We start from the raw sequence: 41,680 nt of genomic DNA, 5'->3' as shown, positions 1-41,680 counted from the left end.
GCAGATTCATGGTGATCATCTCCTCTGTTCCCCGCTCCTCGACGGAAGCGGCGGAGGTTAATCACCTGGATACTTTTCAGCGCGCAGACCCCGCGAAATCTGGGTAGTTTTCAGTGCGCGTCAACACCCGCGCACCTGAGGCAGAAAATGCGCACTTCACAGCCGTTTCTCCAGCTCGGCACGCCATGCTGACTCCGACTGCTCCTTCCACAGCTCAGCCCGAACCAGGGCGAGGGCACGGACTTTGCGCCCGCTCGTCAGACGAACTTGGTTCTCCCTGCGATATGCGCCCATCCGAACTAGAACCTTTGCAACGACGGCGACCGATGGCGGCGTGCGCACATGCGGGTACTCCATCATGAAGCGTGCGGTAAGTTCTTCCGCTGTGGCGATCTCACGCCCAAGGGGGATTGCGCCGTTGGCGATGTCGTGTGCCCAGCGATCCAAGTCAGACCGGCTCGCTTCGATCATGGCGCGCTTGGCCTCCGTGACTGGCGCTCGTCCCTTCGGGTCGAAATCCTTGAGGTCGTAGTGCTGCAAGAAGTGCAGGAGGTGCTGACGCCCTCCGTTATCGCGCCAAGTCAAAAACTCATGTTTCAGTGCCTCGGGCAGCGGACCGGCCGTCACCTCATAGACTGCGAATCGGCGGTCATGGTCATTCAGGAACATCCCGTCAGCATGGTTCGACAGAAAAGCGGAGTTCATGAGGTTTTCGACGACTCGTTTCGGCTGCCCTTTGTCATGCGTGCGCAGACTGCTACCGGTAACCCATAGCTTCAGACGGTCGGCGGTCTTGTCGCTCTTTGAGGCGCGGACCTCGTCAGCGATGACGAACACCGTTCCGGGAATCCAGCCCGTAAAGTCGTCCTCGACTTCTGATTGACCGATGAGAGCGAAATGGTGCGGACTGAAGAGGCTGGCGACAGTCTCGAACAACAGGTTCTTGCCGACGCCCTGCTGAAGCGACCAGACAACCAAGCTGACGAACATCTTTACGCCGGGGTGCTGGATCAGGTGTGCAAGCCACTGAAGCGGGTATGGCTCGTCGCCGAACAGGTAACGGCAGAGCTTCAAGAACGGCTCCACGTTACCCGGCGCAGGCGTGATGACGAACCCCGCCCAGTCATTCAGGCAGTTGTCCGCTGTCACCTCAGGTTCTCTGGGCCGGGTCACAACCGCTCGATGCTGTCGGCGGTGCTTACTCGCCAAGTACAGCGCGGCTACTGAAACTTCCTTGGTTCCATTCCTACCGTTTTGAACGGGGCGCGTGTCGTTGGCGTGTGCAAGGCGGAATTTCTCGGGGGAGATGAAGTCACGGTACTTGCGGCGGTAAATGCCAGCCTCCGCCTCGATCCAAGCGTATTCGGCGCGCATCTCGTCCAACCATTCTTCACTCTCAGCGGTTGCTTGGCTGTGCGGATCAACCCAGCCATTTGCTTTAGCGAGATCGATGACAGAACCAACCCCGGTTCGAACAGGCCGTGTCGGGTCGTATGACTCCCAGTCCGTGCTGAAGTCGTGTTCGTCGAAGTCATCAGGGCTGGTCATGCACCACTTACGCGCGAGTTCTTCGGCGCAGTTCCACCGCGTTGAAGCGATACCCCAGATCACAGTCCGGTAAATGTCGCGGGAGCAGCCCTCCGCCTTAGCGGCGGGAATGGCTGCTAAGGCTGACCGAAGTCGTTCAATGTTCTCCGGGGTCTCCGGGTCGGGGAGGGACGCCCGACCCGTCGACCATTCATCGCTGATTGGGACGTTCCCGAACTGCGCAGGCGGGCTAACCAGCGCCGACGGATTGAGGATGGTTCGCCCCCGCTCAATGAGTGGCTCCGGGTCAAGGAACTCCCCCTCAAGAAGCATGGAGCGGCGATGCTCTGCCAATTCGGGAGGGCAACTCGGAAGGTAGTACAGTCGCGCGGGGTCCTTCGTTGCGGGGTCGAAGATGTCGCGTCCGAAATGCGCGTTTGCACCCTCCAGAAAGGCGCGCCATTCCTTAACGGGAGCGGGCCTCAGCAGAGGTACTACGACCCGCGCTTTAGTTTTGTCCGGGGTGTGGCTGTGCGTCGTGTAGATCGCGGCCTGAAAGCCCGCGTAACGCGCCGCAAGGTCATCGAGCGGCACGCCGTTATCAGAGTCAATCACCAACATCGACACATTGATAACGTCGGAGTTACGGCGCTTTCCCCCTTGGATGAGCGTATGAGGGCCGAAGGCGGGGCCGGATTTTTCGTGCCGGATGTCGTGCTTCAACAGGCGGCGCGCGAAGCTATCCCATTCGACCAAGCCTTGGCGCTTCGGCACAGTCAGTTTTTCGTTCACGTAGATGGCAACCGCAACGCGGCCGCGGTCGTGCTCTTCCGGGGTGTGAAGTAAAGCTGCAGACATGTGAAGTCCTTCCGCCTGCTCGGATTCGTCCGGCAGGCGTTCTTGTTTTTTTGGGGGGGGGTCAAGCGGACAGGTCGCGGGATTCGACCCAGGCTTCGAGGTCAGCACGTTTGAACACGGTGACACGCTCGGAAACCTTCTTCGGCTGAGGAAAGCCGGTTTTGTCGCGATTGGCGAGATAGCGCCAGAGGGTAGAGAGCCCGACGCCGATGAAACGTGCGGCGTCAGCAGGGCGGAGGTATGCGGATTCAGTCATGGTGTGTGCTCCTGTTAGTTTCATGCCGTCCTGTGGCATGAACTGGAGTTTCCGCGACCGCCTCCCGCGAGTCAGGTGACAATAAATCCGCGCTATTTGTCCGGCAGTTGGTAGGGGGCGAGGATCGACCGCAGGTCGTCGTCATCTAGGGCTTCTACAGTGCTCCGTCCTTGCACCCAGTCGCGCCGCACTGCGCGAGTAGCATCCCGCTGCCCCTCGAAGTCGATGAACGCATAGGCCGCGGCTTCCTGTGCCCTGCTGATCGCTGCGGGCTCCTCTTCGGCTGCAAGGCTTCGCCGCTCCAGTTCGATGAATGCACTTACAACCTCGGCAGAAGTAAAGCCGTGGTCTGCTGGTCTGCCTTTCGGCAGGGCGAGCCCGCAGGTTGAACCGAACATCTCCGCCGGGGGCGTACCCCCGAACAACTCAAGGAAGGCATCATGAAGAACGCGCAGGGTCTCAGCGTCGGGGTGCTCTCCAGCCTCCACGGCAAGCACGAGATTGACCGCAGCCCGCGTTGCGGGTGTATCGAGGGCAAGCGGTTTGCCCAGTTTGCGCCGGTAGCGAGTCACAGCATCCACCCCCGCGCCTTGAGTTCCGCCACCGCCATCAGCCCCCCGGCTCGACGGCTCCACACGATCCCGATGCGGCGTTTCTGGAACCAACCCACGTGATACTCGAAGCGCCCGTACTCCAGCCCCTTTAGCACCTCGTCGGCGGTGGTGTCGGCGATCATCCGCGCGGCCTGCTTGTAGTAGTGCTGGCTGATTAGTTCGCGGTAGGGCTCCAGGCGGTCGAAGATCGCTTCCCGTTCTGCGTCCAGTGCTGCGCACTGTGCCCGGATGCTGGCCACCGTTTCCGCGAGCCCCGGCGCGCCCTCAAGGCTGCTGCGCTTCATGCCGCCACCTTCCGCAACTGGATAACCTGCGCGCCTTGCCGCTTCTCGTCGAGCAGGTCGGCGTAGTCCTGCATCATCTTCGCCCGGTCCCCCAGGTGCTGCGTGTGGTTGTAGCTGCGGCGCACGGTGTCGCTGTCGTCATGGGCAAGCTGCTTTTCGATCCAGTCGGCGTTATAGCCCCGCGCGTTCATCAGCGTGGAGAACGTGCCCCGTGCCCCGTGGGGGCTGAACTTGTCCGCATACCCGAGTTTCCGCACTGCGTTACGCAGGGTTGCCGGGGGGATGGTCTGGGACTTGGTGCCTTGCGTCGGGAACAGATACGCCCCGTCTCCGGTGACTTGCTCCAGGTCGCGCAACAGTGCCACGGCTTGCCGCGCAAGCGGCACGATATGAACCCGGCGCATCTTCATCCTTGCGGCCGGTATGGTCCAGGTGGCGGCGTCGAGGTCGAATTCTGCCCATGCAGCCCCGCACATCTCACCCGGTCGAACGGCGGTCATCATCAGCAGTTGCAGCGCGGTGCGGGTCGTCACGTGCCCGCTGTAGTCCTCCAGCTTGCGCAGGAAGTCCCCGATGTCGCGCTCTTCGAGGTGCTTGTGATGCTCGACCGTGCGCCGTGCGATCTGGCGCTTAAGCGGGGTGGTGGGGTTGTTCTCGGCGCACCCGTGCAGGATGGCGTAGTCGAAAACCTGCCCCATGATCTGCCGCGCGAGGATGGCGCGCGTGACCGCACCCCGTGCGTGGACCTTCTTCATGACTTGCAGCAGGGTAGGGGCGCTGAGTTCCCGAATCGGCGTCTTGCCGATGCGCGGCAGGATGTCCGCGTCGAGGATGCGCCGCACGGTGTTCCTGTGTCCGTCAGACCACGGTGCGTTTTTCTCCTCGAACCAGGCTTCCGCGTTGGCGGCGAAGGTGTTTTCCGCCTCCTTGAGCACCCCGGCTTTCTGCTGCTGGCGGTGCCGCGCGGGGTTGATCCCCTGCTTTACGAGTTCGCGGGCTTCGTCGCGAGCTTTGCGCGCATCGGCGAGGGTGATTTGCGGGTATGTGCCGATGGCGAAGAGGTTTTCCTTACCCGCAAGGCGGAAGCGGTAGCGCCAGTGCTTGCCCCCGGCAGGGGTGACTTCAAGGTACAATCCGGCGCCGTCGGTGAGCTTCAAGGGCTTTTCGGCGGGCTTGGCGTTACGGATGGATGCGTCGGTAAGCGGCATGGTCTGTTTCTCCAGGCGGGGGCGTGCTCGATGGCAGTCGGCGTGCCCATTGCGGCGGCTGCGGGTAGATTCTTCAGGGGGTATGAGCAGATACCCGCAAATCTACCCCCTGTTGCTTGAGGTGTGAAGAGGCGAGGTAAGATGCTTCGACACACGAAAATGAAGATTTTCAAGGGCTTGCGAGTTTCAATGAGACTGTGTGAGTCCTCCTGATACGTTAGACTCCACTTTGAACCACATTCGCAACTTCTCCATCATCGCTCATATCGACCACGGCAAATCGACCCTGGCCGATCGACTCATCCACTTCTGCGGCGGCTTGTCCGAGCGCGAGATGGAAGCCCAGGTGCTCGACTCGATGGATATCGAGCGTGAGCGCGGCATCACCATCAAGGCGCAGACAGCAGCCCTGCACTACAAGGCGAAGGACGGGCAGGTATACAACCTGAACCTGATCGATACCCCGGGCCATGTGGATTTTTCCTACGAGGTCAGTCGTTCGCTGGCCGCCTGCGAAGGCGCGCTGTTGGTCGTGGATGCCTCGCAAGGGGTTGAGGCGCAGACGGTGGCGAACTGCTACACCGCGCTCGATCTCGATGTCGAGGTGGTCCCGGTGCTCAACAAGATCGACCTGCCGGCGGCTGACCCGGACAACGCCCGTCAGGAGATCGAGGACGTGATCGGCGTCGATGCTTCGGAGGCCATCCTGTGCTCGGCCAAGACCGGCCTGGGCGTGGAGGACGTGCTCGAGGCAATCGTCGCCCGCATCCCTTCCCCCAAGGGCAAGGCTGATGGCCCGCTCAAGGCGCTGATCATCGACTCCTGGTTCGACAACTATGTCGGCGTGGTGATGCTGGTGCGCGTGGTCGACGGCGAGCTGAAGCCTAAGGACCGCATCCTGCTGATGTCCAACGGTGCACAGTACCCCTGCGACCAGGTGGGTGTGTTCACGCCGCGCTCGGTGAGCCGGGATGCACTGCGCGCGGGCGAGGTCGGCTTCGTGATCGCCGGCATCAAGGAGATCGAGGCGGCCAAGGTCGGCGACACCATCACGCTCGCCAACAAGCCCGCGAGCGAACCGCTGCCCGGCTTCAAGGAGATCAAGCCGCAGGTGTTCGCCGGCCTGTATCCGGTGGAGTCCTCCGAGTACGACCAGCTGCGCGATTCGCTCGAAAAGCTGCGCCTCAACGATGCTTCGTTGCAGTTCGAACCCGAGGTTTCGCAGGCATTGGGCTTTGGTTTCCGTTGCGGCTTCCTCGGCCTGCTGCACATGGACATCGTGCAGGAGCGCCTGGAGCGCGAATTCGACATGGACCTGATCACCACCGCGCCGACGGTGGTGTACGAAGTCGTGCTCAACGACGGCAGCATCATCCGCATCGAGAACCCGGCCAAGCTGCCCGAACCCGGCAAGTACCAGGAGATCCGTGAGCCCATCATCACCGCCACCATCTTCCTGCCGCAGGACTACGTCGGCCCGGTGATCACGCTGTGCAACCAGAAGCGTGGCAACCAGGTCGACATGCGTTACCACGGTCGCCAGGTGCAGCTGATCTACGAACTGCCGATGAACGAAGTGGTGATGGACTTCTTCGACAAGCTCAAGTCGGTGTCGCGCGGCTACGCGTCACTGGACTATGACTTCAAGGAATACCGCACGGCCGATCTGGTCAAGCTCGACCTGATGGTCGGCGGCGAGAAGGTCGATGCGCTGTCGGTGATCGTGCACCGTGCCAGCGCGCAGTACCGCGGCCGCGAGCTGGCGAGCAAGCTGCGTGGCCTGATTCCGCGCCAGATGTTCGACGTGCCGGTACAGGCTGCGATCGGCGCCCACATCATCGCCCGCGAGACGATCAAGGCCTTGCGCAAGAACGTGCTCGCCAAGTGCTACGGCGGCGACATCAGCCGCAAGAAGAAGCTGCTCGAGAAGCAGAAGGAAGGCAAGAAGCGCATGAAGCAGGTTGGTAACGTCGAGATCCCGCAAGAAGCCTTCCTCGCCGTGCTGCGCACCGACGAAGGCAAGTGACTGATAGCGCATGAATTTTGCACTCATCCTCTTCCTGCTGCTTGTCGCCACCGGTGCGCTCTGGTTCCTGGATCGCTTCCATGCGCGCAAGCTGCGCGCGGCAGGCGCGCCGAACCCTTGGTGGGTGGAATATGGCGCGAGCTTCTTCCCGGTGATTCTGATCGTGTTCAGCTTGCGCTCCTTTGTCGTCGAGCCGTTCAAGATCCCCTCCGGATCGATGATCCCGACCCTGCTGGTTGGCGACTTCATCCTCGTCAACAAGTGGACCTATGGCATCCGGCTGCCGGTGATCAACCAGAAGGTCATCGATATCAACGCCCCCGAGCGCGGTGACGTGATGGTGTTCCGCTATCCGGCCGACCCTTCGCTGGACTACATCAAGCGCGTGGTCGGGCTGCCGGGCGACCGCGTCGAATACGTGAACAAGCGTCTCAGCATCAACGGCCAGCCGGTGCCGATCGAGGAGGTCGGCGCCTACCTGCATCCGGACAGGTTGTACTATTCGCCTCAGTTCACCGAGCGCCTTGGCGCAGTCGAGCACTCGGTCCTGATCGAGCGCGACGCTCCGGCCTTCATCCCGCAGGTGATGAATTTCCCCGGGCGTGAGAACTGCACCTACACCAGCGCCGGCGTCAGTTGTACCGTGCCTCAGGGGCACTACTTCGTACTCGGCGATAACCGCGATGCGAGCAGCGACAGCCGGGTGTGGGGCTTCGTGCCGGAGCAGAACATCGTCGGCAAGGCTTTCTTCATCTGGTTCAACTTCAACGACATGAAGCGCATTGGCGGCTTCCACTGATCGAGGGGTATCAGCATGCGCATGAAGTCACAGCGCGGCGTCACGCTGACCGGGGTTCTCGTGGTCGGCACACTGGCTGCGTTCCTGTTGATCCTCGGTTTTCGCACGGTGCCGGTGTTCAACGAATACCTCGCCATCAAACGTATCCTCGTAGTGCTTGCAGACGAGGGCGACAAAGGGGCAACGGTGGCGGATCTTCGCCGAGGCTTCGACACGCGACGCCAGATCGACGATGTGAAGAGTATCCGCGGCGCGGACCTCAAGATCGACAAGATCGCGTCGCGCACGCAGATCTCCGCACGCTACTCGCGAACGGTGCCACTCATTGCCAATGTCAGCCTGCTGTTCGACTTCGAGCCGAACAGCGAGGCGCGCTGACCCCATGGCGCCCGATCAGTTGCAGTCGCGCCTGGGCCACGTATTCGGTGATCCCCGGCTGCTGCGCGAGGCCCTGACCCACCGCAGCTTCGGCCAGCCCAACAACGAGCGCTTCGAGTTCCTGGGCGACAGTATCCTGAACTGCGTCATCTCGATTGCGCTGTTCGAGCGTTTCGGTGGTTTGCGCGAAGGTGACCTGTCGCGCGTCCGTGCCTCTCTCGTACGCCAGGACGCGCTCTATCGCATTGCCCTGGAGCTAGAGCTGGGTGCGTTCCTGCACCTTGGCGAAGGCGAGTTGAAGTCGGGTGGCAGCAAGCGGCCATCGATACTGGCGGATGCGCTCGAGGCCGTTTTTGCGGCGGTCTTTCTCGACGGTGGTTTCGACGCTGCAAAGCAGGTCATCGACCGCCTTTATGCGCCACTGCTCTCCGAAGTCGATCCGCGGCGGCCGAGCAAGGATGCCAAGACGGCCTTGCAGGAGTGGCTGCAGGCGCGCAGGATCGCGGTGCCGACCTATTCGATGGTGCAGGCGCTGGGCGAGGCCCATGCGCAGGAATTCGAGGTGGCCTGCGAAGTGCCCAAGCTTGGCGTGCGTACGCTGGGCCGCGGCCCGAGCCGCCGTATCGCCGAACAACAGTCAGCCGAACTCGCCCTCGCGGCACTCAGGAAGCAATGAACGAACATACTCTCGACAGCCCGGCCGACGGCAACTCGGACGGCGCCTTCCGCGCCGGCTTTGTCGCCATTGTCGGCCGCCCCAACGTCGGCAAGTCGACCCTGCTCAATCGCCTGATCGGGCAGAAGATCAGTATCGTCTCCAGCAAGGCGCAGACCACCCGCCATCGCGTCACCGGCATTCTCACCGAAGCCGATGCGCAGTTCGTGTTTGTCGACACGCCGGGCTTCCAGACGCATCACCGCAACGCCCTCAACCGGTCGATGAATCGCACCGTGTCGCAGGTGCTGGCCGATGTGGACCTGGTCTTCTTCGTCATCGAGGCTGGCCGCTTCACCGACGATGACCGCAAGGTGCTGTCGGTGATCCCGGAGACGTCCAAGGTCATTCTGGTGATCAACAAGGTCGATCAGTTGAAGGACAAGGCCCGTCTGCTGCCCTTCATCGACCAGGTGCGCCAGGCACGCGAGTTCATCGAGATCGTGCCGCTGTCTGCGGAGAAGGGGCGCAACGTCGACACCCTGGTCAAGGCGGCGACGCCGCTCTTGCCCGTGGCTACGCCGATGTTCGAGGAGGACGAGATCACCGACCGCAGCGAACGCTTCCTGGCCTCCGAATTCCTGCGCGAGAAGCTGTTCCGCCTGCTCGGCGACGAGCTGCCCTACGGCATCGCGGTGGAGATCGAGAAGTTCGAGGTCGAGGGCAACCTGCGTCGCATCCACGCTGCAGTGATCGTCGACAAGCCAGGCCACAAGGCGATGGTGATCGGCAAGGGCGGCGAGAAGCTCAAGCGCATCTCCAGCGAGGCGCGCGTCGAGCTCGAGAAGCTGTTCGACGGCAAGGTCTTTCTCGAGGTCTGGGTCAAGATCAAGAGCGGCTGGGCCGACGACGAGCGCGCGCTGAAGAGCCTCGGTTACGACTGATCCGGGCGCAGGGCAATGGCGGGAGCCAAGCAGCGCGTCGAGCAGCAACCGGCCTGGGTGCTGCACACCTATCCCTGGCGTGAGACGAGCCTGATCGTAGAGGTGTTCGCGCGCGATCATGGCCGCGTTGCGCTCGTCGCCAAGGGTGCGCGCCGGCCGCATTCGCAGCTGCGTGGGGTGCTGATGGCCTTTCAGCCATTGTCGATGGACTGGTCGGGCGGCGGCGAGGTCAAGACGCTCGTGCGCGCCGAGTGGCAGGGCGGACAGCCACTGCTCACTGGTCGTGCGCTGATCTGTGGCTACTACCTCAACGAGTTGCTGGTGCGCCTGACCGCCCGAGAAGATCCCCACCCGGAGCTCTTCATCGCCTACGCCAAGGCCGTGCGTGCCCTTGGTCGCGGCGAATCCGAGCCACCGATCCTGCGCCGCTTCGAGCTTGCCTTGCTGCAGGACCTTGGCTACGAGGCCGGACTCGCGAACGAGGCCGACGGTGGCGGTGCCGTGCGCCCCGAAGGGCGCTACATTTACATTATCGAACGCGGCCCGCTGCGCCTGGAAACCCTTGAAGGGGAGGGTGTCGACCCCGCTGCGCTCGGTGACCAGGCGCTGCTGTCCGGGCAGACCCTGCTCGACATGGCCGCCGACGATTTCTCGCGCGCGGAAACGCTGGCCCAGTCCAAGCAGTTGCTGCGCATGCTCATCAACCACACCCTGGGCGGCCAGCCGCTGCAATCGCGCCGGGTGCTCAAGGAACTGCAGGAACTCTGATGATCGAACTCGGCGTCAATATCGACCACGTTGCCACCTTGCGCCAGGCGCGCCGCACCTGGGAGCCTGACCCGGTGTGGGCCGCGGTCGAGGCCCATCTCGGCGGTGCGGACGGCATCACCATCCACCTGCGTGAGGACCGCCGCCACATCAACGACGACGACGTGCGCCGCCTCGCCGAACTCACCCAGGTCAAGCTCAACCTCGAGATGGCCGCCACCGACGAGATGGTCGACATCGCCTGCCGCACCAAACCGCAGATGGCCATGCTGGTCCCCGAGGGACGCCACGAGGTCACCACCGAGGGCGGGCTGGATGTGCTGGCGCAGGAGACGCGCCTGCGTGACGTGATCGCCCGCCTGGCCGACGCCGGCATCGTCACCAGCGTGTTCATCGATGCCGAGCTCGAGCAGATCGAGGCCGCTGCGCGCATCGGCGCGCGCGTGTGCGAGATCCACACCGGCCCCTACGCCCACGCCTTCCATGCCGCCGGCCGCGATGCCGAGGCGCCGGCGGTGGTCGATGAGCTCGACAAGATCCGCATCGCCGGCGAAGCAGTGCGCCGGCTCGGCATGCGCTTCAACGCCGGCCATGCGCTGAACTACTACAACGTCCAGCCGGTTGCCCGCCTGCATGGCATCCGCGAGTTGCACATCGGCCATTCGATCGTCAGCCGTTCGGTCTTCGTCGGCCTGCGCGAAGCGGTGGCCGAGATGAAGCGGCTGCTGCGCGAAGCCGCGCTCACGGCCTGATGCTGCTCGCGGAGGGCTGCGCGTGATCCACGGCATCGGCACCGACATCGTGCGCGTGCAGCGCATGCGCGCCGCGCTCGAGCGCCACGGCGAGCGTTTTGCCTTGCGCATCCTCGCCGCCAGCGAGGTGGCGGATTGGCGCGCCCATCGCGACCCGGGGCGGTTTCTCGCCAAGCGCTTCGCGGCCAAGGAGGCCTTTGGCAAGGCGCTTGGCACCGGCGTTGCCGTGCCTGCCACGTTGCACGCGGTCGCCGTGGGCCACGACGCGCTCGGCAAGCCTGGTTACCTCTATGATGACCGCCTTGCTGCCCACATGAGCGAGCACGGATTGCGCGCGCACCTGAGCATCAGCGATGAGGACGACAACGTCGTTGCATTTGCGCTCATTGAGCGCGCCTGAGCGCAACGGAGCCGACAGCATGACCCAGCCCATCCACCGCCCGCGCGGCCCCGTCATGATCGACGTTGCCGGCACTGCATTGACCGATGAGGAGCGTGAACGCCTGCTCGACCCGCTGGTCGGCGGTGTCATCCTGTTTGCGCGCAACTACATCGGTTCCGACCAACTGCGCGCCCTCACCGCCGAGATCCGCGCGCTGCGCGATCCGGCGCTGATCATCGCGGTCGACCACGAAGGTGGCAGGGTGCAGCGCTTTCGCAGTGACGGCTTCACCCGCCTGCCGGCCATGCGCAGCCTCGGTGCCTTGTGGGAGCGGGACCACCTCGCCGCGCTCGATGCCGCCCGCGCCACCGGATTCGTGCTTGCCGCGGAGCTGCTGGCGCATGGCGTCGATCTCAGCTTTACGCCGGTGCTCGACCTCGACTACGGCTGCTGCAGCGCCATCGGCAACCGCGCCTTCCACCGCGACCCGCAGGCCGTCGCCGCACTTGCGCAGGCACTGTGCGCTGGGATGGCCGAAGCCGGCATGGGCTGCGTGGGCAAGCACTTTCCCGGACACGGATTCGTCGAGGCCGACTCGCACCACGACGTACCGGTCGACGAACGCGACTTCGATACCCTCTGGGCCGAGGACATCGCCCCCTACCGCCATCGTCTCGGCCGCCAGCTTGCCGGTGTGATGCCCGCCCACGTCATCTATCCCAATGCCGACCCCAGCACCGAACCCCATCCGGCGGGCTTCTCCTCGTTCTGGCTCAGTGACGTGTTGCGCGAGCGTCTGGGCTTCAAGGGCGTGATCTTCAGCGATGACCTCAACATGGAGGGCGCCCGTGTCGCCGGCGACATCGTCGGCCGCGCCAGGGCCGCATATGGCGCCGGCTGCGACATGCTCCTGGTGTGCAATCGACCGGACCTCGCCGCCGAACTGCTCGACCGCTGGGCCCCGGTCGCCGACGCCGACAGCCTTGCCCGCCTGGCCGCAATCGGGCCGGGTACGACCCGCCCCGCCTGGCTTGTCGACCCTTTCGCACTCGAACTGCACGCCCCCTATGTCCAGGCCCGCGGGCTTATCGCGTCCATTCCCGAAGACATGAGCGCAACCGCGGCGATGACAGCAGCCACCATCGGCCAGCAACGTACCGAAGTCCTGCGCCAGGACGGATAATTCCCATAGGCAGCGGCTTTTCATCACCAACGCCGCTGGCGCCAGAAGCAGCCGACGAGTATGCGCATGTCCGACCCGAAGAATGAAACAGCCGCCTTCGACCCAAAGCCCTTCCTGCGCACCCTCACCGAGGAGCCCGGCGTCTACCGCATGATCGGCGCCGACGACAAGGTGCTCTACGTCGGCAAGGCCAAGAACCTCAAGCGCCGCGTCTCCAGCTACTTCCAGAAGACCGTTTCCAGCCCGCGCATCGCCATGATGGTTGCCCAGGTGCTGCGCGTGGACATCACCGCCACGCGCTCCGAGGCCGAGGCCCTGATCCTCGAGAACAACCTCATCAAGAGCTTGGCGCCGCGCTACAACATCCTCTTCCGCGACGACAAGACCTACCCCTACATCGAGCTCTCGGCTGACGAGTTTCCGCGTCTGGCCTACCACCGCGGCGCCTTCACCAAGGGCGCGCGCTACTTCGGCCCCTTCCCGAACGCCTGGGCGGTGCGCGAGAGCATCCACCTGTTGCAGAAGACCTTTCAGCTGCGCACCTGCGAGAACACCGTCTACGCGAACCGCTCGCGGCCCTGCCTGCTGCACCAGATCAAGCGCTGTACTGCGCCCTGCGTCGGCCTTGTCGAAGCCGAGGCCTATGCGGCCGACGTCCGGCTAGCAACGCGTTTTCTCGACGGCCAGGCGAGCGAGGTGATCGATGACCTGACGAACCGCATGCAGGCTGCCGCCGAGCGCCTCGCCTTCGAGGAGGCCGCCGCCTGTCGCGACCAGGTACGTGTGCTGCAGGCGGTGCTGCACAAGCAGTTCGTAGACAGCCGCAAGGATGAGGATGTCGACGTGCTTGCTGCAATCGAGGATGACGGCATGACCTGCGTGAACATCGCCATGGTACGCGGCGGCCGCCACCTCGGCGACCGGCCGCAGTTTCCCAGCGGTGCGGCGGTGTCGGGCGCTGCGGACAGCCTGCTCGCCTTCGTCGAGCAGCACTACAGCCAGCACCCCATCCCCGCGCGCATTTTGGTGAATCTCCCGCCTGAGGCGGTCAAGGAAACGCTGGCCGAGATCACCGACCGCCCGCCCGGCGTGGTGTCGCCGCGCTTCGCCGCCGAGAAAGCCTGGATGGAGATGGCAGAGAAGAACGCTCGCCTCGCCATTCAGGCTCGTGCGCGCGACACCGGCCGCATCGAGCAGCGCCTTGAAGCCCTGCGCGAGGTGCTGGGCATGGACGAGGCGCCGCAGCGCATCGAATGCTTCGACATCAGCCACACCATGGGCGAGGCTACGGTAGCGTCGTGCGTGGTGTGCGAGGCGGGCGCCATGAAGCGCGCCGAGTACCGCCGCTACAACATCACCGGCATTACCCCGGGCGATGACTTCGCCGCGATGCGTCAGGCGCTGGAGCGCCGCTACGGCAAGGTCGCGGCGGGTGAGGGAGTGTGTCCCGACCTGATCCTGATCGACGGCGGCAAGGGCCAGGTCAGCGCCGCGCGCGCCATTCTCGCCGAGGTCGGCCTCGAGTCGGTGGCGATGGTCGGTGTGGCCAAGGGCGAGGGTCGCAAGGCCGGGCTGGAAACGCTGATCTTCCCGGACGGTCGCGAGGGGCTGGCACTTGGCGGCGAGTCGGCCGCGCTGCACCTGATCGTGGAAATCCGCGACGAGGCCCACCGTTTCGCCATCACCGGCCACCGCGCCAAGCGCGGCAAGGCGCGCGTAGGCTCCAAACTCGAGGACATCCCTGGCGTCGGCCCGTCACGCCGGCGCAACCTGCTCGCCGCATTCGGCGGCCTCGACGGTGTGCGCGACGCCACGGTGGAGGATCTGTGCCGCGTCGATGGCGTCAGCCGCAAGCTGGCCGAACAGATCCACGCCGCTTTGCATTGAAGTCGGGGAGCGATTTGCGCCTGGTCAAGGGCGGCGGCCGGGGCCGGGCGCATACTGCGCCGCCTCCGATCTGCCCCGCCCAGGCCGTACCCATGCACCTCGCCGCCGCATCCGTCGCTACCGAGATCAGCTCGCCCTTCGGTGGGCGCCGCTACAACGCCTGGAATGACCATGTGAAGCGGCGCTACGGCGGGCGCGTGCAGAAGGTGTCGGTGGCCGCCGGCTTCACCTGCCCGAACCGCGACGGCACCCTGGGGCAGGGCGGCTGCACCTTTTGCAACAATGCCGGATTCACCCCCGGCTATCTCGATCGCCGCAATTCGATCCATGCGCAGATCGACACCGGGCTGCGCTTTCTGGACCGGCGCTATCCCGACAGCGTGCGTTTCATCGCCTATTTCCAGAGCTACACCAACACCTATGGTGAATTCGAACGCTTGAAAGCGGTATATGACGAGGCGCTCGCGCATCCGCGCATCAGCGGACTCGCGATCGGCACGCGGCCGGATTGCCTGCCGGAGGCGGTGCTCGACTACCTGGCTGAACTTGCGCGCGAGCATATCGTGGAGCTGGAGATCGGTGTCGAGTCTTGCGACGACGAGGCGCTTCGGCGGGTCAACCGCGGTCACGACTTCGCCTGCAGCGAGGACGCCATCCGCCGCGCCGCTGCGCGCGGCCTGGAGAGCACCGCCCACCTGATCCTCGGCCTGCCCGGAGAAACCCGCACGGGCATGCTCGATGCGGCGCGGCGGCTATCCGTGCTGCAGCTGGTGCGCGGTACGGCGATGGCACGCGACTGGCAGCGGGATCCCGCCTCCGTACCCCTGCTGGACGAGGAGGCGTACATCGAGCTGCTGGCCGATTTCGTGGAGCGGTTGGCGCCGCACATCATGTTGCAGCGCCTGGGTAGCGAGGTACCGCCTGCGCTCAAGCTTGCCCCGCAGTGGAACATGCGGCTGGCCGAACTGGCGCCGCGGCTCAGCGCCGAGCTGGCGCGGCGGGGAAGCTGGCAGGGGCGCCTATACGATGCAGCCTGATCGCGGGCTGCGGCCCCCGGCGACAGGCGGGCGTGGCGCCGGCCGGGAGCGGCGTCAGCCGAGTGCGGCCTTCACCCAGGCGTTGGCTTGCTTGGCGTCGAAGCCGCTGCCGTACTTTGCCTTCAGCGCGCCCATCACCACGCCCATCTGCTTGGGGCTGCGCTCGGCCAGACCGGCGACGGTGTCGGCGATGAAGGCCTTCACCTCCTCTTCGGTCGCCATCGGCGGCAGATAGGCGGTGAGGATGGCGGACTCCTGCTCGAGCACTGCGCGGCGGCCTGTATCCTTGATCACGCCCAGTGCTTCCTGGTTGTTCTTGAGGAACTTGCGGATCGTCTGCTGGACTTCGTCGTCGCTGCTTTCGCGGTTTCCGGCGTTCTTGCCGACCATTTCGGCTTCGCCGATGAGAGTGCTCAGCAGGGTGGCGCGCACGCCGTCGGCGGCCTTGCGTGCGAGCAGGGAATCCTTCTTGAGTTGGGCCAGAAGGCTCATTCGTTTCTCCGTGATGTTGTTCAGCCGGGGCGCCGCATCGGGGCGCCCCGCGAGCGCACGGAGTTTAGCGCAGTCGCGCCCTCGGTGCCGTGCGGCTGGGTCAGGCCTGCCGGCACATCGTCGCCGCCAGCGGCCAGGCAAGTGCCGCACCGACGGCGCCGAAGGAAGCGGCATAAAGCAGCAGGTTACCCCAGTCCACCCAGTAGCTCACGTTGGCAAAGGAGGATTGCGTCAGCCCGGGGGTGATCGCAAACGTGATTGCGGTGACAGCGAGGCCGACCACGATCGCGGGCTTGATGGCCTTGCACCAGGCCGGCTGGCCGCGGCGGGCGGCGACCACCATGAGCACCAGCCACAGTGCGGCGGTGCCCACCACCACCGGCAGGTACATCAGCCCGAGTTCGAACAGGATATTCAGCGTCAACCAGATTTCGTACATGTCTCGTCTCCCTTCAGACCCGGCCCTTGGCGACCGCCATGTAGGCGGGCTTGAGCAGGCGGTATTTCATGACCCAGGCGAAGTAGCTTTCCTGCATCGGGTCGATCATCGGTAGCGATGGGGTGAGCTTGCCGTCGTAGTCGAACTCGATGAGCATCGCCGAGCCCTCGCGCAGGATCATCGGGCACGAGGTGTAGCCGTCGAACAGCTGCGAGGGCTCGCGACCGGCGATGACGTCGATCAGGTTCTGGGTGACCATCGGCACGCTCTTCTTGACGGTGGCGGCGGTCTTGCCGCGCGGCGTGCCGTTGATGTCCCCGAGGCCGAAGACGTTCGGGTAGCGCCGATGGCGCAGGGTCTGGCGGTCGACCTCAAGCCAGCCGCCAGCGGCGAAGTTGCCCTCCTGCCAGGCGAGCGGACTGTTCTTGACCGCGTCCGGCGCACGCATGGGCGGCACGACGTGAATGAAGTCGTAGTCTTCCTCGACGCGCTGGCCATCCGGCGTGACCAGGGTGGCGCGGCGGGCGGCGATGTCGACGCCGACGAGCTTGCTGTTGAAGACCACTTCGACGTTCTGTGCAGCCCAGTCCGCCAGCACCTTGTCGTTGATCTTGGGCACGCTGAAGACGACGCCAAGGGCTGAATGGAAGGACACCTCGGACGACGCCAGCGTACCTGCCTGGCGCAGGCGGTCGACCAGCATGAAGGTCGTCTTGAGCGGCGCCCCGGCGCACTTGATCGGGGTGGCAGGCAAGGTCATCAAGGCCTTGCCGCCCTTGCGCCTGAATTCGTCCATCGCCTTCCAGGTCGCCACGGCAGCGTCCGAGCTCGGATAAACGCTGGTCAGGCCGTTGCGGCCGATCGCGTCTACGTCCATGCCCTCGATCTGGCTGTAGTCGAGGTGGACGCCGGTGGCGACGATGAGGTAATCGTAGCCGATGCGGCGGCCGCTGTCGGTGACCACGGCATTGGCGTCGGGGTCGAACTCGGCGACCATCTCCTTCACCCACTCGATGCCACGGGGCTGGAGATCGCTGTTGCGGTCGATGACCTTGTCAACCGGCCATACGCCAGTGGCGACCAAGGTGTAGCCAGGCTGGTAGTTGTGAACTTCCTTGCGGTCGACAATGGTGATGCTGGCGCCGTCCAGTTCGCGGGCGAGGCGGTTCGCCACGGCGATGCCGGCCAAGCCGCTGCCGGCGATCACGACGCGTGCGCTGGTCTTGATGCTCGCACCCGCTTTACCTGCGGGGACGGTCAAGCCCAAGCCTGCCGCAACCGGCAGGGCAGAGGCGCCGAATAGCAGCCGACGCCGTGTGCTGTCGCAAGGCCGCTCGTCGGGCTTGTCAGATGCCGTTTGTCTCATGTGTTCCTCCTTCATCTCCGTGGGGTCCAGGGACTCGAATAGTTCTAAACATGACTATATAAGGAAATACTTACTATTAGAAGGGGTATCTGTGTCGCAGCGGGGAGGGGGGACGTGCATGAGCTTGCGTGCCTTCGATCGTGATCATTGACCGTCAGGGCTCGCAGCCGGCAGACTTTCGGCAGACATCTGCCATTGGTGACAGCCATGCCACACGACTCGCGCCCGCTGCCTGAGCTGGTCTCATTTCTGGAGACGCTGCCTGAACCGCACATTCTGTGCGACCGTGATTACCGCATCATTGCCGCCAACGAGGCTTACCGGCGTTCATGCGCGGATGGTGCCAGCGTCGTGGGGCGGACCTGCTACGAGGTTTCTCACCGCTACAGCGTACCCTGTGACCGTGCTGGCGAGTCCTGCCCGCTGGCGCGCAGTCTGAGTTCTGGGCAGCGCGAGCGCGTGTTGCACCTTCATCACACGCCGCGCGGAGAGGAGTACGTCAACATTGAACTTTCGCCGGTGCGCGACGCCGATGGTGAGATTGCCTGGTTCATCGAGAAGATGGAGCCAATGCATGTTGCGCGCGGCGTTTCGGATCATCGCGGCCTGATCGGCCGCTCGCCCGCATTCCAACGCATGCTGGAGCTCATTGCGCGGGTTGCGCCTTCTGACGCCAGTGTGCTGCTGCAGGGCGAGTCGGGTACGGGCAAGGAGCTCCTTGCCAGCGCGGTTCATGAGGCGAGTCGGCGCGCCGACCGTCCCTTCGTGGTGGTCGATTGTTCCGGCCTGCCAGAGACCTTGTTCGAGAGTGAGGTCTTCGGCCACGAACGCGGGGCGTTCACCGGCGCCAGCGCACGCAAGCCCGGCCTGGTTGAGGCGGCGAGTGGTGGGACACTTTTCCTGGACGAGGTCGGCGACATTCCCCTCGGCATGCAGGTCAAGCTGCTACGCCTGCTCGAGACCGGCACCTATCGTCGTGTCGGCTCCACCGAATTGCGCCGGGCCGATATTCGCTTGGTGTCGGCAACGCACAGGCCGCTCAAGCGCATGATCGTGGAGGGCGGCTTCCGTCAGGATCTGTATTTCCGTATCAACACGTTCCCGATTCGGGTTCCGGCGCTGCGCGAGCGCGAAGGGGATCTGCCGCTGCTGATCGCGTCATTGCTCGAGCGCGTGGCACCTAACCGCCGTCTGGCGCTCTCCGCGGCCGCGTTGCAGGCACTTGCGCGCTACCCCTTTCCGGGCAACGTGCGAGAACTGCGCAACGTGCTCGAGCGGGCCAGCCTGATGTGCGACGGCGAAACCATCGGGCTCGAGCACCTGGCAGAGGATCTACTGTATCCGGAGGCGGACCTGGATCTGACTGAGGCAGGGGCCTCGGATCGCGAATCCGCTATCGAGCCTACGGCGCCCGTGCTGGATCTGCTCGAAGTTCAGCGCCAGGCGCTACTGCGGGCGGTGCGCAGCCACCGCGGCAGCCGTCGTGAGCTTGCAGCACGCCTCGGAATAAGCGAGCGCACCCTGTATCGACGGCTCAAGGACCTGGGTCTGGTTGATCATGGAGCAGCCACGCTCGCGTGAGGCGCGCAGGACGTTGCCGCTGCCAGGTGCTGCCGCCTCTGTCATTGGTGGCGGTATGTCTGCAGATTTAGGCAGTGCTGTGTCAGCTCAAACGAGCCGGTCGATCGTGCAAGTGTTTGAATCGAAAGAGTTCAAAGTTTTGGCATGGTGCTTGCTTTTAAGTGAACTGCGAAGCGGGGCCGCATCGTGAAAACTGTACGATCGTCCCCCCTCAGCGATCCACCCCCGGCAGTGTCGCCACGACTGAATCCGCGGGCCCGCTTCGCCTTTTCCCTCGCGCTCGCTTCGCCGTGGCAGCCTTCGTGCGCTGGTTGTATCAGCGGCGGAAGTCGTTGTGGCAGGCCTTGCAGCTGTTCTGAACCGCCTCGTATGCGCTGCGGGCGTCGGCCTGGGTGCGGCGCTCGGCCGCTGCCAGCAAGGCATCCGTTGCTTCAACGAAACGCACTCGCTTGGCTTCGAACTCGTCTGGCTTCTGCCACACGGCGGCTTTGGCCTTGGTTGGCGGGTAGTTCGTGTCCGCACCGAAGTGTGCCCAGGGCTGGTCGCGCAGGGTGTTCAACTGCTGCGCGAGGCGCGCGAATGCGTCGGCGTCGAAGCGCTCGGTACGCAGCATCGTGCCCATCGGCTCGAAGGTCCGCAGCATGGCCTTGAAGGCTTCCTGGCGCTTGGTAACGGGCTGGTCCGGGTGGGTATCCTCGACCTTCTGCGAACACGCCGTCAGGCTCAGCGCAAACAGGGCAGTCAGGGCAACGCGGGCGGTCGGTTTCATACGGTGCATCGGTTCGATCCTTAGTGGGGCGCGCAGTATACGCGCTTGTCTGGGCTAGTCCGGCTGGAGGTGTCTGCAGCCATGGGCTGGACAAAGGAATACCATCGGGTCTGGGTCTGTCCACGCCGGAGGAAGTTCCCTTCTTCGCGCCGGCTTCTCTTCCTCGCTGCCGGGGGTCCTCATGACGCCGCACCCTGCTTCCCAGTCCGCCGAGTTCGCTCCCACCACCGGCCTGAGCTCACTCGATGCTGTCATCAGCGGGGTGGCGCGCGGTGACAACATCGTCTGGCAGGTCCAGTCGCTCGACGACTACCAGGCGCTGGTGACGCCCTATGCGCATGCCGCGCGGGCGCAGTGTCGGCGTCTGGTCTATTTCCGCTTCGCGTCCCATCGCGCCTTGCTCGATGCAGGGAGCGGGGCGGAGATTCACTATCCGCAGCCCGCGGCGGGTTTCGACGCCTTCGTCGATCAGGTGCACTCGGTGATCGAGGCGGCCGGACCCGAGACGATGTACATCTTCGATTGCCTGTCGGAACTGGCAGATGCCTGGCAGTCGGATCGCACGATGGGCAACTTCTTCAGGCTTACCTGCCCGCGCCTGTTCGATCTGGATACGGTGACCTACTTCGCCGTGCTGCGGCACCGCCATGCACGCGCGGGCATGGGCATGATCACCGAAACCACGCAGTACCTGCTCGACGTCTTCCGTTGCCGCGACCGGCTCTATGTTCGGCCGATCAAGGTGCAGCACCGTTCCGCGGCGGTGATGAACCTGATCCACGCCTGGGACGCGGGCGACCATTTCCGTCCAGTAGCCGACAGCGGCACCGTCGCTGAGATCCTCGCCGGGTCGGGCTGGCCGGGGCTCGAGGACGAGCAGATCCGAAGCCACTGGCAGCATTTGTTCGACGCTGCGCGCACGCTCGTCGCCCTGCGCGAGGCCGGTGTGCCGGACACCACCGAGGAGGCCGAAGCGTTCGCACGTCTTGCGTGCATGCTGTTTCCCGATGAACCAGGTCTGCAGGGGCTGATCGCGCGCTACCTTGGCCTCGAGGACCTGATCGCCGTCCGCGCGCGCATGATCGGTATCGGTACGATCGGCGGCAAGGCCGCGGGCATGCTGGTTGCGCGCGCGGTGCTGCGCCGCGATGCCCCCGCGCTGCACGCGCGAATGGAGGCGCACGACTCCTTCTATGTCGGCACCGAGGTGTTCGACACCTTCTTCGTCAGCAATGGGCTGTGGTGGGTGCGGCGGCGCCAGCGCGAGGATGCGGGCTTCCTGCAGGGGCTGGAAGGCGAGCAGGGGGCGCGCCAGCGCATCCTAAAGGGGACTTTCCCGGATAGCACCTTGCGCCAGTTCGAGGCCATGCTGGACTACTTCGGCGAGTGGCCTTTCATCGTGCGCTCCAGCTCGCGCCTTGAAGACCGCTATGGCAATGCTTTCGCGGGACAGTACGACAGCGTGTTCTGCGTCAATCAGGGTACGCGCGAACGGCGGCTCGCAGATCTGCTCGACGCGGTGAGGGCTGTCTATGCGAGCAGCCTGTCCGAGCAGGCACTGCGCTACCGCAAGCGCCGCGGCCTGCTCGACGAACACGAGCAGATGGCCTTGCTGATCATGCGCGTCTCGGGAACGGCCGGCGGCCGTTACTTCCATCCGCACGCGGCAGGGGTGGGGCTGTCGGTCAATCCCTATCCATGGAACCCGCAGATCGACATGAAGGCAGGCGTGGTAAGGCTGGTTGCAGGCTTGGGCACGCGTGCAGTGGATCGCTCGGATGACGACTATACCCGGCTGGTGGCGCTGAACGCGCCGGAGCTCCGCCCGGAGACAAACTTCGGCGCGATCGCCCGCCATGCACAAAGGCGCATGGATACGCTCGATCTCGAGCGCAATGCCGTCGTCTCGGGTGTCTTTGCCGACCTGGTCAGGGGCCAGGAAGGGTTCCCCTTCGATCTGTTCACAACCCGCGAGGAACCGGGGCGTCCGCCTTTCCTGACTTTCGATGGTCTGATTGCACGCACGCCCTTTGTCGCTGATCTGCGAGCGCTGCTGGCAACGCTGCATGCCGCTTATGCGCATCCCGTGGAGACAGAGTTCGCCCTCAATGTGCTCGCCGATGGCAGCTACCGTGTCAACCTGCTCCAGTGCCGGCCGATGCAGGTCCGCAGTGTAGAAGGAGTGGCCGATGCGGAGCCTCCCGCGGAGGCAGAGCAACTTGTGTGCGCCCGTGGTGCGGTGATCGGTCCGAGTCGAGTCATCCAGCCGGATTGGGTCATCCACGTCAGGCCCGCCGCGTTCGGTGTACTCAACCAGTCGCAGCGCCTTGCCGTCACGCGGGTGATCGGCCGGCTCAATGGGCTTGCAGCAGGACGCTGCGTACTGATGCTGGGCCCCGGGCGCTGGGGATCACGCGATCCGTTTCTCGGCATACCGGTGCTGTTCTCGGAGATCAACCACGTCGCCGCACTGTGCGAGATCGTGGCCATGCACGACAACCTGATCCCCGATGTCTCACTCGGGACGCACTTCCTGAACGAGCTCATCGAAGGCGACCTGCTGTACTTTGCCCTGTTCCCCAAGCTGGAGGGCAACATGCTCGATGAGGCGCGGTTGCTCGATCGACCCAATGCCCTGCCCCAACTGCTGCCTGACGATGCCGGCTGGGCGGATGTGATCCACGTCGGGCAGTGGGTACACGGTGGCTTGCTGCTGTACGCCGATGCGCTCAAGCAGCGTGTTGCGGTGGTGCGAGCGCAGCCGCCGCTACCGTGAATATCGAGTATCGCCTCATGCGGCTGAATGAACTTGATCCAGTTCAAGCAGTACGGCGGACGAAGTCGATAGCATGGACGCAATTCGATTGCTCCTGGAGATTCAGCATGCAGTTCCTACCCATGCTTGCAGTGGTGGTCGGCCTCGGGTTTGCGGGGCCTGCGCCGGTACACGCGGATTCCGACTCGCGTGCGGCGCCGCGCCTGAGTACCCCTGCCGACGAGATTCCCCGTCCGGCCGATGAGCGCCTGCGCGCCGGCATGCTTGATCTGCGCGCTCTGCTCGCACAGGGCATGGAGGGCGGGCAGCCAGTCGCGGAAGCGGACTACGTCGCACTGGCCGCAAAGATCGAACAGCAGGTGCAGGACATCAGTGCCGGACGTGACTTTCACAACAGGGCAGGCCGTCATCTCCAGTGGCTGCTCGGCGACATTACCGATGGCGTGCAGTTGATGCGCGATGCGCCGCGCGCGCCGGCCAAGCGGCTGGGATTGATGCGAGTGGTTGAAACACTCAACTACTACGGGCGTGAATACGACCACCCTGGCTGGGAGCCGCTCAAGCCTTGATGCCTGCCCGGCGATCCAGGTGACCCCGTCCGGGGCATCGGCTTGAGTGGGGCTGATATACTGCGCGTCCCCTTTTCTCATGCGAAACGCCCCCCGGCATGCCGCTCAACATCCCAAACGCGCTGACCTGGGCGCGCATCGTTCTCATCCCGGTCTTCGTCGGCGTCTTCTATTTGTCCGACGGGGCGTTGTCGGTCGAGACCAAGAACCTGATCGCCACGATCATCTTCGTGGTTGCCGCCGTCACAGACTGGTTCGACGGCTACCTTGCCCGCGCCCTCGGGCAGACCTCGGCTTTCGGTGCCTTTCTCGATCCGGTTGCGGACAAGCTGATGGTGGCGGCGGCGTTGATCCTGCTTGTGCAACTGTCGCGCGTAGATGCGCTTATTGCGGTGGTCATCATCGGCCGCGAAATCACGATCTCGGCACTGCGCGAGTGGATGGCAAGGGTTGGGCAATCGGCAAGTGTTGCCGTGGCCTTTGTCGGCAAACTCAAGACTGCGGCGCAGATGGCGGCGATCCCCATGCTGCTGTTCAACGCCCCCGTGCTTGGTATCGACATGGTGCTGGTTGGTACCATCCTCATCTATGTCGCAGCAGGCCTCACCCTGTGGTCGATGGGCTACTACTTGCACCGGGCGATGCCTTTGTTGCTTGATAAGGGCGGTGACTGAGTGTTGCGCTACGCCAGTGAATGCAACGAACACGAACTAATTTTGTGATTGTGGTTGACGAATTAAAAAACTTGCCTATAATGGCGGTCTTTCCCGAGCGGGAATAGCTCAGTTGGTAGAGCGCAACCTTGCCAAGGTTGAGGTCGCGAGTTCGAGACTCGTTTCCCGCTCCAAGTATTCGTAGGCCAAGCGGTTTGCTTGGTCTGGAAGGTGGCTCCGGGCTGAGGCCAGGGGCAGCCGGCCAAAATGGTCGTGGCGCGATGGCAGAGTGGTTATGCAGCGGCCTGCAAAGCCGTGTACCCCGGTTCGATTCCGAGTCGCGCCTCCAGTAGTAAAAAGTAGTTTTGTAGTGTTGCGATGTGGTTGCAAAGTTGCTATAATTTGCGCCCTGTCGTTAAAGCGGGAATAGCTCAGTTGGTAGAGCGCAACCTTGCCAAGGTTGAGGTCGCGAGTTCGAGACTCGTTTCCCGCTCCAAATATTCTTGTGCGTCGTTGATTTAACGACGCACAAATGCAAAAAGAGGCTACGGCCTCTTTTTGCATTTGTGCGTTCACTTTGGCGGCCTGCGCATTCTCGTGGCCGCTCGTCCGGGGCTTGAGGGGCGCCGCCATTGCGGATGGCGCCCCGCGCTGATCAGAGCGCGACCATGGTCTGCCTGCCGAGCCAGATCTTGCCCGCAGGCAGCGTCACCGGAACGACTGCCGCTGCGGCCTCGACGCAAAGCATGCGGCGGAAGCCGTCGTTCGGCATGTCGGGAAGCGCCGCACTGCGCTCCTCCCAGGGGTTCCATACCACCACATCGGGGAAGCCTTCGGTGTTGATGCCCAGGCTGCGGTCATACTCACGCAGTAGCAAGGGGCGCTTGACGTCGCGATAGATACGATCGACCTCGCCTTCGACCAGCACAACGTCGCCACTTTCCCGCATCACCTGCCCGTCAGCGTTCATGTCGTGGAACATGTGGCCGTGCAGTCCCTCCAGGCGGGATTCCTCGACCTCGCGCACTGCGAGGTAGGTGTGCAGCGCTGCGGTGAACTCGAAGGCCGCATCGCCGGTATTCTCGATCTCGATCTCGATGTCCAGGCGGCTGTCTTCAACCAGGATGCCCAACTCGACGTGGAATGCGTGCGGCCACAGCGCGCGGCTGGCAACATCATCGCGCAAGCCGAGCGTAACGAGGGCAAAGTCGTCATCGCTGCGTTCGGTCTCTACCTGCCATATGGCATTGCGTGCAAAACCGTGGCGTGGCAGCGCGCCTTGCGCGGCAAACTGAGGAAAGCATACGGGTATGCCGCCACGGATCGGCGTGTGGCCATCCAGGACCGCCGTGGGGCTCAGGTAGATGCGCTCGCCGCCGCCTGGTGGTGTCCATGACAGGACCTGGCCGCCAAACAGGCTGACGACCGCGCGCGCGCCTGCACGCGTGCTCAGGCTCAGCGCGGGCAGACCATGAAAGTCGATGTGCTCGATGCCGGCTTTCATCGTTCAGTCCTGAAGCGGCAGTACGCCGAGCTTGACCGAGCTGTCCTCAGGGTCGTTGCTGAGCACGAAGCCAAGTTTCTGCACGAACTTGAGCATGCGTTCGTTATTGGCGAGGAAGACGCCGTTCATGTACTGGATGCCGCGGCTGCGTGCGGTCTCGATGAGCACACCCATCAACTTGCGAGCCAGGCCGCGGTGTTGCCAGTCATCGGCGACCACCACGGCAAACTCGCAGGATTCGCCATCCGGGTTGACCGCGTAGCGGCACACACCGATTTCCTTCTCGACGCCTTCGACCATCAGCGTGGCGACGAAGGCCATCTCGCGGTCGTAGTCGATCTGTGTCAGGCGCGCAACCATCGCCGGCGGTAGCTCACGCATCGTGTTCATGAAGCGGTAGTACTTGGTCTCGGCCGATAGACCGCGCACGAACTCGACTTCGAGTTCGGCATCCTCGGGCTTGATCGGGCGGATGGTCACCGTCGTCCCGTCGGGCACGGTCCAGGTGCTGATGAGGTGCGACGGGTAGGGGTGGATCGCCATGTGGTCATAGCGATCCGCCGTCGGCGATACGTTTTCCACGCTGATGCTGGCGTCGACCGCCACCACACCGTTCTCATCGACGATGAGCGGGTTGATCTCCATCTCTGTGATCCACGGCAATTCGCAGACCATCTCCGATACGCGCAGCAGCACGAGTTCGAGCGCATCCATGTCCACAGCAGGCATGTTGCGGAACTCGCCCAGGCGTGACGCGATGCGCGTGGAGCGGATCATGTCGCGGACCAGGAAGCTGTTGAGCGGGGGCAGGGCCACTGCGATGTCGCGGTTGGCTTCCACCAGGTTGCCGCCCTCGCCAAAGCTGATCGCGGGGCCGAACACGGGGTCGCGCTTGACGCCAACCACCAGTTCGCGGCCGTTGCGTTTCTGGATCATCGGTTCGATCGCGATACCGTTGATCACCGCTTCGGGCTGTGCACGCTTCACCTCGTCCAGGATCTCCTGGTAAGTCGAGCGCACCGCAGCCAGGCTGCGGATGTTCAGGCGTACGCCGCCGACGTCCGACTTGTGCTTGACGTTTGGCGAGTCGATCTTCATGACCACTGGTAGCCCGATCTCGGCCGACAGCACCATGGCCTCGGCCGCCGAGCGCGCGACCACGGTCTGCGCGATCGGGATGCGGAAGGCGGCGAGCAGCGCCTTCGACTCCATCTCGTTCAGCTTCTTGCGGCGCTCGTTGAGCGCCATCTCGATGACCAGGCGTGCGCTCTCGATCGACGGTGCGGGCAGGTCCGACAGCGAGGACGGCGTCTGCATCAGCAATTTCTGGTTCTGGTAGTAGGCCGAGATGTGACTGAACAGCTCGACCGCCGGCTCGGGAGTGCGGAAGTGCGGGATGCCCGCCGCGCTGAACTTCTGGCGTGCCTCGCCGACGAGGTCCTCGCCCATCCAGCATGCGACAACGGGCTTGTCTGCGGTTTTTTCCAGTTCGATGATGACCTCGGCCACGCCCGTCGGGTTGCTCATTGCCTGCGGGGTCAGCATGACCAGCACGCCATCGACGTTGGGGCCTTCGAGTACTGCCTTGAGCGCCTTGCCGTAGCGCTCCGGGTCGGCGTCGCCAAGGATGTCCACCGGGTTGCCACGCGACCAGCTCGCAGGCAGCGCTGCATTGAGCTTCTCCATCGTGCCTTCGGAGAACTGGGACAGCGGGATGCCGATGTCGAGCGCGCGGTCGGCCGCCATCACGCCGGGGCCACCGCCGTTGGTGATGATCGCCAGACGGTTGCCGCGCGGGCGGAAGTGCGAGAACAGGGCATTGGCTGCGGCGAAGAGCTGGCCGAGGTTGTACAGGCGGATGACACCGGCGCGACGAAGTGCCGCGTCGAAGATGGCGTCGTCACCGATGGGGGCGCCGGTGTGTGACAGGATGGCGTTCGACGCCTCGGGGTGGCGGCCAGCCTTGATCAGCAGCACCGGTTTCACTCGCGCCGCGCCGCGCAGGGCGCTCATGAAGCGGCGTGGGTCGCGGATGCCCTCGACGTAGAGAAAGATGCTCTCGGTACGCGGGTCGGAGATCATGTACTCGAGCACCTCGCCGAAATCGATGTCCGAGGAAGACCCCAGGGAGACGACCGAGGAGAAACCGACGTTGTTCGGCTTTGCCCAGTCGAGGATCGCCGCGCATAGCGCACCCGATTGCGAGATCAGGCCAATGCTGCCCTTGAGTGCGCTGGCATGGGCAAAGGTGGCATTGACGCCGAGTTGCGGGCGCATCACGCCCAGACAGTTGGGGCCAAGCAGACGGATCTTGTGACGTTGAGCAGCATCGATCACCTGGCGTTCGAGCAGTGCGCCGCGCGGTCCGGCCTCGGAGAAGCCTGCCGACAGGATGATTACCGCTTTGGCGCCGGCTCGCCCACAGCTCTCCATGATTGCGGGCGCCTTCTCGGCACGCACCGCAATTACGACGAGATCGAGTCGTTGCGGCACGTCCTCCACCGATTTGTAGCAGGCAACCCCATGCACTTTGTCGTGCTTGGGGTTGATCGCGAACAGTTTGCCCTTGTAGCCGGCTTCGAGCATGTTGCGCATCAGCACGCTGCCGAGCGACGCTTCGCGTTCGCTGGCGCCGATGATGCCTACCGAGCGTGGCTCCAGCAGCGGTGTCAGGTAGTGTTTCTCTTTCATGATGGAAACCTGGGGATGGAATAGGGGGAGAGGTCAGGGTCTGGTGTGCGGCATCCGCTCCGAGGGCGCGGCAAGGCGCGTCAGCCTGGAGTCTGCGGGCATTATACTGCGGTGCACAAAAGTCGCTTCGTCGGCTTGTTGCTTTTTGCGAACTGGTTCCGTTTTAGCCCGCATTGCCTCGATTCACTCAATGGCTCAGGGTGAAATGGAAGCGTGCTCCCTCGCCTGGGCGGGACTCCACCCAAATCCGGCCATCATGACGAGTGACGATGCGCTTGACCGTGGCAAGGCCGATGCCCGTTCCCGGGAACGATTCCGTGGTGTGCAGGCGGGAGAAGGGTTCGAAGAGCCGGTTCGCATAGCGCATGTCGAGCCCGGCACCGTTATCCTCGACGCAGTACACCGTGCGTGTACCCTCCTGGCGAGCAAGAAAGGCAATGCGCGGCATACGGGTGTCGCGTGTGAACTTCCAGGCGTTGCGGAGCAGGTTGTCGAGCATGACGTGCATCAGTCCAGGGTCTGCATTCACGCTCAGATCCCGGGTGATCTCGACTTCGACCCTGCGTTCCGGGTCCTCGGCATGGAGCTCCTGAATGACCGATTCGGCCAGTGCCGACAGGTCAACCTGCTGGCGCTTGAGTGGCTGGCGAGCCACCGTTGCCAGCCCGATCAGTGCATCGATGAGGATGGCCATGCGCTCGGCGGCCTTGCGGATGCGCCCAAGCTGCTCGCGCTGGTGCGCCTCGAGCCTGTCAGCGGCGTCCTCGTAAAGGATGCGGGCAAAACCGTCGATGGCTCGCAACGGTGCGCGCAGGTCGTGCGACACGGAGTAGGAGAAGGCTTCCAGCTCACGGTTCGCGGCCTCGAGCTCTGCGGTTCGCGCTCGCACCCGGGCTTCGAGTTCGAGGTTGAGGTTGCGCAGGGTCATCTCCGCGATCTTGCGCGCAGAGATGTCATCCAGGGTACCGGCTATCCAGCTCGGCGATCCGCTGCCCGCACTCGGCCGGCGTGCATTGATCGCGATCCAGCGGATCTCGCCGCCGTGGGTGCGCAGCCGCAGCTCGTCGGCCCACTCCTGGCGCTGGCCGTCGAGCAGTTCGGCGAATGCCGCACGCGCCCGCTGGCAATCGTCCGGGTGCAGGAAGTCGGCGAGCGGGCGGCAGAGGCTTTGTTCGATCGCGAAGCCGGATAGCACCTTCCAGAAGTCGTTGAGAAAGGTCAGCTGACCGATATTGTCGGTGCGGAACAGAACCTGCTTCACCGACTGCAGCATCTCGAGCCAGTGTGCGCTGTCGTCCGCTGGCGCTGAGATTCCAGTAATGGGCGGGCGAGCTGGGGCCGGCGACTCGGTGGGGGCCTCGGGGGGCGATTCGCGGTCTTGCGGTCGGGCAGTCACGGAAGCACGATCGTGGTAGGCAGGGGTGCCCCGGGCATGCGCTCGTGGGCGACTTCCTGTATATCACAGATCGACTTCGCGCCACCGGTACCGGATCAACAGCGCATAGAATTGCGTCCGGTCAACGCGCACGACAACCCCGGCAGGACCAAGACATGTCCCTCTCCACCTCGAACACTCACGCCCATCCCGGCCTTGCGCTCCCGTCGCCCTGGGTGCTGCGTTTTGCCCCACTGATCCCCGCCGGTTCGAGTGTGCTCGACTACGCCTGCGGCAATGGTCGCCATGCGCGCTGGCTGGCAAGCGCGGGCTACGAGGTGGCTGCTGTCGATCGCGATTCCCTCGCGCTGGAGGCCTTGCGGGACATCCCCGGCATCCGGACGCGCGTACTCGACCTGGAGGGTGCCGACTGGCCGCTGGCCGGCGAGCGCTATCGGGGGGTGGTCGTGACCAATTATCTGTACCGACCGCGCTTTGGGGACATGCTTGCTCTGCTGGGGCAGGGCGACGTCCTGATCTATGAAACCTTCATGGCGGGCAACGAACGCTTCGGCAAACCGTCGCGGGCCGACTTCCTGCTCCAGCCCATGGAGCTCATCGACCGTCTCGAGGGCGACTGGACCTTGGTTGCCTTTGAACAGGGCGAAGTGCAGGGCGCACGCCCCGCAGTGGTTCAGCGCATATGTGCGATCCGCGGCAAGGTCGAGCCGCAGCTGCCTGCGGCCTGAACATGGGCTCGGGCTCCGGCGTCCGATCCGAAGCTTTGCCCCGTGTTCAGCCGAGCTCCAGGATGCGCCGGGCCAGCCCGTGTATTCCGGCCGGGCTCAGGTCGTCGGTGTGCAGGCTGGGGGCGTCCGCGTAGCGCAGGTAGTTGCCGTTCTGCGAGCGGCGGTAGAGCGGGTCGTAGTGCAGGTCCATGAGTTCGCCGAACAGCGCCGGCAGGGCGTGCGCTTCGGCGAGTGCATGCCAGCGTGCCAGTGTGTCGCGGCTCTGCAGCTCGCGCAGCCTTTGCAGGCTGCGTTGCAGGCCGCCCACGTCGTCGCCCAGGTAGGCATAGTCGCGGATGAGGAACTCGAGGCGGGCGTCCCGCGTCGCGTCGATCATGATGCAAGGCGCGGCACGCATGCGCATGATCAGCGGCTCGGGTACGAACACCATGCCGATCCTGCGGCTCTCGGCTTCGATGTACACCGGGCGTGCCAGGTTCAGCGTGACGAGTTGTGCATGCAGCATTGTCTCAAAGTGCTTCTGCGCAGGTTGCGGGCGGTTGGGCAGGGCGCCCAGTACCGATCCTTTGTGGGCAGCGAGATCTTCCAGATCTAGTGTTTGAGCGCCAAGCGTGGCAAGGGCCTCGAGTACGCGTGTCTTGGCGCTGCCGGTGGGGCCGCAGACGACGCGCAGATCGAGCCCTGGCGCAATCTGCTCGATACCGGCGATGACGTGGTGGCGAAAGGCCTTGTAGCCCCCCTGAAGCTGGCAGGCATCCCAGCCCACCATGCGCAGCCAGGTGGTGAATGAGCCGCTGCGCTGGCCGCCGCGCCAGCAGTAGATGAGCGGGCGCCAGCTGCGCGGCTTGTCGCATAGTGCGGTTTCGAGATGATGCGCGATGTTGGCGGCCACCATCGCACCGCCGACACGCCGCGCTTCGAAAGCGGATTGCTGCTTGTACATCGTACCGACGATGATGCGTTGCTCGTTGTCGAGCACCGGCAGGTTGACTGCGCCGGGCAGGTGGTCCTCTGCAAACTCGGCCGGCGTGCGGGCGTCAATGATCTCGTCAAACCCGGACAGCTGTGCTACGGTCGCGACGCCTTTTTGCATGGTTGATGCGGCTCCATCCGGTGTGCGCACCGGCCTGCCGTCACTCCTCACTGAACATGAATGAAATCAAACTGACCCAATTCTCCCACGGTGGCGGTTGCGGCTGCAAAATCGCGCCCGGCGTACTCACCGAACTGTTGGCTGCGATGCCTGCCGGTGTCGTGCCCGCCGACCTGTTGGTCGGTACCGACACCGCAGACGACGCCGCGGTTTATAGACTGAACGAGCGCCAGGCGATCGTTGCCACCACTGACTTCTTCACCCCAATCGTCGACAATCCGCGCGACTTCGGCCGCATTGCCGCCACCAATGCGCTTTCCGACGTGTATGCGATGGGTGCGACGCCGCTGTTCGCGCTGGCCGTCGTCGGCATGCCGCTCGACAAGCTGCCGCGCGCGGTGATCGGTGAGATCCTGCAGGGCGGGGCCGAGGTGTGTCGCCAGGCTGGCATCCCGATCGCCGGCGGGCATTCGATCGATGTGCTCGAGCCGATCTACGGCCTGGTGGGCCTTGGTGTGGTTGACCCGGCGCGGGTGCGCACCAATGCCGGCGCACGGGTAGGCGACGTGTTGATCCTGTCGAAGCCGCTCGGTATCGGTATCCTGTCTGCAGGTCTCAAGAAGGGCACGCTGTCGGCAGAGGGCTATACCGAGATGTTGCGCTGGACGACTACGCTCAACCGGGCCGGTGCGCGCATGGCCGATATCGATGGCGTACACGCGGTGACCGACGTGACCGGCTTTGGCCTTGCTGGCCACCTTTTGGAGATGTGCCGCGGTGCCAAACTTGGCGCCATGCTGCGCTTCGATGCGCTGCCGGTGATTGCGGAAGCATTGGCGCTGGTCCAGGCGGGCACGGCCACGGGCGCGTCTGCACGCAACTGGGCGAGCTACGGCGACAGCATCGATCTGGCTGCCGACGCACCCGAGTGGCAGCACAAGCTGATTACCGACCCACAGACCTCGGGCGGCTTGCTCGTTGCCTGCGCGCCGAACGCTGTGGATGCCGTGCAGTCGGCCATTTGTGCCGAGCAGGGGATGCCCGGTACCGTCATCGGTACCATGGCGGCGGGTGCCGTCCGAGTGCAAGTGGCCTGAGCGGCCTTACTGCAGGATTGGCGCAAGATCCTTCCAGACGGTATCGAGGATCAGAGGCTGTGCCTCGGCGCTCGGGTGAATGCCGTCCGCCAGGAACATTTCGGGGCGGTCGGCGAAACCCTCGAGCAGGAAGGGTATCAGTGGCACCTGGGTGTCGGCGGCGACGTCGACGTAGGTCTGGGCGAAGCGGCGGGTGTAGGCTGCGCCATAGTTGGGCGGCATCTGCATGCCGACGAGCAGCACGCGTGCGCCTGCCGTGCGCGCGTCGGCGATCATCGCCCGCAGGTTGTCGCCCATGAGTTGCGGGCGCAGCCCGCGCAGTCCATCGTTGGCACCAAGCTCGAGGATGAGGATGGTCGGCCGGTGGCGCGCCAGCGCTGCGGGCAGGCGCGTGCGTCCGCCCGCAGAGGTTTCACCCGATACACTGCCATTGACGACCTCGTGCAGGAACCCTTCCTGTCGCAGACGCGTCTGCAACAAGGCGGGCCAGTCCTCGCCAGGCTTGAGGCCGTAGCCGGCCGACAGGCTGTCACCCCAGACCAGGATGGAGGGTGTGGCGTTGGCCATGGCGGTGAACAACAACATGACGAAGAAGGTTGCGATGGATCGTAGCGGCATTGAGCTCTCCAGTCCGGTCATCGAGGTCGATGGCCTGTCCAAGCAGGTGCGGCTGGCTGATGGCCAGGGCGATCTGCACATTCTGCAGGACGTGAGTTTCGCGGTGGGGGCGGGGGAGTCGGTCGCCATTGTCGGCGCGTCCGGCTCGGGCAAATCGACGCTGCTGGGATTGCTCGCCGGCCTGGATGTTCCCGTGTGCGGCACGGTGCGGCTGCAGGGTACCGATCTGTTTGCGCTCGATGAGGATGCGCGGGCGGCCTTGCGAGGCGAATCGATCGGCTTCGTGTTCCAGTCCTTTCAGCTCTTGCCCGCACTCACCGCGCTGGAGAACGTGATGCTGCCGCTCGAGCTTGCCGGCGTTGCCGATGCTCGAACGGTGGCTTCGCAGTGGCTGGAGCGGGTGGGTCTGGGTGGCCGGCTGCGTCACTATCCCAAGCATCTTTCAGGGGGCGAGCAGCAGCGCGTGGCACTGGCACGTGCTTTTGCGCCCAATCCTCGGGTGCTGCTGGCCGATGAGCCGACCGGCAATCTCGACGCGGAAACCGGACAATCGGTGATCGAACTGATGTTCCGCCTCAACCGCGAGGCTGGCACCACCCTGATCCTGGTCACGCATGACGAATCCCTGGCTCGCCGCTGCGGGCGGGTGTTGCGCATGCAGGCCGGGCGCTTGGCGGAGCAGCCTGCGCCCGCCTGAGCGCAGGCTGCTCCGGAGGGTCAACCCACGTCGTTGCCGAACAGGTCGAGGATGCCGTCCAGCCCGGAGTGGTCAAGGCAGCAGTGGGCTACGTCGCGCAGTACAGGCTTGGCATGGAATGCAACGCCAAAGCCTGCCGCGCGTAACATGGGAATGTCGTTGGCGCCATCGCCAGCTGCAATCACCTGCTCGGGTTTCAGGCCAAGTTCGTCACGCATGCGCACCAGATGGTTTGCCTTGGCCTCGCCATCGACGACGTCGCCGATCACCTTTCCAGTCAGCTTGCCGTCGATCACTTCCAGTTCGTTGGCGTAAGCGTAGTCGAAGCCGAGACGCTGCTTGAGGCGCTCGGTGAAGTAGGTGAATCCGCCCGACACCAGCATGCTGCGGATGCCCGCGCGCTGCAGTCCCTGCAGCAGGCGCTCGGCGCCGGGGTTGAGCTGCAGGCGGTGATCGAACACCTCGGCCAGTGCGCGCTCGTCGAGTCCGGCGAGCAGTGCTACGCGGCGCGTCAGCGATTCGCGAAAGTCGATCTCGCCCTGCATCGCAGCCTCGGTAATCGCGGCCACTTCGCGCTTGAGGCCCTGCATGTCGGCGATCTCGTCGATGCACTCGATGTTGATCAGCGTCGAATCCATGTCGGTGACGAAAAGGCCGAAGTCGCTCAGCCGGCGGCCTTCGGGGAGCCACACATGGTCCAGTCCGCCCTCGGCACAAACCGTGACCAGACCTTCGTGCGGCCGGGCGCCGAGCAAGCGGAACGAGCGCGGGGTGATCTGCTGGATTTCGCGCGTTTCGGTGAGCTTGGCGACGTTCTTCAGCGCGACGCTATCGACGTCGGCAGCCAGCACGACCAGGTTCATGCGCGCCGCTCCACAGCCGGCAGCACCTCGCGCAGCACGGCAGCGGCGTTGCGGATCATGTCCTCGGTGGTGTTCCAGCTCACGCAAGCGTCGGTCACCGAGCAGCCATACTTGAGCTGCGACAGGTCGGCTGGAATCGGCTGGTTGCCAGCTTCGATGTTGCTCTCGATCATGAGTCCGACCACCGACTCATTACCTTCGCGAATCTGATGCATCACGTCCTTCATTACCAGCGGCTGGAACTCGGGCTTCTTCCAGGAATTGGCATGCGAGCAATCGACCACGATGTTCTTTGGCAACTTTGCCTTGGCCAGCGCCTGCTCCGCGAGCGAGATCGACACCGAATCGTAGTTGGGGCGCCCGCCGCCGCCGCGCAGCACGGCATGACCGTAGCGGTTGCCGCGGGTACGGGTGATGGCCGATTGGCCTTGGCTGTTGATGCCGAGGAAGCTGTGCGGGCTTGCGGCCGAGATGATGGCGTTGATCGCCACTTCAAGGTCACCGTCGGTAGCGTTCTTGAAACCGACCGGTGTGGACAGGCCTGACGACATCTCGCGGTGGGTCTGGGATTCGGAGGTGCGGGCACCGATGGCGGTCCATGAAATGAGATCGCCGTAGTACTGCGGTGCGATAGGGTCGAGCGCCTCGGTCGCGGTGGGAAGGCCTATCTCGCAAACGTCGAGCAGGAACTGGCGAGCACGCTCCATGCCGACGTCGATGCGGAACGAGTCATCCATGAAGGGATCGTTAATGAAGCCCTTCCAGCCGGTGGAGGTGCGCGGTTTCTCGAAGTAAACCCGCATTACCAGTAGCAGGGTGTCGGATACTTCATCGGCGAGGGTCTTGAGTCGGCGCGCATAGTCGAGGCCGGCCACCGGGTCGTGGATCGAGCACGGTCCGACGACAACGAATACCCGCGGGTCCTTGCGGTCGAGGATGTCCATCACCGCCTTGCGCCCGGCGACCACCGACGCAGCAGCGCGCTCGGTGAGCGGGACGCGGGCCTTGATCTCGTCCGGCGACGGCATGTGATCGAAGGCGAGGACGTTGAGGTTTTCGGTCTGGGTGAGCGGCATTGCGAAGGCTCCGGTTGCGGCCTGGAAAGCCTGCAATTGTAACGCCCGTGCGGAGGTGTGTCCGGGGAGATTTAAGGCATCATGGGTGGGCGGGCAGCGCGCTCTCGCTTGCGCCTCGCGCGGCATCGCGGGTGGGGAGCGCACTGACAGGTTACGATCGGTAGAGAAATTGCTGTCGTTATTGGCCCGATGCGCGCATACTGTGGCCCAGCGATATTCAAGTCGTGCAGTTTGTTTGTTGGCATATCCGATTTTCGGTTGCGGTCTCATGGCCGCGCCGTTCGGCCGTATTCCCCCAAGTCATACCTTGCTGTCTTGATACTCGCCCCATCCAGGGGGCTTTCCCCGTTTTCAGGAGATTCAAGACATGGCAGCTGGTACCGTAAAGTGGTTCAACGATTCGAAGGGCTTTGGTTTCATTACGCCGGAGGCCGGGGGTGACGACCTGTTCGCGCACTTCTCCGCCATCCAGGGCCAAGGCTTCAAGACCCTGGCTGAAGGCCAGCGCGTCACCTTCGACGTGACCACCGGCCCCAAGGGGCTGCAGGCGTCGAACATTCGCGCCGCCAACTGAGTTGCATCCCAGCCGTCGCGCGTAAAGCGCAGGCTGTCGCAAGGCCCGGCAAGCGCCGGGCCTTTTGCTTTTTGAAACCCGATAACCCGAAACGCATTCAGCGGCGGCAAGACAGGCGCCAATGCCTTGCGTTACAGAAGGGGTTCGCCGTAACGGGGAGCTCACCAACAAGGCCCGTGCGCTGCAGCTTCGCTGTGCGGTGCACGCAGCTACATCATCAGCGCGCTCAAGGAGATCCCGATGTCCCAGTTCATACAACGCACCGAACTCAAAACGTTCTATTACACGCCTGTTCACTGTCCGTTCTGCGGTACGCGTGTCATGGGCGCCGATCCGCTCGACGAAACCCGCATCACGGCTTGCCAGCACACCTTGTTCATTGCCCACGATACGGCCTTCGAGTACCGGTCGGCACGCCTGAACGCAAATCTGAGCCTCGAGGGCATGTCTGACCAGCAGGTCGAAGCCGCATGGCTGGCGGACGAGCGGGGCATTGACGGTTTCACCGACACCGTGACCCTGACCGACGCAATAAAGGTCGCGGCCTACGCGCCGGAGCCTTCAGCCTACGGTTCGTACTATGGTTTCGCGCCTGTCGACGCCCAGTTGGACAACTGACCGTCCTGGAGCCTTGTGCTCCAGTGGGTAGGGCGTCTAGATCAAAAACTCTGGCAGGCTCCGACAAATCGATGAGCGTCACCTCGAGATCGAAGACTGCGTCCAGCCAGTCTGACTATAATTGGTCGACTTCCATGCCATCCTGATCGTGTCTGGTCTGGCCATGCTGCGGCCGGCGACGCGATCGCGAATGACGTGACGATGCGCTCCTCTCGGGGTGCGTGTGCACTCCTGCTGGGCGCTCTTGCATGCCACAACCCCGACCGCTGACGCGTCACCGTGCGGACCCGAGCGTGATGATGCTCGGGGTGTCGGCGCGGTCGACGATCGGCGAGCGCATCAGCAGCGCCAGCGGGGTTCTTGAGCTTGTCGTGAGCCTGCTCATTGCCTTGGTGTCTCCGTTTGCGTTTGTCTTTCTGCTCGTGACGCACGCAAAGTGGGTGATCGCTCTCGGTGCCTTGAGTACTGCAGCGCATGCTTTATGGTGCGCTCGGTTCGAGGGCTGGGGTGAGCGGTCGGCGGGAGAGCCCATGGGCGCCGGCCGGCGTGTCATGCTGACGCTGCTGGTGCTGTGTCTCAACACACTGTTCTGGGGGCTGGTGCTGTCGAGCATCGTGCCGCGGACCTGGGTCTCGAGTTTCAACGCCAGTGCGCCAGCGTGGCTTAGCGATCACGACTGGCTGCGATGGGCCGAACCCTTAAGTGCGAGCGTCGAGGCCTTCGTGGCGGGGGCGCTCGTGGAACTGCTCGCCTACTTGCTCGCCCTGCTGCCCTTCGTGCTCGTGGTGGCCGTCGCAGCCCTGCTCATGATCCGACTCGGGGCTGGACGCGCGCGCGACAGGGTGATGTTCAGCTTCTATGTGCTGTTCGTCGCCGGTTCTGCCTGCCTAATGTGCTATCTCCTGTTTGGCAGTTCGCTGGCTTGGCTGTTCTGGGGAATCAACGGCTACATCTTGTGGAAGGGGGGGCGCGTGGCTGACGCTGTTCAGCGTCTTCGTGGTCGGGTCGATCCCGTTTCGCATCATGACACTGCTGCGTAACGGAAGCTGGCTGCGGGCGTTATTCCGATGAAGGCCGGCGCAGGTGTTGCATCGGAGGAGGAGCGCGCATATGGCTGGCGCCCGGCAAGCACCTGGGCTTGCGGCATCAAGGTGCTGGGGGTAGCGTTGATCCTGTGCTTCGCGCTTTCCGGGTACGCCGATGATCCCATGTCGGCACCGGTGCAGGACTTCGTCGTGGTGGAAGCACGCGGTGGTATCCAAGGCGTCCGCTTTCACGATCTGCTCGTACTCGATCCCGCAAACGGACGTATTCTCAATGTGCTGCCGATGAGTCCGCGCTTACCGGAGGCTCTGATACAGCGCGCCGACGATCGCTTGCGATTGTTCCCGATTGACCAGGGGGTGCTTCGGACGGTTGTCGCGCCGTTGGGCCAGACCGTGGTCCATAGCCGGACGGTGGCGGGCGAGGCCTCCAGTCGACGCGTGCACAGCTATGTGTGGCGCATGGCGTCCGGCGAGCTTGCCTTCACTCTGGAGGATGCTTACGGTTTCGCGCTGCTCGGCGAAGACGGCGCTCATCTTGCGGTGCTCACCAAGGACAAGGACGTCTCGGTGACTGAGTTCCAGGTCTGGGACATCGCTGCCAACAGGATGATCTTCAAGGCGCGCTTTCCGGAGGCGGAGCATGTCCGCGCTCATCGCACCAACGCGGTGAATCTTGCTGTTTTCTCGCTCGACGACGGCTACCTGATGGTCTGGGATCAGCGCCAGCGAAATCTGCGCCGGATCGCAGTGCCGGACGGGCGTCAGCTCGACCAGCTCCGTGATGGCTACGCGTGGAGCATGCAACAAGGGGCGATAGCCCTTTCCGCAGACGAGCGCTGGCTTGCGTTCCTTACGCGCTCGACGCGACAGCAGCCCTTGCCAGGCTACTACCTTGTTGACCTTGATCGGGCCGATCCGTCTGCGTCTTTGACGCCGTCGGCCTCGGGGGTCCTGCACGATAGTCCGTTTGCCTGGGTGTCTTTTGGTTCAAGCCTGCTGGGGATGAGCGCAACTGCGCTTCATCGCGTCGCGCTGTCCGACGATTCCGACGCAGGAAGTTGGGCGCCGCGGGCATGGGTTGCGCAGGGGGCCTCGACCCCAGCATGTGCCGGAACGTCCACGCAGAGCCTGCGCGCATGCGCAAAGGCCCGGGAGCTGGAGCGTGCCCGCAGGGCCTTCCTGCCGCCCGGCGCCATGCTCGAGGCTGTGGACGTGCTGGTGCGCACGCGTTACGTCGCCAGCAATGATGCCAGGCTGCTAGTGGCTTGGGACGGCTACAACGGTCGTCCGATCATCCTAGACGCCAGTGTGTTCCCGCCGCGCGAGATTTCCCCGGATCGGCCGGATGGGGCCGATCCAGCAGCGCTGTATGAAATCCGCCCAGGTTTTCCACTCGATGAGGGGGCTCGGGCCGCGCCCGGCATGCTGCGTTTCAGTCACTACGGAAGTCATCTCGTCAGTTTCGAGCCTGAAGCGGGTGCCACGTCGTCACCGCCGGTCGAACTGCGTGCTTACTCGACTCCAGATCTCGTTCCCCGTCCCATGCTCAACCCTTCACTTGGTGATTATCTGCGTGCTCGACGAGACAGTCAGGGGCTGAAGAATCCTGCACTGTGCCGGCTGGACCCTGCGGCATGTCACATGGCCGATGGTGCGCGGCAGACGATAGCGGTCGTAGAGGCGCCAGTGCGTCAGTCCGCTGCAAGCGCACACGCCGACCTTCCCGATGCGAGCGATGTCCTGCTCTCGATCGAGCGGTGGATGAGACGCGATCCGTCGCGCGCGAGAACATCCGCGCCCGAGCTGTGCAAGGTCCTTGGGCGCATCCAGCGCCCGATTCAGGGCGAGCCCTATTTCATCGACGGTCATTACCAGGGTATCCGTATCGCGGCTCAGGCCGAGATCATTGCGAGCGACCCGGCCGTGCCCTTTCGCGACGGCGACATCGTGTTCGACGGTGGCTGGTGCAGCGCGCGCGCGTGCTCTGCCGATGCCTTTGGCCAGGCGATGAAGCAGGCTTGTGCATCAAGGCGGCATGACCTCATCCGCAACGTCGTGCTCGAGGTTGGGTCAGTCGCCCCTGAGCGCGACCGAATCTGGATCATGCTGGAAAAGCCATGACGCATCGCACTCGACATGTCCGCGCTGGCACAACAATCATCCGGGTGGCTGCTGCCGCACTGCTCCTCGCCGGCTGTGGCGATCGCTTGCTCGAATCGAGGGAGGCGGAGTTGGGGCTGGCCGATCCGCTGCAAGGCGCCCGGGTGGCAGACCCCCGGATGCATCTGCGCTGGCCCGAGGGTACGCCGCTGGCCATCAACAAGGTCCTGCGTGCGCCCATGGTGGTAGGCGATGCCGTCGATCATGCGCAGGCGCCCATCCCGGTCATGAGTCTGGTAAGGGTGGAGGTGGCGCTCTATCGGCCGATTGATTGCGACAAGCCGCCGGCATGGTTGCTTGACAGCCGTGCATTTGACTACCCGGCGTCAGTCGACGAGGCACGGCTGGCCGACCTGGGGCTACCGGTGCGCACCGCGGAGGTGTGGCTTGTGCCGGCTTCCACCGGGGGTGCCTATTCAGATGCTCGGCCAACGGACGCTGCTGGCTACGCCGTTGCCGTGGAGAGGCGCTATTCCGGAGAAGAGTCCGAGCAGCGGGCGTCGTTTGATGCTGTGTTCGAGTTCGGTCCCGCCTGGTTGGGGGTCCCCTTGCGCCAGGTGGGCGCTGCTCGGACTGTGGTCTTCCCCCCAAGTCAGGATTGCACGGGCTTGAAGCGAGCCCAGGACGATCGGGTGCCGACTCGCGTGGTTGCCTACGGTCCCTTCGATCAAGGCTCGGAGCCGAGCAAGTACCTCCGGGTCCCCGCCGACACACCGTTCACTGCTCGCGTCGTCGAAGTGTGTCCGGTGCGCATCAAGCAGCGCGACGAACTCTTCGAGGTCCGCACCGGCATGATCTACCGGCCGGCGTCCAGGGAGTGGCGGTTTGCTGCCAGCGTTCTGGGTGAGTGCGAGAGTGGGGTAGTTGAGCTCAAGCTTGGCCCGCTCGTGGCTCGGGTTACGGGGGGCGATGCGGGCCGCCGGTAAGCTGAAGGGTGAGTGCATCAGTGTCGCGGGCAAGGCCGTGTGCTCTCCAAGTCCCGCTCCGATAGGCGCAAAAAGAAGTTTTATTGACTTCCTGTTGACCGGCGTTTTTTTATCTCTATAATGCGCGGCTCTCCTGAACGAAAAACACTTTTCAAAAAGAGTTCGGCGCTTAAGGGGGGTGAGAGTTCTGTTCGATGTTGTGCGAAAAATCAGCGCTCGACGTAAGCAGGATTCAAGCAGAAAGACAGTTGATGAATGTCTGTCGCTCTTTAAAAAATTGAACAACCGATAAGTGTGGGTGCTTGGTGGTTGTGGTCGAAAGCGGCTTCGGTCGTTTTGGTTTCACAATGATTAGGTGCTCATGCTGATTAAAGTCAGTATTTTGAGTAC

At 64.0% G+C, this 41,680-nt stretch carries 39 protein-coding genes and 3 tRNA genes; 26 read left to right on the top strand and 16 right to left on the bottom strand.

Annotated elements, in window-relative coordinates:
* Positions 1-156 precede the first annotated feature (156 nt).
* From P7F68_RS18700 to P7F68_RS18680, 5 genes are all read right to left on the bottom strand, one after another.
* A complete protein-coding gene (locus P7F68_RS18700) occupies positions 157-2,385 on the bottom strand; it encodes a primase-helicase family protein (RefSeq protein ID WP_277835413.1) in 2,229 nt (742 codons plus the stop codon).
* A gap of 61 nt (positions 2,386-2,446) precedes the next feature.
* Positions 2,447-2,641: a helix-turn-helix transcriptional regulator gene (locus P7F68_RS18695; protein ID WP_277835411.1), complete on the bottom strand. Its 195-nt coding sequence runs from the start codon at positions 2,639-2,641 to the stop codon at positions 2,447-2,449.
* A gap of 92 nt (positions 2,642-2,733) precedes the next feature.
* Positions 2,734-3,213 (bottom strand): hypothetical protein, encoded by a 480-nt coding sequence (locus P7F68_RS18690; protein ID WP_277835410.1) that lies wholly within the window; start codon positions 3,211-3,213, stop codon positions 2,734-2,736.
* Positions 3,210-3,539: a hypothetical protein gene (locus tag P7F68_RS18685; protein WP_277835408.1), complete on the bottom strand. Its 330-nt coding sequence runs from the start codon at positions 3,537-3,539 to the stop codon at positions 3,210-3,212. Before P7F68_RS18685 ends, P7F68_RS18690 begins: the two co-directional genes overlap by 4 nt.
* Entirely contained in the window at positions 3,536-4,747 is a 1,212-nt protein-coding gene (locus P7F68_RS18680; RefSeq protein WP_277835406.1) for a tyrosine-type recombinase/integrase, read from the bottom strand. Before P7F68_RS18680 ends, P7F68_RS18685 begins: the two co-directional genes overlap by 4 nt.
* A 229-nt stretch (positions 4,748-4,976) precedes the next feature.
* Between P7F68_RS18680 and lepA the strand changes: the two genes are divergently transcribed.
* The 11 genes from lepA (at position 4,977) to mnmL (ending at position 15,558) form a co-directional block, all read left to right on the top strand.
* A complete protein-coding gene (gene lepA, locus P7F68_RS18675) occupies positions 4,977-6,773 on the top strand; it encodes a translation elongation factor 4 (protein ID WP_002930014.1) in 1,797 nt (598 codons plus the stop codon).
* A 10-nt stretch (positions 6,774-6,783) separates the two neighbouring features.
* Positions 6,784-7,572: a signal peptidase I gene (lepB, locus tag P7F68_RS18670; RefSeq protein ID WP_277835404.1), complete on the top strand. Its 789-nt coding sequence runs from the start codon at positions 6,784-6,786 to the stop codon at positions 7,570-7,572.
* A 15-nt stretch (positions 7,573-7,587) separates the two neighbouring features.
* Positions 7,588-7,950, top strand: a complete 363-nt coding sequence (locus P7F68_RS18665; protein ID WP_277835403.1) for a DUF4845 domain-containing protein — start codon at positions 7,588-7,590, stop codon at positions 7,948-7,950.
* Positions 7,951-7,954: 4 nt separating this feature from the next.
* Positions 7,955-8,626, top strand: coding sequence for a ribonuclease III (rnc, locus tag P7F68_RS18660; protein ID WP_002930005.1), 672 nt, complete (start codon positions 7,955-7,957; stop codon positions 8,624-8,626).
* Positions 8,623-9,549, top strand: coding sequence for a GTPase Era (gene era, locus P7F68_RS18655; RefSeq protein ID WP_277835400.1), 927 nt, complete (start codon positions 8,623-8,625; stop codon positions 9,547-9,549). The genes rnc and era overlap by 4 nt, the downstream gene beginning before the upstream one ends.
* A 15-nt stretch (positions 9,550-9,564) precedes the next feature.
* Complete coding sequence (recO, locus tag P7F68_RS18650) at positions 9,565-10,317, top strand: DNA repair protein RecO (protein ID WP_277835398.1); 753 nt, start codon at positions 9,565-9,567, stop codon at positions 10,315-10,317.
* A complete protein-coding gene (locus P7F68_RS18645) occupies positions 10,317-11,069 on the top strand; it encodes a pyridoxine 5'-phosphate synthase (protein ID WP_277835397.1) in 753 nt (250 codons plus the stop codon). Before recO ends, P7F68_RS18645 begins: the two co-directional genes overlap by 1 nt.
* A gap of 22 nt (positions 11,070-11,091) precedes the next feature.
* A complete protein-coding gene (acpS, locus tag P7F68_RS18640) occupies positions 11,092-11,469 on the top strand; it encodes a holo-ACP synthase (protein ID WP_002940531.1) in 378 nt (125 codons plus the stop codon).
* Positions 11,470-11,488: 19 nt separating this feature from the next.
* A complete protein-coding gene (gene nagZ / locus P7F68_RS18635) occupies positions 11,489-12,634 on the top strand; it encodes a beta-N-acetylhexosaminidase (protein ID WP_277835394.1) in 1,146 nt (381 codons plus the stop codon).
* 60 nt (positions 12,635-12,694) lie between these two features.
* Positions 12,695-14,521, top strand: a complete 1,827-nt coding sequence (gene uvrC, locus P7F68_RS18630; RefSeq protein ID WP_277835392.1) for an excinuclease ABC subunit UvrC — start codon at positions 12,695-12,697, stop codon at positions 14,519-14,521.
* A gap of 92 nt (positions 14,522-14,613) precedes the next feature.
* Complete coding sequence (gene mnmL / locus P7F68_RS18625; RefSeq protein ID WP_277835390.1) at positions 14,614-15,558, top strand: tRNA modification radical SAM protein MnmL/YtqA; 945 nt, start codon at positions 14,614-14,616, stop codon at positions 15,556-15,558.
* 54 nt (positions 15,559-15,612) lie between these two features.
* Here the strand turns inward: mnmL and P7F68_RS18620 are convergent, their stop codons facing one another.
* From P7F68_RS18620 to P7F68_RS18610, 3 genes are all read right to left on the bottom strand, one after another.
* A complete protein-coding gene (locus tag P7F68_RS18620; RefSeq protein ID WP_277835389.1) occupies positions 15,613-16,050 on the bottom strand; it encodes a GatB/YqeY domain-containing protein in 438 nt (145 codons plus the stop codon).
* A 100-nt stretch (positions 16,051-16,150) separates the two neighbouring features.
* Positions 16,151-16,489, bottom strand: coding sequence for a hypothetical protein (locus P7F68_RS18615; RefSeq protein ID WP_002940548.1), 339 nt, complete (start codon positions 16,487-16,489; stop codon positions 16,151-16,153).
* Positions 16,490-16,502: 13 nt separating this feature from the next.
* On the bottom strand, positions 16,503-17,855 hold the full coding sequence (locus tag P7F68_RS18610; protein WP_002940550.1) for an NAD(P)/FAD-dependent oxidoreductase: 1,353 nt from the start codon (positions 17,853-17,855) through the stop codon (positions 16,503-16,505).
* A gap of 207 nt (positions 17,856-18,062) precedes the next feature.
* Between P7F68_RS18610 and P7F68_RS18605 the strand changes: the two genes are divergently transcribed.
* A complete protein-coding gene (locus tag P7F68_RS18605) occupies positions 18,063-19,436 on the top strand; it encodes a sigma-54 interaction domain-containing protein (protein ID WP_002940552.1) in 1,374 nt (457 codons plus the stop codon).
* Between the two features lie 316 nt (positions 19,437-19,752).
* Here P7F68_RS18605 and P7F68_RS18600 read toward each other — a convergent pair whose 3' ends face one another.
* Positions 19,753-20,214 (bottom strand): c-type cytochrome, encoded by a 462-nt coding sequence (locus P7F68_RS18600; RefSeq protein WP_277835382.1) that lies wholly within the window; start codon positions 20,212-20,214, stop codon positions 19,753-19,755.
* Positions 20,215-20,386: 172 nt separating this feature from the next.
* On the opposite strand from P7F68_RS18600, the gene P7F68_RS18595 reads away from it, so the two are divergent.
* The 6 genes from P7F68_RS18595 (at position 20,387) to P7F68_RS18570 (ending at position 24,699) form a co-directional block, all read left to right on the top strand.
* Positions 20,387-22,981: a PEP/pyruvate-binding domain-containing protein gene (locus tag P7F68_RS18595; protein ID WP_277835380.1), complete on the top strand. Its 2,595-nt coding sequence runs from the start codon at positions 20,387-20,389 to the stop codon at positions 22,979-22,981.
* A gap of 107 nt (positions 22,982-23,088) precedes the next feature.
* Positions 23,089-23,550 (top strand): hypothetical protein, encoded by a 462-nt coding sequence (locus tag P7F68_RS18590; RefSeq protein WP_277835378.1) that lies wholly within the window; start codon positions 23,089-23,091, stop codon positions 23,548-23,550.
* A gap of 98 nt (positions 23,551-23,648) precedes the next feature.
* Complete coding sequence (gene pgsA / locus P7F68_RS18585; RefSeq protein WP_002929982.1) at positions 23,649-24,224, top strand: CDP-diacylglycerol--glycerol-3-phosphate 3-phosphatidyltransferase; 576 nt, start codon at positions 23,649-23,651, stop codon at positions 24,222-24,224.
* A gap of 97 nt (positions 24,225-24,321) precedes the next feature.
* Positions 24,322-24,397, top strand: a tRNA-Gly gene (locus P7F68_RS18580).
* Positions 24,398-24,478: 81 nt separating this feature from the next.
* Positions 24,479-24,552 (top strand) — tRNA-Cys (locus tag P7F68_RS18575).
* A gap of 71 nt (positions 24,553-24,623) precedes the next feature.
* Positions 24,624-24,699 (top strand) — tRNA-Gly (locus tag P7F68_RS18570).
* 159 nt (positions 24,700-24,858) lie between these two features.
* Here the strand turns inward: P7F68_RS18570 and P7F68_RS18565 are convergent.
* From P7F68_RS18565 to P7F68_RS18555, 3 genes are all read right to left on the bottom strand, one after another.
* On the bottom strand, positions 24,859-25,707 hold the full coding sequence (locus P7F68_RS18565; protein WP_277835375.1) for a D-hexose-6-phosphate mutarotase: 849 nt from the start codon (positions 25,705-25,707) through the stop codon (positions 24,859-24,861).
* A 3-nt stretch (positions 25,708-25,710) separates the two neighbouring features.
* Positions 25,711-28,398: a bifunctional acetate--CoA ligase family protein/GNAT family N-acetyltransferase gene (locus P7F68_RS18560; RefSeq protein WP_002929979.1), complete on the bottom strand. Its 2,688-nt coding sequence runs from the start codon at positions 28,396-28,398 to the stop codon at positions 25,711-25,713.
* Positions 28,399-28,585: 187 nt separating this feature from the next.
* The gene (locus P7F68_RS18555; RefSeq protein WP_277835416.1) at positions 28,586-29,710 is read right to left on the bottom strand and encodes a sensor histidine kinase; all 1,125 of its coding nucleotides are present in this window, start codon (positions 29,708-29,710) and stop codon (positions 28,586-28,588) included.
* 239 nt (positions 29,711-29,949) lie between these two features.
* Between P7F68_RS18555 and P7F68_RS18550 the strand changes: the two genes are divergently transcribed.
* Positions 29,950-30,522 carry a class I SAM-dependent methyltransferase gene (locus P7F68_RS18550; RefSeq protein WP_277835372.1) on the top strand — a complete coding sequence of 191 codons (573 nt, stop codon included), beginning with the start codon at positions 29,950-29,952 and terminating at the stop codon, positions 30,520-30,522.
* A gap of 46 nt (positions 30,523-30,568) precedes the next feature.
* Here P7F68_RS18550 and mnmH read toward each other — a convergent pair whose 3' ends face one another.
* Positions 30,569-31,615 (bottom strand): tRNA 2-selenouridine(34) synthase MnmH, encoded by a 1,047-nt coding sequence (mnmH, locus tag P7F68_RS18545; RefSeq protein ID WP_277835370.1) that lies wholly within the window; start codon positions 31,613-31,615, stop codon positions 30,569-30,571.
* Positions 31,616-31,671: 56 nt separating this feature from the next.
* On the opposite strand from mnmH, the gene selD reads away from it, so the two are divergent.
* Positions 31,672-32,712 carry a selenide, water dikinase SelD gene (selD, locus tag P7F68_RS18540; RefSeq protein ID WP_277835368.1) on the top strand — a complete coding sequence of 347 codons (1,041 nt, stop codon included), beginning with the start codon at positions 31,672-31,674 and terminating at the stop codon, positions 32,710-32,712.
* 6 nt (positions 32,713-32,718) lie between these two features.
* Here the strand turns inward: selD and P7F68_RS18535 are convergent, their stop codons facing one another.
* Entirely contained in the window at positions 32,719-33,330 is a 612-nt protein-coding gene (locus P7F68_RS18535) for an arylesterase (protein WP_051018820.1), read from the bottom strand.
* Between P7F68_RS18535 and P7F68_RS18530 the strand changes: the two genes are divergently transcribed.
* A complete protein-coding gene (locus tag P7F68_RS18530; protein ID WP_198291800.1) occupies positions 33,314-34,027 on the top strand; it encodes an ABC transporter ATP-binding protein in 714 nt (237 codons plus the stop codon). The genes P7F68_RS18535 and P7F68_RS18530 overlap by 17 nt on opposite strands.
* A gap of 20 nt (positions 34,028-34,047) precedes the next feature.
* On the opposite strand, the gene serB is transcribed toward P7F68_RS18530, so the two are convergent.
* A complete protein-coding gene (gene serB, locus P7F68_RS18525) occupies positions 34,048-34,890 on the bottom strand; it encodes a phosphoserine phosphatase SerB (RefSeq protein WP_277835365.1) in 843 nt (280 codons plus the stop codon).
* A complete protein-coding gene (locus P7F68_RS18520) occupies positions 34,887-35,966 on the bottom strand; it encodes a 3-deoxy-7-phosphoheptulonate synthase (protein ID WP_002929962.1) in 1,080 nt (359 codons plus the stop codon). Before P7F68_RS18520 ends, serB begins: the two co-directional genes overlap by 4 nt.
* 367 nt (positions 35,967-36,333) lie before the next feature.
* Between P7F68_RS18520 and P7F68_RS18515 the strand changes: the two genes are divergently transcribed.
* The 5 genes from P7F68_RS18515 (at position 36,334) to P7F68_RS18495 (ending at position 41,290) form a co-directional block, all read left to right on the top strand.
* Entirely contained in the window at positions 36,334-36,540 is a 207-nt protein-coding gene (locus P7F68_RS18515; RefSeq protein ID WP_002929959.1) for a cold-shock protein, read from the top strand.
* Between the two features lie 240 nt (positions 36,541-36,780).
* On the top strand, positions 36,781-37,158 hold the full coding sequence (locus tag P7F68_RS18510; RefSeq protein ID WP_002929956.1) for a hypothetical protein: 378 nt from the start codon (positions 36,781-36,783) through the stop codon (positions 37,156-37,158).
* 248 nt (positions 37,159-37,406) lie between these two features.
* A complete protein-coding gene (locus P7F68_RS18505) occupies positions 37,407-38,198 on the top strand; it encodes a hypothetical protein (RefSeq protein WP_277835362.1) in 792 nt (263 codons plus the stop codon).
* Between the two features lie 27 nt (positions 38,199-38,225).
* Entirely contained in the window at positions 38,226-40,325 is a 2,100-nt protein-coding gene (locus P7F68_RS18500) for a hypothetical protein (protein WP_277835360.1), read from the top strand.
* The gene (locus tag P7F68_RS18495; protein WP_277835359.1) at positions 40,322-41,290 is read left to right on the top strand and encodes a hypothetical protein; all 969 of its coding nucleotides are present in this window, start codon (positions 40,322-40,324) and stop codon (positions 41,288-41,290) included. Before P7F68_RS18500 ends, P7F68_RS18495 begins: the two co-directional genes overlap by 4 nt.
* Positions 41,291-41,680: the final 390 nt, after the last annotated feature.

This window comes from Thauera mechernichensis, from assembly GCF_029588855.1.
Classification (GTDB): Bacteria; Pseudomonadota; Gammaproteobacteria; order Burkholderiales; family Rhodocyclaceae; genus Thauera; species Thauera mechernichensis.
This window is presented reverse-complemented; position numbering and strand designations above follow the sequence as displayed.

Bases quoted from the DNA above. Each gene is read 5' to 3' on its own strand.
- P7F68_RS18700 (WP_277835413.1), bottom strand. From the start codon at position 2,385: ATGTCTGCAGCTTTACTTCACACCCCGGAAGAGCACGACCGCGGCCGC.
- P7F68_RS18695 (WP_277835411.1), bottom strand. From the start codon at position 2,641: ATGACTGAATCCGCATACCTCCGCCCTGCTGACGCCGCACGTTTCATC.
- P7F68_RS18685 (WP_277835408.1), bottom strand. From the start codon at position 3,539: ATGAAGCGCAGCAGCCTTGAGGGCGCGCCGGGGCTCGCGGAAACGGTG.
- P7F68_RS18680 (WP_277835406.1), bottom strand. From the start codon at position 4,747: ATGCCGCTTACCGACGCATCCATCCGTAACGCCAAGCCCGCCGAAAAG.
- lepB (WP_277835404.1), top strand. From the start codon at position 6,784: ATGAATTTTGCACTCATCCTCTTCCTGCTGCTTGTCGCCACCGGTGCG.
- P7F68_RS18665 (WP_277835403.1), top strand. From the start codon at position 7,588: ATGCGCATGAAGTCACAGCGCGGCGTCACGCTGACCGGGGTTCTCGTG.
- rnc (WP_002930005.1), top strand. From the start codon at position 7,955: ATGGCGCCCGATCAGTTGCAGTCGCGCCTGGGCCACGTATTCGGTGAT.
- era (WP_277835400.1), top strand. From the start codon at position 8,623: ATGAACGAACATACTCTCGACAGCCCGGCCGACGGCAACTCGGACGGC.
- recO (WP_277835398.1), top strand. From the start codon at position 9,565: ATGGCGGGAGCCAAGCAGCGCGTCGAGCAGCAACCGGCCTGGGTGCTG.
- P7F68_RS18645 (WP_277835397.1), top strand. From the start codon at position 10,317: ATGATCGAACTCGGCGTCAATATCGACCACGTTGCCACCTTGCGCCAG.
- nagZ (WP_277835394.1), top strand. From the start codon at position 11,489: ATGACCCAGCCCATCCACCGCCCGCGCGGCCCCGTCATGATCGACGTT.
- uvrC (WP_277835392.1), top strand. From the start codon at position 12,695: ATGCGCATGTCCGACCCGAAGAATGAAACAGCCGCCTTCGACCCAAAG.
- mnmL (WP_277835390.1), top strand. From the start codon at position 14,614: ATGCACCTCGCCGCCGCATCCGTCGCTACCGAGATCAGCTCGCCCTTC.
- P7F68_RS18620 (WP_277835389.1), bottom strand. From the start codon at position 16,050: ATGAGCCTTCTGGCCCAACTCAAGAAGGATTCCCTGCTCGCACGCAAG.
- P7F68_RS18615 (WP_002940548.1), bottom strand. From the start codon at position 16,489: ATGTACGAAATCTGGTTGACGCTGAATATCCTGTTCGAACTCGGGCTG.
- P7F68_RS18610 (WP_002940550.1), bottom strand. From the start codon at position 17,855: ATGAGACAAACGGCATCTGACAAGCCCGACGAGCGGCCTTGCGACAGC.
- P7F68_RS18605 (WP_002940552.1), top strand. From the start codon at position 18,063: ATGCCACACGACTCGCGCCCGCTGCCTGAGCTGGTCTCATTTCTGGAG.
- P7F68_RS18600 (WP_277835382.1), bottom strand. From the start codon at position 20,214: ATGCACCGTATGAAACCGACCGCCCGCGTTGCCCTGACTGCCCTGTTT.
- P7F68_RS18595 (WP_277835380.1), top strand. From the start codon at position 20,387: ATGACGCCGCACCCTGCTTCCCAGTCCGCCGAGTTCGCTCCCACCACC.
- P7F68_RS18590 (WP_277835378.1), top strand. From the start codon at position 23,089: ATGCAGTTCCTACCCATGCTTGCAGTGGTGGTCGGCCTCGGGTTTGCG.
- pgsA (WP_002929982.1), top strand. From the start codon at position 23,649: ATGCCGCTCAACATCCCAAACGCGCTGACCTGGGCGCGCATCGTTCTC.
- P7F68_RS18565 (WP_277835375.1), bottom strand. From the start codon at position 25,707: ATGAAAGCCGGCATCGAGCACATCGACTTTCATGGTCTGCCCGCGCTG.
- P7F68_RS18560 (WP_002929979.1), bottom strand. From the start codon at position 28,398: ATGAAAGAGAAACACTACCTGACACCGCTGCTGGAGCCACGCTCGGTA.
- P7F68_RS18550 (WP_277835372.1), top strand. From the start codon at position 29,950: ATGTCCCTCTCCACCTCGAACACTCACGCCCATCCCGGCCTTGCGCTC.
- mnmH (WP_277835370.1), bottom strand. From the start codon at position 31,615: ATGCAAAAAGGCGTCGCGACCGTAGCACAGCTGTCCGGGTTTGACGAG.
- selD (WP_277835368.1), top strand. From the start codon at position 31,672: ATGAATGAAATCAAACTGACCCAATTCTCCCACGGTGGCGGTTGCGGC.
- P7F68_RS18530 (WP_198291800.1), top strand. From the start codon at position 33,314: ATGGATCGTAGCGGCATTGAGCTCTCCAGTCCGGTCATCGAGGTCGAT.
- P7F68_RS18535 (WP_051018820.1), bottom strand. From the start codon at position 33,330: ATGCCGCTACGATCCATCGCAACCTTCTTCGTCATGTTGTTGTTCACC.
- serB (WP_277835365.1), bottom strand. From the start codon at position 34,890: ATGAACCTGGTCGTGCTGGCTGCCGACGTCGATAGCGTCGCGCTGAAG.
- P7F68_RS18520 (WP_002929962.1), bottom strand. From the start codon at position 35,966: ATGCCGCTCACCCAGACCGAAAACCTCAACGTCCTCGCCTTCGATCAC.
- P7F68_RS18515 (WP_002929959.1), top strand. From the start codon at position 36,334: ATGGCAGCTGGTACCGTAAAGTGGTTCAACGATTCGAAGGGCTTTGGT.
- P7F68_RS18510 (WP_002929956.1), top strand. From the start codon at position 36,781: ATGTCCCAGTTCATACAACGCACCGAACTCAAAACGTTCTATTACACG.
- P7F68_RS18505 (WP_277835362.1), top strand. From the start codon at position 37,407: ATGCCACAACCCCGACCGCTGACGCGTCACCGTGCGGACCCGAGCGTG.
- P7F68_RS18500 (WP_277835360.1), top strand. From the start codon at position 38,226: ATGAAGGCCGGCGCAGGTGTTGCATCGGAGGAGGAGCGCGCATATGGC.
- P7F68_RS18495 (WP_277835359.1), top strand. From the start codon at position 40,322: ATGACGCATCGCACTCGACATGTCCGCGCTGGCACAACAATCATCCGG.